A 55,773-nucleotide genomic window follows, 5' to 3' on the forward strand; every position below is an offset into this window, starting at 1 on the left:
GGTGAAATATGCCGGCTGTCCGTGGGAGCTTGGCCTGGTGGAAACCCAGCAGGCGCTGGTCGCTAACGGTCTGCGTCATAAGATCCGTCTGCAGGTGGACGGCGGCCTGAAAACCGGCCTCGATATCATCAAAGCGGCGATCCTTGGCGCAGAGAGCTTCGGTTTCGGTACCGGCCCGATGGTCGCGCTGGGCTGTAAATACCTGCGTATTTGCCACCTGAACAACTGTGCGACCGGCGTGGCGACTCAGGATGACAAACTGCGTAAGAACCACTATCACGGTCTGCCGTTCAAAGTGACCAACTACTTTGAATTTATCGCCCGTGAGACCCGCGAGCTGATGGCCCAGCTGGGCGTCAAGCGTCTGGTGGATCTGATTGGCCGCACCGATCTGCTCAAAGAGCTGGATGGGTTTACTGCCAAACAGCAGAAACTGGATCTGGGTAAACTGCTGGAGACCGCAGAGCCGCATCCGGGCAAAGCGCTGTACTGCACCGAGAACAACCCACCGTTCGATAACGGTGTACTCAACGCGCAGCTGCTGCAGCAGGCGAAACCGTACGTGGATGAAAAGCAGAGCAAAACGTTCTGGTTCGATATCCGCAATACCGACCGCTCCGTGGGGGCCTCGCTGTCCGGGTATATTGCCCAGACCCATGGTGACCAGGGACTCGCCGGGGATCCGATCGTCGCCCACTTTAGCGGCACCGCAGGCCAGAGCTTCGGCGTGTGGAACGCCGGTGGCGTAGAGCTGCATCTGACCGGCGATGCCAACGACTATGTCGGGAAAGGCATGGCGGGCGGTCTGCTGGCCATTCGTCCTCCGGTCGGCTCTGCGTTCCGCAGCCATGAAGCCAGCATTATCGGCAACACCTGCCTGTACGGCGCGACCGGTGGTCGTCTGTACGCCGCAGGCCGCGCAGGCGAGCGTTTCGCCGTGCGTAACTCCGGCGCCATTACCGTGGTGGAAGGCATCGGTGACAACGGCTGTGAATATATGACCGGCGGCATCGTCTGCGTGCTCGGTAAAACCGGCGTCAACTTTGGCGCAGGGATGACCGGCGGCTTTGCTTATGTCCTGGATGAAGATGGCGACTTCCGTAAACGCGTGAACCCGGAACTGGTGGAAGTGCTGGACGTTGATTCTCTGGCTATCCATGAAGAGCACCTGCGCGGTTTAATCACCGAACATGTGCAGCTTACCGGTTCGCAACGTGGCGAAGAGATCCTCGCCAACTGGCCGGCCTTCTCCGCGAAGTTTGCGCTGGTTAAACCGAAGTCCAGCGATGTTAAAGCACTGTTGGGTCACCGTAGTCGTTCCGCAGCTGAGCTGCGGGTGCAGGCGCAGTAAGGGGTTAAGATGAGTCAGAACGTTTATCAATTTATCGACCTGCAGCGCGTTGATCCGCCAAAGAAACCGCTGAAGATCCGTAAAATTGAGTTTGTGGAAATTTACGAGCCGTTTTCAGAAGGCCAGGCCAAGGCGCAGGCAGATCGCTGCCTCTCCTGCGGCAACCCGTACTGTGAATGGAAATGCCCGGTGCATAACTACATCCCGAACTGGCTGAAGCTGGCCAACGAGGGGCGTATTTTTGAGGCGGCTGAGCTGTCGCATCAGACCAACACCCTGCCAGAAGTCTGCGGGCGCGTTTGCCCGCAGGACCGCCTGTGTGAAGGCTCCTGTACGCTGAACGATGAGTTCGGCGCGGTGACCATCGGCAACATCGAACGCTATATCAATGACAAAGCATTCGAAATGGGCTGGCGTCCGGATCTCTCCGGCGTGAAGCCGACCGGTAAAACCGTCGCGATCATCGGCGCTGGCCCGGCGGGCCTCGCTTGTGCCGACGTGCTGACCCGCAACGGCGTCAAGGCGGTGGTGTTTGACCGCCATCCGGAAATCGGCGGCCTGCTGACCTTCGGTATCCCGGCGTTCAAGCTGGAAAAAGAGGTGATGACCCGCCGCCGTGAAATCTTCACCGGCATGGGCATTGAGTTCAAACTCAATACCGAAGTGGGCCGCGACGTACAGCTCGACGACCTGCTGAAAGAGTATGATGCCGTGTTCCTCGGCGTCGGGACCTATCAGTCGATGCGCGGTGGACTGGACAACGAAGACGCCCCGGGCGTCTACGACGCGCTGCCGTTCCTGATCGCTAACACCAAGCAGATCATGGGCTTTGGCGAAACAGCTGATGAGCCCTACGTCAGCATGGAAGGCAAACGCGTGGTCGTGCTCGGCGGTGGCGACACCGCGATGGACTGCGTGCGGACCTCCATTCGTCAGAATGCGGCGCACGTGATCTGTGCCTATCGTCGTGACGAAGAGAACATGCCCGGTTCAAAACGCGAAGTGAAAAACGCGCGTGAAGAAGGCGTTGAGTTCCAGTTCAACGTCCAGCCGCTGGGCGTGGAAGTGAATGCCAATGGCAAAGTGTGCGGCGTGAAGATGGCGCGCACCGAGATGGGCCAGCCGGACGCGAAAGGCCGCCGTCGCGCGGAGATCGTCGCTGGTTCTGAACACGTGGTGCCGGCTGATGCGGTGGTAATGGCCTTTGGCTTCCGTCCGCACAGCATGGAGTGGCTGGCGAAGCACAGCGTCGAGCTGGACTCTCAGGGCCGCATCATCGCGCCGGAAGGCAGCGACAACGCGTTCCAGACCAGCAACCCGAAAATCTTCGCCGGTGGCGATATCGTTCGCGGTTCCGACCTGGTGGTCACTGCGATTGCCGAAGGCCGTAAAGCGGCGGACGGGATCCTCAACTACCTTGAAGTCTGATTAGACTCTGAGCCTCAGCGCATAAAAGCCCGATGGTTAACGCCATCGGGCTTTTTTATTGCTCATTCGCCGGACAAACCGCCGCTTTCAGCGCCGTATTATACCAGCCGCAGATATGCTCTAAGCGGGTGATCGCCGAGCCGACGGTCACCGCCCACGCGCCGCAGCGCATCGCTTCAGCCGCCTGCGCAGGCGTATTGTAGCGCCCCTCTGCGACCACTCGGCAGCCCGCGGCGCTCAGGCTTTTCACCAGCGCCAGGTCCGGTTCGTCCGGTGTCTCCTCTGCGGTATAGCCGGAGAGAGTAGTGCCAACCATATCGAAGCCCAACTGCCAGCATTCCAGGGCATCGTCGAGAGAGGAACAATCTGCCATCGCGTTTTTCCCCTGGCGGTGAATTGCCGCCAACAACGATGCGACAGAGGCCGGACGCTGGCGCCGCGTGCCGTCAACCGCAATGATATCGGCCCCCGCCTGCGCCAGGGCATTCACATCCTCAAGCCACGGCGTAATACGCACCGGGCTATCATGCAGATCGCGCTTAATCAGCGCGATAACAGGCACCGTCACTAACGGACGAACGGCCTGCAGGTTGGCCAGACCTTCTATGCGCAGCGCCACCGCCCCCGCCTGTTCCGCCGCCAGCGCCATCGCCGCGACGATGGCGGGGTTATCCAGCGGGCTGCCCGGCACCGGCTGACAGGAGACAATTAACCCACCGTAATAGCGAATACGCCGATCCAGTTGTGCAAGTAAAGACATGACTGCTCCCTGAAAGATAAGTGTGGCAATAACAGTACCAGCCGCAGGGGCGCGTCGTGTGTGGCGGGGTTAACAAAGCAGGCAGGAAAAAAAACAGGCCCCGGAGGGCCTGTCAGGCGTTACTTCACAACGCGGAGCGCCGGGCGACCACCGCGCGGCGGCGGCGTGTCGTCAGGATCGTCGTCGTGATTATCCGGCTTATCGCCATCGATCACCGACATCACCGTTTCGCTTTCACTCTCAGGCGCGACGTCATCATCGTTGAGGCTGCTGACATCTTCGTCATAGGCCGCTTCCGGTTCAAACATCGTGCCGGCGCCGTTCTCACGGGCATAGATGGCGAGTACCGCAGCCAGCGGAACAGACACGTTACGCGGCACGCCGCCAAAGCGCGCGTTAAAACGCACCTCGTCATTCGCCAGCTCCAGATTGCCGACCGCACGCGGGGCAATATTGAGAACGATTTGACCGTCGCGCGCGTACTCCATCGGTACGAGCACGCCCGGCAGAGTGACATCCACCACCAGGTGCGGCGTCAGCTGGTTATCCAGCAGCCACTCATAAAACGCCCGTAACAGATACGGGCGACGCGGCGTCAGCTGTGATACATCCATTATTTAGCCCCGACCGAGGCGCATTTCACGCTCGGCTTCAGTTAAAGAAGCGAGGAAGGAATCACGCTCAAATACGCGAGTCATGTAGCCTTTGAGCTCTTTCGCGCCTGCGCCAACCAGTTCCACACCGAGAACCGGCAAACGCCACAGCAGCGGCGCCAGGTAGCAATCCACCAGGCTGAACTCGTCGCTCAGGAAGTAAGGTTTCTGGGTGAAGACCGGCGCGATGGCCAGCAGTTCTTCACGCAGCTGCTTACGCGCAGCATCAGCTTGCGCTGCGGTACCGCTCTGGATGGTGTTCATCAGCGAATACCAGTCCTTCTCGATACGTTGCATATACAGACGGCTTTCTCCACGCGCCACCGGATAAACCGGCATTAACGGCGGATGCGGGAAACGCTCATCCAGATACTCCATAATGATGCGAGATTCCCACAGAGTGAGCTCACGATCCACCAGCGTCGGTACGCTTTGATTCGGGTTGAGGTCAATCAGATCCTGAGGTGGGTTGTCCTTCTCCACGTGCTCTATCTCAAAACTGACACCCTTCTCAGCCAGCACAATGCGGACCTGATGGCTATAGATGTCAGTAGGACCAGAAAACAGCGTCATTACCGAACGTTTGTTGGCAGCGACAGCCATGAAAACCTCCAGGTATATTCAGAATTTTGTACTGCTGCCAGTCACTCATGACCGGCCAGATGTAAAAACCCCAGTAGCGCGATGTCACCTTCGTTCACGAATAAAACAAAAAATGAACAATCACCAGCATTTGGGCAGAAAATTGGATGATAGTTTACCAGATTTTGAAGACGTTGTGGTGAGGGGATTCTGGAAATGCTGAAAAAGTGGCGAAAACCGGCGGCATGATTGTGGATAACAGCCGTTTTATCCATAAAAAAACCCGCCGGAGCGGGTTTTTTCGCAAATTGTTCTGCGTGAGCAGAAGACAATTAACGTTTGGAGAACTGCGGACGACGACGTGCTTTACGCAGACCGACTTTCTTACGTTCAACCTGACGAGCGTCACGAGTAACGAAGCCTGCTTTACGCAGTTCGCCACGCAGGGACTCATCGTACTCCATCAGAGCGCGGGTGATACCGTGACGGATCGCACCAGCCTGACCAGAGATACCACCACCTTTAACAGTGATGTACAGATCCAGTTTCTCAACCATGTCGACCAGTTCCAGCGGCTGACGAACTACCATGCGGGCAGTTTCGCGACCGAAGTACTGTTCCAGAGAACGCTGGTTGATAACGATTTTACCGTTGCCCGGTTTGATGAATACGCGAGCTGCGGAACTTTTGCGGCGACCAGTGCCGTAGTATTGATTTTCAGCCATTGCCTATAATCCCGATTAGATGTCAAGAACTTGCGGTTGCTGTGCCGCGTGGTTGTGCTCGTTACCCGCGTAAACTTTCAGTTTACGGTACATAGCACGACCCAGCGGGCCTTTTGGCAGCATGCCTTTAACCGCGATTTCAATCACACGCTCAGGACGGCGGGCAATCATCTCTTCAAAGGTCGCTTCTTTGATACCACCGATGTGGCCGGTGTGGTGGTAGTACATTTTGTCTTCGCGCTTGTTGCCGGTTACAGCAACTTTTTCTGCGTTCAGAACGATGATGTAATCACCGGTATCAACGTGCGGAGTGTATTCCGCTTTATGCTTACCGCGCAGGCGACGAGCCAGTTCAGTAGCCAGACGGCCCAGAGTTTTACCGGTCGCGTCAACAACATACCAGTCGCGTTTTACGGTTTCTGGTTTAGCTGTAAAAGTTTTCATTAAAAGCTTACCCAAATAATAAGTTACACGTTGGTGAACACCCAAACGTTTAGTCAGTTGAGGTTCACACGACATTGTCCAGCAAACCTACCCCTTCGAATAGCCTATGCCGGCGCATAGAAAGTTTCGGGAAAAAAACCTTCTCGTAACGTGGGGTCGCAAGATTATAGAGAAGTCGGGGTCAAAGATCGACCCCTTTATGAGATTTTTCAGGCAGGCCCCGGGGTGGCCTTCCGGCTCTCAATCCGTCGGGAAAAAGCGCCCTGTCAGGGCATATGCGGACGCTTGAGATACTCTTCGCTCTGCATCTCCTGCAGACGCGACAGACAGCGCTGGAACTCAAACTTCAGCCGCTCTCCCTGATAAATGTCGTACAGCGGCACCGCGGCGCTGACCACCAGCTTCACGTGGCGCTCATAGAACTCATCCACCAGGGCGATAAAGCGCCGCGCTTCGCTCTCCAGCTGCGCGGTCATCACCGGCACGTCGAGCAGCATCACGGTGTGGAACAGACGGGAGAGGGCAATATAGTCATGCTGGCTACGGGCATCCACACACAGCGTGGCGAACGACGCCGCCAGCGTCTGGTTTTCCACGCCAAGCGTGGGCAGCTCGCGGTGATTGATCTCCAGCGTCGGCCCGGCAGCAGCGCGCGGCGCCCCGGCCAGCGCCAGCCACAGTTTATCCATCTGTTCGCGGGTTTCGCTGTTCAGCGGCGACAGCCACAGGTGCGCCTGCGTCAGCGTACGCAGACGATAATCGATGCCGGCATCGACGTTCATAATATCGCAATGCTGCTTGATGGCGTCGATCGCCGGCAGAAAACGGGCCCGTTGCAGGCCATTGCGATAGAGCTCATCCGGCGGAATATTGGAGGTGGCGACCAGGGTGATGCCGCGGGCAAACAGGGCTTTCATCAACCCGCCTAACAGCATGGCATCGGTAATATCAGAGACGAAAAACTCGTCAAAACAGAGCACATCCGTTTCCGCCTTGAAACGGTCGGCGACAATCTCCAGCGGGTCGCTATGTCCCTGCAGGGTGGTCAGCTCTTCGTGTACGCGCAGCATGAAGCGATGGAAATGCAGGCGCTGCTTACGCCCGCCCGGCAGACTCTGGTAAAACAGGTCCATCAGCCAGGTTTTCCCCCGCCCCACGCCGCCCCACATATACAGGCCGCGGACAGGTGCCGCCTCGGCAGCCGGTTCGCGCTTACCCAGCAGTTTGCCGAATTTCGCGCGCAAACCGCCGCCTGACGCGACGGGCGCGGGCTGAGTCTGCAGTTCCTGGTAAATGGTATCAAGGCGGCTCACCGCTTCTTGCTGAACGTCGTCGGGTTGATGGCTGCCCTCTTTCAGGGCTAAAAGGTAACGCGATGTTGGAGACAGGCTTTGCATGATCTAATTGTTATTCCTTGAAAACCGTAATGCCGAAGCTCACGATTGACGAAAAAAAGGCCGTTCTACACTACGCGATGATACGCCAGGATTCCACTTCTGTGGAATTAGCGGTTATAGTGGCACTATCGGGCGCAGGCGGAGAGCCTAAGAGCCACCCTACGGAACCACAAAACAACGGGAGATGTTCATGACCTGGGAATACGCGCTAATTGGGTTAGTCGTCGGTATCATTATTGGTGCCGTCGCCATGCGTTACGGCAACCGCAAACTGCGCCAGCAGCAGGCGCTGCAGTTCGAACTGGAAAAGAATAAAGCCGAGCTTGAAGAATACCGTGAAGAGCTGGTCAGCCACTTCGCGCGCAGCGCCGAGCTGCTGGATAACATGGCTCATGACTATCGTCAGCTGTATCAGCATATGGCGAAAAGTTCTAACAACCTGCTGCCGGACTCTATGGCAGACGCCAACCCGTTCCGCAACCGTCTGGAAGAGTCTGAAGCCAGCAACGATCAGGCGCCGGTCCAGATGCCGCGCGACTACTCTGAAGGCGCATCCGGTTTACTGCGCGGTGGCGCAAAACGCGATTAATTGATCGCGACTGATAAAATATCTCCGGGCGCGCTCACCGCGCCCGCTCCTTCCCCCACTTCCCGGCTACAATTTAAACCAGTACCCACATTGTTACCTGTGCAAAAATTCAATAACATCAGGTTATTCAGGACGTTTTTCCATACACCTCAGGTTACGAGAGCCAGCATCTAATGAAGAAACAGACTTTGCTGTTGAGTGCGTTAGCGTTAAGCATTGGGTTATCGTTGTCGGCCCTGCCTCCGGCAGCAGCATCCTTACCGACTCAGGTGCCCGGCCAGGGCGCGTTACCGAGCCTGGCGCCGATGCTGGAAAAGGTCCTGCCAGCGGTGGTCAGCGTGCAGGTGGAAGGCACCGCCTCGCCGACGCTCAATATGCCGGAAGAGCTGAAGAAATATTTTGGTGATAACGCCCCGCAGGAGCAGGCGCAGCCGTTTGAAGGGCTCGGCTCCGGCGTCATCATCGACGCAGCGAAAGGCTACGTGCTGACCAATAATCACGTCATCAATCAGGCGCAGAAGATCAGCGTCCAGCTGAACGATGGCCGTGAATTTGATGCCAAACTGGTCGGCAGCGATGAACAGAGCGATATCGCTCTGCTGCAGCTGATCAAGCCGGCGAACCTGACGCAAATCGCCATTGCTGACTCCGATAAACTCCGCGTCGGCGACTTCGCCGTCGCCGTCGGCAACCCGTTCGGCCTTGGCCAGACCGCCACCTCCGGCATTATCTCTGCCCTTGGCCGCAGCGGCCTGAACCTGGAAGGGCTGGAGAATTTCATCCAGACCGATGCCTCGATTAACCGCGGTAACTCCGGCGGCGCGCTGTTGAACCTCAACGGCGAGCTTATCGGGATCAACACCGCGATCCTGGCGCCGGGCGGCGGTAGCATCGGTATCGGCTTCGCCATTCCAAGCAACATGGCGAAAACCCTCGCCGACCAGCTCATTCAGTTTGGCGAAATCAAGCGCGGCCTGCTGGGCATTAAAGGCATGGAAATGAGCGCCGATATCGCTAAGGCGATGAATCTCGACGTTCAGCGCGGCGCCTTCGTCAGTGAAGTGTTACCAAACTCCGGTTCCGCCAAAGCAGGGATCAAATCCGGCGACGTCATTGTCAGTCTGAACGGCAAGCCGCTGAACAGTTTTGCCGAACTGCGCTCGCGTATCGCTACAACCGAACCGGGGACCAAGGTCAAACTGGGCCTGCTGCGCGACGGAAAACCGGTCGATGTCGAAGTGACGCTGGATAAGAGCACCTCCTCCACCGCCAGCGCCGAGCTGATTATCCCTGCCCTGCAGGGAGCCTCGTTCAGCGATGGTCAGATGAAGGACGGTACCAAAGGCGTGGTGATCGATAATGTCGATAAAGGCAGCGCCGCCGCCCAGGTCGGCCTGCATAAGGATGACATTATCATTGGCCTTAACCGGGAACGTATTCATTCGATTGCCGAACTGCGCAAAGTGCTTGAAGGCAAACCGCCGGTCATCGCCCTGAATGTGATCCGCGGCAACGAAAGCATCTATCTGCTGCTACGCTGATTGTCTTCCCGGACATCGCCGCCATGTGCGATGTCCGGACAACTCATGCTATGCTGCGTCTGACCATTCATTAACGATATTTGCATCATGCCTGGAAAGTTATTACGTTCGATACTCATCGGTTTGATTGTCGGGGGACTGCTGCTGGCCCTGATGCCATCGCTGCGCCAGTGGCAGCTGACGCCGACCACCCAAAACGATACGGCAGACGACTCCCCTGTGAGCTATAACGCCGCCGTACGCCGCGCGGCGCCCGCCGTGGTGAACGTCTATAACCGCGCCCTGAACAGCACCAGCCATAATCAGCTGACGCTTGGCTCCGGGGTGATCATGGATCAGCGCGGCTATATCCTGACCAACAAGCATGTTATCAATGATGCCGATCAGATCATTGTCGCACTGCAGGACGGCCGCGTCTTCGAAGCGCTGCTGGTCGGATCCGACACCCTGACTGACCTCGCCGTGCTGAAGATCAACGCCACCGGCGGGCTGCCGGTGATCCCGATCAACCCGAAACGCACGCCGCATATTGGCGATGTCGTCCTGGCGATTGGCAATCCCTATAACCTGGGGCAGACCATCACTCAGGGGATCATCAGCGCCACAGGGCGCATTGGCCTCAACCCGACCGGCCGCCAGAACTTCCTGCAGACTGACGCCTCGATTAACCACGGTAACTCGGGTGGGGCGCTGGTGAACTCCCTCGGCGAGCTGATGGGGATTAACACCCTCTCCTTTGACAAGAGCAATGACGGCGAAACGCCGGAAGGCATTGGCTTTGCGATCCCGTTCCAGTTAGCGACCAAAATTATGGATAAGCTGATCCGGGATGGCCGGGTGATCCGCGGCTATATCGGCATTAGCGGCCGGGAGATCGCCCCGCTGCACGCGCAGGGCGGCGGGATCGATCAGATCCAGGGGATCGTGGTTAACGATGTGGCGCCTGATGGCCCCGCAGCACAAGCCGGGATCCGCGCCAACGACGTGATCATCTCCGTGAATGACAAACCTGCAGTTTCTGCACTGGAGACGATGGATCAGGTGGCCGAGATCCGCCCGGGATCGGAAATTCCGGTAGTCATCATGCGTGATGATAAGAAAATTACGCTCCATATCGCCGTTCAGGAATACCCGGCCACCAACTAAACGGCTCCCCGTTTGGGGAGCCTCGTTAATCGCTAAATACCGGACCGGCCGGGAATCTGACCAGAAACCCGGTCACCGCCAGCAGCGATCTCAGCGCGGGCCAGACTATCTGTCGCTCGCGAAGCTCATCATCCAGCGTCAGTAGCGCAAATTCCCCCTTCTCACCCAGCACGCCACCCTGCCAGAGCAGGCGCTGCGCCTGCTGCCGCGCCCAGGGCGACTCACTCTTCCAGGCCAGCAAATGCAGCAGCGCCTGCTGCAGACAGACGCTGTGCGAATGGTTATCCCGCCGCAGCCGCCGGTAGACGGGCAGGGACACGCTGCGCACGGTATAAAATCCACTGCCCGCCTCTTCATCGCCTTCAGGAATAGCGCGGGCGAACTGCCCCGCCACGTCGCACAGCTGGTTGTGCGTCAGCGGAAGTTGCCGGGCGCTGAGCGCCCCGGCCGCCATGCACAGCAGACCGCTGCGCTGCAGCGAGGGCGTCGCAGAGCGCACGACCGCCGCCGGTAAGGCGATCACCGCCCGTGTCGCCTCGTCAGCGTTATGGTCAGCGCCGGCCTCATAACAGCTGGCCAGCAGCGCTTCACCAGGCGTGGCGTTCAGCGGGGGCGAAAGCAGGTTCAGCGCCGGCTGCAGTTGTGCAAGTTCATCGCCTGACGCCAGCATGGCGTCAACCACCGCCTCCCGTGTTGATGTCCGGTTTTCCGGACAGCATGCTATGGCTTCATTCATCACCGTCTCCTTATGAGAAATCTCCGCGGCCGGTATGCCAGCCGCGGGAACAGGCTGGCCTACATCGCCAGCACGTACTTGAGCATCACCCCGGCGGCGATCGCCGAGCCGATCACCCCGGCCACGTTCGGGCCCATGGCGTGCATCAGCAGGAAGTTCTGCCCGTCCGCTTCCAGACCCACTTTGTTCGACACCCGCGCCGCCATCGGCACCGCCGACACCCCCGCCGAGCCGATCAGCGGGTTGATTTTGTGCCGGCTGAACACGTTCATCAGCTTCGCCATCAGCACCCCGGCCGCGGTGCCCACGCAGAAGGCGATCACCCCCAGCACCAGGATCCCCAGCGTCTGCGGCTGCAGGAACTTGTCCGCCACCAGCTTGGCCCCCACCGACAGTCCGAGGAAGATGGTCACGATGTTGATCAGCGCGTTCTGCACCGTATCGCTCAGCCGCTCCACCACGCCGCTCTCGCGCATCAGGTTGCCGAAGCAGAACATCCCCAGCAGCGGCGCGGCGTCCGGCAGCAGGAGCGCCACCAGCAGTAACAGCACCGCCGGGAAGAGGATCTTCTCCCGCTTACTCACCGTGCGCAGCTGCACCATGCGGATCTTCCGCTCCTTATCCGTGGTCAGCGCCTTCATGATCGGCGGCTGGATCAGCGGCACCAGCGCCATGTAGGAGTAGGCCGCCACCGCGATGGCCCCCAGCAGCTCCGGCGCCAGCTTGCCCGACAGGTAAATCGCCGTCGGGCCGTCGGCGCCGCCGATAATCCCGATGGCCGCCGCCTGCGGCAGGGTGAAGCTGATGATGCCGAAGTAGTTCAGCGTCAGCGCTCCGAGGACGGTGGCGAAGATACCGAACTGCGCCGCCGCCCCCAGCAGCAGGGTGCGCGGGTTGGCCAGCAGCGGGCCGAAATCGGTCATCGCCCCGACGCCCATAAAGATGACCAGCGGCGCGATGCCCGAGCCGATGGCCACCTTATAGAAGATGGCCAGCACCCCGGCGGAGTAGCCCATGTCCACCGCGAGGCTCTCCATCTGCCCCTGCACCGACGGCAGGGCCAGCGCCAGTGCCTCTTTGATGGCGTGGACGTCCGGCGCGCAGTGGAGCTTCGCGGCAATCACCGCCAGCTGCGCCGGGTCGTGGTGGGCCAGCAGGCTCTCCAGGGCGGTGAGCGCCAGCCCGGCCTCCGGGATGTTCGACAGCAGGCCGCCGAAGCCAATCGGCAGCAGCAGTAACGGCTCAAACTTCTTCGCAATCGCCAGCCACAGCAGCAGCAGGCTGACCAGCAGCATCACCGCCTGGCCAGCCCCCAGGTGCATCAGCCCCATGCCCTGAATCAGGGCGTTCAGACTTTCCATTTCCGCTCCTCGTCCTTACGCCAGCTGCAGCAGAGTGTCGCCGACCGCCACCGCGTCGCCGGCTTTCACCGCGATGCCGCGCACGGTCCCGGCCTGCGCGGCGCGGATTTCGGTCTCCATCTTCATGGCTTCCAGAATCAGCAGCACCTCGCCTTCGGACACCGTCTGGCCTTCCGCGGCCAGCACCTTCCAGATAGTGCCCGCCAGCGGGGCGGTCACCGGGGTGCCGGCGCCGGCCGGAGCCGGGGCGGCAGCAGGCGCAGCGGCCACCGGCGCGGCGCTGAGCTGGCTGACGTCGCCGCCGTCGCTGACTTTGACCACAAAGGCTTTGCCTTCCACCTCCACGGTGTAGATACCGGAGGCGGCTGGTTTTTCTGCTTTTGCCAGCGGCTGCGCGGCTTCCGCCTGCGGTACCGGCTCAAAGGCTGCCGGGTTGTGGCGGTTTTCGAGGAACTTCAGGCCGGGCTGCGGGAACAGGGCCACGGTGAGCACGTCGTCGATGGCGTTTTCGGCAAGGGTGATGCCTTTCTCCTGCGCCTGGCGTCTGACGTCGGCTTCCAGCTGCGCCAGCTCCGGCTTCAGCAGGTCGGCCGGGCGGCAGGTCACCGGGTCAGCGCCGTCAAGCACCCGCGCCTGCAGGGCGGCGTTCACCGGCGCCGGGGTGCGGCCGTACTCACCCTTCAGGATACCGGCGGTCTCCTTCGCGATGGTTTTGTAGCGCTCGCCGGTCAGGACGTTGAGCACCGCCTGGGTGCCGACAATCTGCGAGGTCGGGGTGACCAGCGGGATGAAGCCGAGGTCCTCGCGCACGCGGGGGATTTCCGCCAGCACCAGGTCGAGTTTGTCCGCGGCATTCTGCTGCTTCAGCTGGCTTTCGAGGTTGGTGAGCATCCCGCCCGGGACCTGGGCGACGAGGATACGGCTGTCGGTGCCCTTCAGCTGGCCTTCGAAGGCGTGGTACTTCTTACGCACCTCGCGGAAGTACGCGGCGATGCTCTCCAGCTTGTGGATATCCAGCCCGGTGTCATATTGCGTGCCGGCGAGGGTGGCGACCAGCGCCTCGGTGGCCGGGTGGCCGTAGGTGGCGCTCATGGACGAAATCGCCGTATCCACGCCGTCGACCCCGGCTTCAATGGCCTTCAGCAGGGCCATCTCCGCCATCCCGGTGGTGGCATGACAGTGCAGGTGCAGGGTGACGTCGTAGCGTTTTTTGATTTCGCTGACCAGCTCAAAGGCGGCATGCGGCGTCAGAATGCCGGACATGTCCTTGATGGCGACGGAGTCGACGCCGGTCTCCAGCAGCTGTTCGGTGAGGTCGAGCCAGGTCTGCAGGGTGTGCGCCGGGCTGGTGGTGTACGAAAGCGTGCCCTGGGCGTGGGCGCCGTGGCGGCGGACCGCCTGCAGGGCGGCCTGCATGTTGCGCGGGTCGTTCATGGCGTCGAAGACGCGGAAGACGTCCATGCCGTTTTTGACGGCGCGCTCCACGAAGCGCTCCACCACGTCGTCGGCGTAGTGGCGGTAGCCGAGCAGGTTCTGGCCGCGGAGCAGCATCTGCAGCGGGGTCTTCGGCATCGCCTTTTTCAGCTCGCGCAGGCGGACCCACGGGTCCTCGCCGAGGAAGCGGATGCAGGCGTCAAAGGTGGCGCCGCCCCAGCACTCAAGGGAGCGGTAGCCGACGTCATCCAGCTGAGCGGCGACGGGGAGCATATCGTCGAGACGCAGACGGGTGGCGAACAGGGACTGGTGGGCGTCGCGCAGGACGACATCGGTAATGGCAACGGTCATAAATTCCTCCGTGAATTAAGGGTGAAGACGGCGATGGTGGTGAATGGCGGCGACAATCGCCGGCTTTAAGCGGGCGAAGTCGTCGGCGGGCGCGGCCGGGGCCGGTTTGGGGGCGGCAGGCGGCTCGGGAAACAGGCGGTTGACGGCGAGGGACATTCCCCGGATGGCGAAAATGAGCAGCAGCAGGAACACCAGCACAAAGCCCATGCCGAGAAACATCAGGGTGAAGCCTTCGCCTAACAGGACGGCATTGTCAGTCATAAAATAGCCTTTGGGAGGGGGCGCAATAATGGCTAACAGCAGACCGCGTTAGCCGAGTGGATTTCCCCGGACCGCCTGGTCAGAAGCCTCTGTTTAGCAGTCAGCTGCCGCTGCCATTACTGCGCTATATATTCAATCGGGGTTATTTAATGAAGCTCACATGTTTGCAGATTTCATCGGCGACAATGTCTTTGCGCTGATTAAAGATCACTTTATTCTGCTCAAACAGGTTATTGCCGTGGGTATCGATTGAGACAATTAACGGCCCGAACTCTTTCACCCGACATACCCATAAGGTTTCCGGCATCCCTAAATCACGCCACTGCGCATCTTCGATTTCTTCCACGCAGACCGCGGCGACGACCGCGCAGCCGGCCGGGAACACGCAGTGCAAGGCTTTATGCTCGGCGCAACCCTCTTCGGTTCCCTTCCCCATACCGCCTTTACCAACGATTAATTTCACGCCAGTCCTGGCAATAAACTCTTTTTCAAATTTCTCCATGCGCATACTGGTGGTCGGCCCAACGGAGACCATTTCAAATTTATCTTCCGAACCTTTAATCGGTCGCACAATCGGCCCGGCATGCAATATCGCGCCACCGGCAACATTGACCGGTAATTCACGCCCGCCCTCAATTAAGCGACGATGAGCCACATCGCGACAGGTCACAATATGGCCGTTGAGATAAATGATATCGCCCGCTTTAATATCAGCTAAATCTTCATCTTTAATGGGCGTAGTGAGTATTTTTTTAGCCATCAGAATGCCACTCCTGTGTGAGACGTAATGGTGTAGTTCAGGTCTTTATAGAAAACGATATGTCCTTTGCGGTGCGACCAGCAGCCGACGTTGACCGCCACGCCAATGGTGGAAGGATGGCGTGCGGTATTTTCGATATTGACGCCCATCACGGAGGTATTGCCGGACATCCCCTGCGGGCCCAGACCGATTTTGTTGATGCCGTCTTCGAGCATTTTTTCCAGCGATGCCGCCCGTTCGTTATCATTGTGCGAGCCAATCGGGCGCATCAGCGCTTTCTTCGACAGCAGCGCCGCGGTTTCCACCGACGTTGCCACCCCAACGCCAACCAGCAATGGCGGACAGGCGTTCAGGCCATAGCTGGTCATCACATCCAGCACAAAGCGGGTCACCCCTTCATAGCCAGCGCCAGGCATTAACACCATCGCTTTACCCGGCAGCGAGCAGCCGCCGCCAGCCATATAGGTGTAGATGCTGCACTGATCGGAATTGGGAACGATCTCCCAGAAGACCGTCGGCGTACCTTTACCGACGTTTTTACCGGTGTTGTATTCATCAAAGGTCTCGACGCTGTTATGACGCAGCGGGGATTCGACGGTGGCTTTGATCACCGATTCGCGCAGCAGCGCTTCCAGTTCGCCGATCAGCGGAAAGTTGGCGCCGCACTCCACCAGAAACTGGATCACGCCGGTATCCTGGCAGGAGGGACGATCCAGCTCTTTCGCCAGACGCTGGTTTTCAATCATGGTGGTAAAGATGACGTCCGCCAGCTGGCTGGTCTCTTTCTTATGCAACTCTTTTAGTTTTGCCGTGACGTCATCAGGCAATACTTTGCCGGTATATCCCACAAATCTGGCCATGATGTCGGTCATGCGGGATATCTGTTCGCTTTTGCTCATAAAGGCTCCTTAGTCAGAACAGCGTCCGTAAGTTACGGATGAAAAGGGAAAAGGATTGGCAGCAGGATCAGGCTGACAATGGTGGAAACGATAATCAGAGGGATGCCGGATTTGGCGTAATCGACGAACTTATAGCCCCCGGCCGACAGCACCATCATATTGGCGGGCATCCCGATCGGCGTCGCATAGGCGCAGGAGCTGCCAATCACCGTCGCCATCAGCACCGCACGCGGATCGGCGCCCATACCGGCGGCAATCGACAGGCTCACCGGCACCAACAGCGCGACGGTGGCGGTATTGGACATAAAGTTGGTCATCACCACGGAGAGGGCAAAGACCACCACCAGCAGCATGAACGGCGAGGAGTTGTTGCCCAGTAGACCGATAACCTGGTCAGCCACCAGCTTGCCCGCCCCGGTCATTTCCAGCGCCTTTGCCAGCGCCAGGGTGCCGCCGAAGATAAAAATAGTCTGTGAATCAATGGCCTTGTAAGCTTGCTTTTCCGTCAGCACCCCGGTAACCACCAGCACCAGGGCACCGATACAGCCGGCCACCGCCAGGCTAATGCCGGTCTGTTTTTCGAAAATCATGCCGAGGATCGTGGCGATCAACACCACCAGGGACAGGATCTGCTTCCAGCGTGGAACGTGGCTGTAATCCCGCTGTTCGCCGACGCTGCCCACTTCCCCGCTGTTTGGATTATTGGGCAGAAACTTATAGCCAATGGTCAGGAAATAGAGGATGCCGCAGACCAGCATCGGTAGACCCACTTTCGCATACTCAAAGAAACCGAAGCCGCTACCGATATTTTGCAGAGCCGATTGCGCAATCAGGTTGCCCGGCGCGCCAATCAGCGACAGGTTGCCGCCCAGCGCGGCAGCAAACACCAGCGGCATCAGCAAACGCGAGCGGGAAAACCCCGATTTGGCGGCTACGCCAATGACGACCGGGATCAATACGGCTGCTGTACCGGTATTGGAGAGAAAACCTGACATCACGCCAACCACCACCATAATGGTGAAGATCAGCTGCTTCTCCGTTTTGGCGAAGTGAGTGATCACCCCCCCGACTTTATTGGCCATCCCGGTTTCAAATAACGCCCCGCCGACGACGAACATGGCGACAAAAAGAATGACATTGCTGTCGATAAAACCGGCAAAGGCCTGCTTCAGATCCAATACGCCAGTGACCACTAACGCCACACAAACCACCATGGAAGTCACTGCCAGCGGCACTTTCTCCCAGACGAACATGACGATAGCGAACACCAGCAAACATAGGGTGATGGTAATCGGTTCCATACTTATAATTCTTCCTATCAATGATATATGATATTGTATCCAATATTGACGAGTGAGAAATTATTCCCATGCAAAAAGTAAGTCAATGCGTTTTTGTGGAATGATCGCGCAATGAGATCTACATCAAGATCCTGCGCAGATCGTCACGTTGAGGAATTAATAACGTTGATAAATATAACAAACGCCAGCTATTCGCTGGCGATCGATCCGGTCAGGGAGCAGGATCGGGCAGGTAACGCGTGAGCATATTCTCCATCGAGCGGATGATATGCTCATGCATTCGCTGACGGGCCAGCGCTTCGTTATGCTGCTCAAGCGCTTGTAAGATCGCTTTATGTTCACGGAGGGAAATGACGGCGTACTCTTCTTCGGTCACCTTGTGCCCCATCGACAGTCCGTTCCACATGTTGCAGAGCAGCATCTTCATTTTTTCATTTCCCGCCGCGTTCCAGATCTCCATGTGGAAGGCCTGGTTCAGGTCGGAATATTCAGCAGAATTATTGTCTGCCAGCGCCTTCTCTGCGGCATAGTGAACCTGAGCGATGCGTGAAATATCGGTCCCTGGACGAGAAGCTTTCGCCACCGCTTCACTTTCCAGTACAGCGCGAATTTCGTAATGCTCGCGGATAGTCTGCTCATTAATCCCCAGCACCACCGCACCTTTATTCGGCCGCACTTGAATCAGACCATCGGCGGCTAAAATCTGAAACGCTTCACGTACCGGCATGCTGGAAACGCCAACCATTTTGGCAATCCCTTCAAGGGTAATTTCCTGCCCTTCCACTAAATCCCGCGAAAGGATCGCTTTACGCAAAACCGCCGCCACCTGCTCCTTCGCGGAAAGAAGCTTAATTTTCCCTAATTTAGGCTTCTGCACTTTCCCAATCCTTCATATGTTGACGCATTATCTCCGCAAGCATAAGGAAATAACGCTGTGTTGCCTGAGCAATTTTTTCGCCTTCGCCATGGCCAATGGCGCTCGCCAGTTCGTTCAGGATCTGCGCCGACTCCTGGCCATCCTCTTTCAGGTACAGAATGACATAGGAAATATAACCGTCCAAAAATTGCTGATACGCCTTTGCCAGATAGCGGTTATCAAGATAGGAAATCAGCAACTGATGAAACGCCAGTTCACCGGCATTATCGCCAGCACGCGCCAGCTCCTGCGCGCGCGCGCGAAGTAATTCCCCCTGATTTGCCGGCACGAGGGCAAACAGTTCCGCAGCCATCACCGCGATAACGCGAAAAATATGGCTCACATCCTCGACGGCCAGCGTGGAGACCTGCATATGTCGGTTAGGCAAGCGCACCAGAAATCCTTCCTGTTCAAGGGACTGTAGCGCTTCCCTAACCGGCATACGTGAAAGTCCCAATTGTTCCGCGATGTTCTCCTGAGTCAGTTCCTCCCCGGGTTTCATGGCGCCGGAGAGGATCTGATAACGAATCATCTGCGCGATTTGGTCCCGGGTCTGTTTTCTTTCGATCTTTTTCACGCTGTCCTCATGGCTGGTGGCTTAAAACGCGGGGGATTTTAGCAGATTTGCCCGACCGCTGGCGCATGGAGGCGAAAAGTGAGGCAATAAAAAGCCGGAACAACGGTTCCGGCTTTTTTGCACGTGCGAGGTTACTTGTTGACGAAGTCTTCGCCGAGCGCGATATCTTTCTTCAGGGTGTCCAGCATGCCTTCCAGCGCCTGCTGCTCAAAGGCGCTGAGTTTGCCGATAGACTGTCGCTCTTCCACGCCGTTTTTCCCCAGCAGCAGCGGCTGGGAGAAGAAACGCGCATAGTGGCCGTCGCCTTCCACGTAGGCGCACTCCACCACACCTTTCTCTCCCTGCATCGCGCGAACCAGAGAGAGACCAAAGCGCGCAGCCGCCTGACCCATCGACAACGTCGCCGACCCACCGCCCGCTTTCGCTTCCACGACTTCGGTACCGGCATTTTGAATGCGTTTAGTCAGATCGGCCACTTCCTGATCGCTGAAGCTGACGCCCGGGATCTGCGACAATAATGGCAGAATGGTGACGCCGGAGTGACCACCAATGACCGGGACTTCCACCTCGGTTGCCGATTTACCTTTCAGCTCAGCGACAAAGGTATTGGAGCGGATAATGTCCAGCGTGGTGACGCCGAACAGCTTGTTTTTATCGTACACGCCGGCTTTTTTCAGCACTTCGGCGGCGATAGCCACGGTGGTATTCACCGGGTTGGTGATAACACCGATGCAGGCCTGTGGGCAGGTTTTGGCAATCTGCTGCACCAGGTTCTTAACGATGCCTGCGTTCACATTAAACAGGTCGGAACGATCCATGCCGGGCTTACGCGCTACGCCCGCGGAGATCAGCACCACATCAGCGCCTTCCAGCGCCGGGGTAGCATCTTCACCGGAAAATCCTTTAATTTTTACATCTGTGGGGATATGACTTAGATCTACCGCCACGCCCGGCGTAACCGGAGCGATGTCGTACAACGAGAGCTCTGAACCTGAAGGCAGTTGGGTCTTAAGTAGTAGGGCAAGCGCCTGGCCGATACCACCGGCGGCGCCAAGGACTGCAACTTTCATCCTAAACTCCTTATTATGGTTAATTTAGTCTTTCGTTATTCCGTCGCCTGGACCTTAATTCACAAGATGAACAATTACAATGATTATGGCTGAAGAATGCATTATTGTGCGTAGCAATAGAACAGCGGCGCACTTTATGCTTCCTGACTGACCATCCAGCAAAGCGAAGTACCGGATCGACTGTTGGTTACAATACACCCAGCCAGTTGCGCAAAACAACACCAACTCAATAACATTTCATTTACTTTTACATGGCTTTAAGCGTTGTGATGTGAACATGTTCCTTATATGGTTTTTTTGCTAAAATATGCCCCCTTCATAACATTATTGACCTATCCCGTTGCGGATTATTTGCATAAAAATTCACGGTTATGCATAATGATGTTGTTTTTACCACCATAATCTGGGTGACTTATGCGAAGTTCGGCAAAACAAGAAGAACTGGTTAAAGCGTTTAAAGCGCTGCTTAAAGAAGAAAAATTCAGCTCGCAGGGTGAGATCGTCCAGGCGCTGCAGGAAGAAGGCTTCGAGAATATCAACCAATCGAAGGTCTCCCGCATGCTCACCAAATTTGGCGCGGTTCGTACCCGTAACGCCAAAATGGAAATGGTCTATTGCCTGCCTGCTGAGCTTGGCGTGCCGACCACCTCCAGCCCGCTGAAAAATCTGGTGCTGGATATCGACTATAACGATGCCGTCGTGGTGATTCACACCAGCCCCGGCGCGGCGCAGCTGATTGCCCGTCTTCTCGACTCGCTGGGCAAGGCGGAAGGTATTCTCGGCAGCATCGCCGGGGATGACACCATCTTCACCACCCCTGCGCGCGGCTTTACGGTGAAAGATCTGCACGACGCCATCCTGGTCCTGTTCGAACAGGAACTCTGAGTATTCCCCTCTGGCAATCGTCAGAGGGCGACTCCCCTTTCTTTCTCTCTCACGCCCCTCAATCCAACAATTATTTAACATTTTGTGTGATTTAACGCGTCTATACGTTCTTTTACTTAAGGGAAACGCCTAAAACGCACAAAAGATCAAATTCGCATACCTTTATGATTTTATTAGAAATAAATCTTATCACTGCGGATAAGTTGTCATTTTTAATTCTTATAGGTTATAAAAAGCGCAATTCATTGTAACTATTAACGCGCAAAACAATTAGCATGGTATTAATATTTTTGGTGATTAGTGTATACTTGGTTTTGTGATGAGGGTCACGAAACAAAGACCCTCAACAAAAAGATTCGACGAGGTGAACATCATGAAAATCAAAACCACTGTAGCAGCACTCAGCATCCTGTCCGTCGTGTCGTTTGGCGCTTTTGCCGCTGACGTTATCAACAGCGAGCAAGCCCAGGGCCGCGAGGCCATCGGCACAGTTTCCGTCGGCGCGGTAGCCTCTTCCCCGATGGATATGCATGAAATGCTGAACAAGAAAGCGCAGGAAGAAGGGGCTTCTTCTTATCGCATTATCGAAGCCCGCACTGGCGACCACTGGCATGCCACCGCTGAGCTTTATAAATAAGTTGTAGTTCGTCAACGACTAACCCGACACAGATTCTCTACCGCGGCCTGGGCGCATACATCCCCCGCCGCGGCAAAACAAAGACTGGAGTAAAGATTATGAAACGCGCAATGATCATCGCATCCCTTGGCCTGGCTTCCGTTCTCTCTTTCGGCGCAAGCGCGGCCGTTCAGCAAGTTAACGCTGAACAAGCACAAAACCTGCAGTCCATGGGCACCATCTCCGTATCCCAGGTAGGTAGTGCGCCAATGGACATGCGTCAGGAGCTGGCCGCTAAAGCCGAGAAAGAAGGCGCCAGCAGCTACCGTATTATTGAAGCACGTACCGGCGATAGCTGGCACGCCACCGCTGAGCTGTACAAATAAACCCTCGTCGTCTTATTTCGACGACTTGCCCCCGCCTGCCGGGGGCTTTTTTTTGGTTCATCGCCAGACCCGTCCGAACAATGCGTTCCGCTTCCATAACGGAACAGCGATTTACAGATTGGCGTCCTTATCTTTCGTCCCGTTGGCAGTGTGAACCGGCGCGCCGAGCGTCGCTTTAAACCAGTTGACCACGCGATCGATAACCGGCTTCTGATACCAGCTATCGTCGCCATGTTCAGCGCCTTCGACCAGTACATAGTCTGCCTTATTACCTTCCGCTTTTAATGCCTTATATAACTGCGCGCTTTGGACAGGTGAAACCAGGGTGTCAGCGCTGCCATGCATAATCAACATTGGCGGTTCGTTACGAGAGATATGCCCCATCGGGCTGGCATTGAGCGCTTTTTGCCGGTCACTGCCGATAGCCGCGCCAGGCCAGTCGCGAAAAGCGCTGCCATGGACCAGGAGCGCCTCCGTCACGGCCGGCGAGGCGTGCACGTGCTGAACCTCTGGTGGGAAGCCTTCACCAATATTCAATAGATTAGAGATGCCATATAGCGTCGCTGCGGCCTGGACATCGGAAGACTGGTCGAGAAAATCGCCCTGCTCCCAGGCTTTCTCGCCGTGCGTCAGCGCCATCATCTGCGCCATATAGCCGCCAGCAGAATCGCCCAACACGCCGATACGTTTAGGATCAATGCCATATTCCGCCGCGTGGGCGCGCAAGTAGCGGATAGCCGCTTTACCATCGACAACCGGCGCCGGAAACGTGTCTGGTACCGTGCGGTATTCCGCCGCTGCGACGACAAATCCGGCTTCCGCCAGCGCCATGCGCATTTCGATAAATTTATCCCATGCCGCGCTGGTAAAGCCGCCACCAGGGAAGTAGACAATGGCGGGCTTTAGATCGTGATTGCGCGGCACCAGCAAAGACATATGCATCTGACGCACAGAGACCGCGTTTTTAACCTGGCCATAAACCACGCCATTGAATGTGTCGATACGGCCACGAGTCTGGTCCACGTGAATAACCTGCGCACCATCAACATAACCAGGGAGTTCCGCAGCGTAGGCTGTCGCAGACATGGTGCCCAGCATCAGGCCGCTGGTGAATAACAAAGGAAGGGTTTTCATGGTATTCAGTCCTGGAGAATACCTGCCAATAGCAGGTCAAATACAAAATGCGATCGCGTTTCAGGCAGTGTATCCCCGAAAAATCACCATGAATAATGCGCTTTTTGTATTAAATTCATCTACTTTTTTGATGAAAACAGCCATTTATCGCTCAACACTGGTCACGAACGACAGCACAATGTTAGTGGCCGGCAGGATACAGATGACGTCATCCTGAAAATCAAAGCCGTGTTTCTCGGTTTAAAAGATGAACGTTAGCTATGCCGGGCGTTAAAGCGCAACTCCCCCTCCAGCTCCTCTTCTGCTTCATCAAATAATAAAATCAGCGCGCCGAAGCGCCGACGCTGCTTGTCGTTTAAATGAATAAACTCAATATCCAGCGGCAATGGCAGCAGCCCACCAGTCACCGCGTCCCACAGTGAATCGAGGTTGTTGACCTTATCCTGAGCCAGCTCAAAGGTTCGGGAAAACTCCCGGTAGAAATCCTGTTGTTCGGCGATTTCGTCAAAATCAAACGTATAGGTGGTCATGGCAGCCCCTCCCGCTTCTCTTCCTGTCGCCGTTAAGTATAGCGATAAAAAAACCGACGCCTGGGCGTCGGTTTAGGGGTTAACTGCTGGTCAGCACATGCTGGTACTTGTGCAACATCTCAACCAGCCGCCGCACGGGCTCGGTCACCTGGGGCGAAGCCTCCCAGACCCGCAACTTCTCCTGATAGACATCAAGCTCAGCCAGCAGCTGGGTAAAGTAGCGCCGACGCTTATCATCACTCCCGGCGGAGATCACATGATCTGCGGTACGTCGCAGCTGTCGATGGAAGGCCGACAGATCGTCGTTCACCGGCACGGGCGCATCACGCAGGCGCTGATGGGCAATAATCAACGTCAATGCCAGACGGAAGCGGGCGACATCGCCGGGGAACTTATTGAGCAATAAAAACAACTGCTGATAGAGCGCGGGCAGATGGTTCTCTTTACGACGCGCCGAGTTCGTTGTCAGCGAAGAGACCGCCGCAGAGACAAACTGATTCAACAGCACCCGACCGGTTCTGGCCCGAGAATTATCCCTGACAATGAGAATGACCATCAGGGCAAGGAAACAGCCGACGATCTGCCCCAGCGCACTGTCGAGGAACTGACTGAACTGAAACTGCATCGGGTTATCCAGCACCAGAATGTTAATGGTGCTCGCCAGCGCCCCCAGCGATCCGAGACGCCTTTTCTGCACTTCGATACCGATAAAGAACGCCATCGCCGCCAGGCTGATGCAAAGCAGCAGCATGCTCTGCTGCGTCGCCGGCATGATCACCAGGAAGTACAGGGTACCCAGCGGTAACGCCGCCAGGGTGCCATAAAGGAAGTCCATCGCCACCATTCGGGGGTTAGGCAGGCGCATCGCCAGCGCGGTAACGACGGCAATCATCACCATCGCGCCGCTGCCTGAGGTCCAGCCTGTCCACAACCAGAACAGCGTCCCGAGGATACAGGAGACGGAGGTACGCCAGAAGTTCACCATCGCATGGTGGCGCTCAGCAGATTCCACTTTGACCACCGCTTCGCCACGCAGCACACTATCTTCAATGCGACTGATTTTGGTGTTACCCACCACGCCACGCTTAAGCAATAAGTAGCGCGTAGCGGCACCCACCCAGCTGTAGATGGTGACGGGCGTATTATGCTCGCCTTTCCAGGTCAGAAAACGGCGCATACGCTTCAGCTGCTGGTGGACGTCCTGCACTGTCTCCACCGGCTCGGCGAACAGCTCACGGTAGTCATCCGTCACCATTTCCGGGCGCGAGTTCTGAATCAGGTAGGTCTCGCAAGCCTGGGTGATAAGCGTTAATGAAAGGGTATTGATCGCCTTCAGGCGCTGATTCGCCTTCGCCCAGCGAGAGGATTCCATGATCAGATTACTGCGCATACCTTCCAGCGCCGTGGTGCGACGCACCAGCGCCCCCCACGCCTGATCCACTTCCTCTTTTTCACCGTGGGCGACGCATAACTGCATCAGCTTATATTGCGCAATCAGCAGGTTATCCAGCTCAAGGTCGATCTCTTTTTTAATCGAACGTGGAGAGAACAACAGGTCGGCGACGATAGCGCTGACAATACCGATGACAATTTCGCTACAGCGTTCGACAGCAAACTGCGGCGCCAGCATCGGATTGGTATGGATGGTGATAATGATAATCAGCGCAGTGTACCCGGCCAGTCCCCAGGCATAGGAGTTCTCGACCTTAACCAGCGACGAAATCCAGGTACAAAACCCGGCCCACAGGCAGCAAACCAGCATCATCAGCAGAGGCGCACGGATCATCAGGATGATGATAATCAGCGCCGCAATACAGCCAATAAAGGTCCCGGCAATTCGCAACATCCCACGATAGCGGATCGCGCCCGAGTAAGGTTCGCCGCCGGCAGCAAAGGCCGGCCCGGCGGCGACGATCGCTGCCGTCAGTACTGCCCAGCGCGGTGTTTCGAGCTGAAAATGGAAACCGACGAACAGCGCCAGCACCACCGCGCATGCAAGCTTAATGGCAAAGCGGAGATGCCGGGGAGCAATGGTATATGTCCCCATAGCGATTAACCGAATTCGCGCAGGCGCATAGCCAGTTTCTGGAAGAAGTTGGCCCGGCTGGTATCGCGGTCTTCTTTACCGGTGATCACCACCGTCGCCGTGGTGCCCGATGGCCACAGATTGCCCTGCTGCTGGTCGAGGCGAATACGCACCGGCACACGCTGCGCCAGACGCACCCACTCAAGGTTGGAGTCGACCGAGGCCATCCCTTTCGAGTCGCTGCTGCTGCTGGCGTTGGTCACCCCTGCAGCGATACTGTCCACTGTCCCTTTAATGGTTTTGCTGCTGCCAAGCGGGGTAATCTCCGCACGGTAGCCAGGGCGGACGCCTTCCAGCTTGGTCTCTTCCAGATAGGCCATGACGTAAAACGTATTCTCTTTCACCAGCGCCACCGCCGTGGAGCCACGGGTAATAAACTCCCCGGTATAGACGTTAAGGTTGGTCACCCAGCCATCCGCGGGGGCGCGAATTTCTGTGCGCTCGAGGTCCAGCCTGGCCAGATCGCGGCTGGCTACCGCTTTCGCCAACTGATGCTCAACGGTTTGCAGCACGTTGTTCGCCTGGTCTATTTCTTCCCGCGACATCGCCTGTATGCCCAGCTTATTACGCCGACCCGCTTCAACGCGCTTCTCCTGCGCTAAGGTCTGGTAGTAGGCGACATCGGCTTCCGCCTCCGCCAGCGCTTTTTGGTAACGAGGTTGGTCAATAACGAACAATACCTGGTCTTTCTTAACCAGTTGGTTATCCTTGACGTTTACCTGGGAAATCAGCCCGGAGACGTCAGGGGCAATCGCCACAATGTCAGCACTAAAGCGCGCATCCCGCGTCCACGGCGAAGCGGTGTAATAGACCCAGGCGCGGAAAATCGCCACGAAAGCCAAAATGACCAGTATCACGGTAATAGCGGTACGGAGGATATTTCTTGTTAGTGTTTTCACATCAACCTCAAACGAACAAGCGCGATATCAAATAAAAAAGGCAGCAATATAGCGCCGTATTAAACAGTGCAGGGTGCCAGACAAAATCGTAAATGCCGGTCGGAACCAGCAGTCGATGCACCAGCCAAAAGATGGCCAGCGACAAAAGCAACTCGAAGAAGATCGGCGGAAACGATAAGCCGAAAATCACGATGACAGGAAACAGACTCATGATGACCTTGAATAAGAAGCGTACAGGTAGTGAGCAGATGCGTTTATTATGTAGCTAACAATATATTAACGTAACGATTGCCGCATTATCTACAATGTGTGATCTAAATCACTTTTAAGCCAGAGTGAATAATGGAACGATTAAAACGCATGTCCGTTTTCGCCAAAGTGGTCGAATTAGGTTCATTCACCGCGGCGGCCCGCCAGCTTCAGATGAGCGTTTCTTCGATCAGTCAGACCGTAGCCAAACTGGAAGATGAGCTGCAGGTAAAGCTGCTCAACCGCAGCACCCGCAGCCTTGGCTTAACTGAAGCAGGTAAAATCTATTACCAGGGCTGCCGTAGGATGCTGTTTGAAGCGCAGGATGTCCATGAGCAATTATACGCATTTAATAACACCCCCATCGGGACGCTGCGCATCGGTTGCTCTTCAACTATGGCACAAAATGTTCTGGCGCGCATAACGGCGGAAATGCTGAAAGAATACCCCGGACTCTCCGTCAATCTGGTCACCGGCATACCAGCCCCTGACCTGATCGCCGACGGCCTTGACGTGGTGATCCGCGTGGGGGCCCTGCAGGATTCCAGCCTTTTTTCCCGCCGCCTGGGCTCAATGCCGATGGTATTATGCGCCGCCAAAAGCTATCTGGCGCAGGCAGGCAATCCGGAGAAACCGGCCGACCTCGCCAGCCATTCATGGCTCGAATATAGCGTACGTCCGGATAACGAATTTGAAATTATCGCCCCGGAAGGGATCTCAACCCGCCTGATCCCGCAGGGGCGCTTTGTGACCAACGATCCCATGACGCTGATACGCTGGCTGACAGCCGGGGTGGGTATCGCTTATGTACCATTGATGTGGGCGATCGAAGAGATCAACCGCGGCGAGCTTGAGATCCTGTTGCCCAGCTACCAGTCCGATCCGCGGCCGGTCTACGCGCTGTATACGGAAAAGGATAAACTGCCGCTGAAAGTGCAGGTCTGTATCAACTATCTGACAGAGTATTTTGTCGACGTGGCGAAGATCTATCAAGGCATGCACGGGCGCGGGATCGCCCGGTGAAGCGGTTCCCGGCAGCGCCGGGAACCTGGTCAGGATCAGGCGGTACCGCCGACGGTAAGATTATCGACCTTCAGGGTCGGCTGGCCGACGCCCACCGGCACGCTCTGGCCCTCTTTGCCACAAACGCCAACGCCGTTATCCAGCCGCAGGTCATTCCCTACCATCGAAATCTGCTGCATGGTTTCAATCCCGGAGCCGATCAGCGTGGCCCCTTTCACCGCCTTCGTGACCTTCCCTTTTTCGATCAGATAGGCTTCGGAGGTAGAGAAGACAAACTTACCGGAGGTGATATCCACCTGCCCGCCGCCAAAGTTAGGCGCGAAGATACCGTAATCGACCGACTCGATAATCTCCTGCGGCGTCGACTGGCCCGCCAGCATATAGGTATTGGTCATACGCGGCATCGGCAGATGAGCATACGACTCGCGACGGCCGTTACCGGTCGGCGCGACGCCCATCAGACGCGCATTGAGCTTATCCTGCATATAGCCTTTCAGGATGCCGTTTTCGATCAGCACGTTGTATTGCCCCGGCGTGCCTTCGTCATCGATGGCAACCGACCCGCGACGATCGACGATGGTGCCATCATCCACCACGGTGCACAGCTCAGAGGCAACTAATTCCCCCATATGGCCGCTAAAGACCGAGGTGCCGCGACGGTTGAAATCACCTTCCAGCCCATGGCCGACCGCTTCGTGCAGCAGGACGCCAGGCCAGCCGGCGCCGAGCACCACCGGCAGCATCCCCGCCGGGGCGGCGACTGCCGAAAGGTTCACCAGCGCCATGCGCACGGCTTCTTTCGCCCAGGCATCAGCCCGCACGTCGCCCTCCTGGGAGGCGAGGAAATAGTCATAGCCAAAGCGTCCACCGCCGCCGCTGCTGCCGCGCTCACGCTTGCCATCCTCTTCCACCAGCACGCTGACCGAAAGGCGCACCAGCGGGCGAACGTCCGCGGCGAGGGTGCCGTCGGTGGCGGCCACCAGAATCAGCTCATAAACGCCGCTCAGGCTGGCCGAAACTTCCTGCACGCGCTTGTCCGCCGCCCGGGCGACTTTGTCCACCCGGCGCAGAATATCCAGCTTCTCTTCCCGACTCATGCTCTGCAGCGGGTCGATGCTGGTGTACAAAGGGCTGTACTCAACGGCTCCCAGGGTCTGCACTTTGCCATTACCGGTATCACGCACAATCGTCCGCGCCGCCTGGGCGCTCTGCTCCAGCGCCAGCTTGCTAATCTGGTCCGCATAGGCAAAGCCCGTTTTTTCGCCGCTGACGGCGCGCACGCCTACGCCCTGGTCAATGTTGTACGACCCATCTTTAATGATGCTGTCTTCCAGAACCCAGGATTCGTGATAGCTCGACTGAAAATAGAGATCGCCGTAATCGAGGCGGCGCTCGGTCAGTTGACCAAGAATGGCAAACAGATCCTGATGATTCAGGCCATTTGCCGACAGTAATTGTTCACTTACCAGGTTCAGACTCATCGTTATGCTACTCGTTTGTTGCCGCCTGACAGGCGGAAATACAGAAGGCGATCTATTGAGATTGCGGCAATTCCCGGCAATCGTCAAATCATTGCTTTTTGTTGCTACGCGCCTGGCGCAGCACCTCATTGATCTGCGGCTGGTCAATCGGACCAGTAATGCGATAGCGCAGAATCGAGACTTTGTTCCACAGCGGGCCCAGCACCTTGCTGGCGGCAAACACCGCCGCGCCGACGATAGGGTTGACGGCAAAAGCCGCCGCCACGCCGACGGTCGCAGAGATCTCCGGCGCCACCACCGCCTGCAGATCCAGCCGGCGACGCACCAAATCGACCGAACCTTTCATGGCAATATCCGCTTCCAGGCCATCCACCAGCGTATCGTCGGTATGCAGCACGCCATCCTTGATCCATGCCGTACTGTTAATCGAGTCGAAGTAAAAGCCCTCGCTGAAGGTATCGCTAAAGTCGAAGCGCAGCTTACGCAGCAGGGCATCAACGCTCAGCAAACGCAGCAGTTGGCCAGCGTGTCCGGTACTCAGGTCGGTAAACTGTCCCTTGCCGAGGTGGCTTTTAATGATCCCATTGAGCGATGCGACATCGGGCGACCAGGGCGGCGCGCGCCAGTGCAGATCATAGTCGATGTCAAACGGCGAATCCTTCACCGGAGTGGAAACGCCGAAGAAACTGGCAAACTCATCCGTTTTATTGCCATGCAGTTTGCCTTTCAGCGACGTGCGTACACCAGCCGGCGCGCTGACCCAGACGCCATCGGTCGTCAGTCGGCCAAACCCGGTATCCACCAGACCATTGGAGAGCGTTAAGGTATCGCCCTTAATCGCCACATCGCCGTCGATACGGCCATATTTTTGCCCCCACAGCCAGCATTCCGCACAGCGCAGCTGCAGATCGGGCCAGCCGTGGAAATCCAGCCGCGTCTCTGCCTGCGGGGCAGCGTTCTTCTCACCGGTCTGGCCATTGGCGCTGGTCGGGTTGAAATAGAGATAACGCACATTCGCCAGCCAGGGCGCATTGTCGCGCATCGTCAGGGTAGCGTTGATTTCACGCCCCTGCGCCTCGACCTGCGAGCCGCCGGCGACCGGCTGCGACATCAGACTGACGTTGTTCCACTGTTGACCGGCAAGCGCCAGCGACGGCGTACGCAGCACAATGCGCTGGGGAAAGAGTATGGTGCTGCTGACTTCATTCGCCGCCCCGTTTTGAAAGAGCGCCAGCCATTGAGCGCCATCCATCGGTGGCAAATTGAGTTCAACCCCAGGCTGGTCAGGCAGCGGAGAGAGCCCCTTGCTGTCCGAAGTAAGGATTGCCCGATCCAACGTCAGCTTATGGTTCAGCAACCAGCGGCTGTTGATATGATTCTTCGCGCCGACGGAGCCGGTCAGGTCGAAGCTGCTCAAACCGCCGGCGACGTTAATTTTGATCGGCATCGGCTCTCCAGCGGGCTTATTGACCGGCGAAGGTAAGTGACTGCTCACATTCTTGAGGTCGCCGTTGATATCAACCTTATAGCTGGCGTTGCCATGGTACGGCAGTTCGATAGCGACCTTGCCCTCCCACGGCACGCTGCCGCTCAGCGCTTCGTTGACGGCTTTTGGCAGCAATCCGGTATGCGATGGCTGCCAGTTGGCGTTCATCCCGACGTCCACCAGAAACGCTTTTTCGCCCTCCCGGGTGGAAAAATTGAGATTCAGCGGCTGATGAAACCAGGTCGCGCTCAAGGTTTCGCTATTGAGATCGCCATTCACGAAGCTGAAATTCCCGCTCAGGTTTTGCAGAGTGGTGTCTAACGGCTTGATAAACAGACTGTTATTCTGCAGACGCACATCGCCTTTCGCGGTGGTCATTTCGCCATCTAAAGGGATGTTAAGATGTAAGCGAGCGCTCACATCCCCGTCCAGCTGCAGGGAATCCAGCGCCGCTCCCAGGGTCTCTTTCAGCGGCGTGGTGTTGAAATAAGGTCCCACCTCTTTGCCCGGGCCTTTGATATCGGCATCAATCAACAGCTTTTCAGCGGTATAGTCCGGGATCGCGGCATCGAGATTGCTGGCGGTGACATTGCCGAGCATCGCTTTATCCGCCCGCATCCACAACCCGTTATTGATGAAGTTGAGGTCGATGTTCAGCCCGGTCAGCGCCGGCCAGTCCGGCTGGAAGGCAAAAGTGGCGTTCTTCAGTGGGACATAAACCTGGAACTGCCCTTCATTATGCGGGTAAGGGAAAAGATGCGGATTGCCGCCATACACCAGCGTCGCATCGCGAGCCTGTCCGGCTTTAATCGCGCCGCTGAGATAGTCCACCAGCGCCTTGCCCATCAGGTTTTCCGGGAAGTAACGCCATGCCTGGCCACCATCATTGGTGCTGATGCCCGCCAGAATGCCCAGCCAGGGATCATCTCCCTGCGGTTGCAGATAGCGGAAGCCGCCGCGGGCGCGGACACCCGTCGCCTGCACGTCAATATCGCGGCCATCAAGCATAAACCCTTTGCCGTTTTTCACCCAGCTGAGGGTGGCTTCGCCAGCGGCGATCTCCAGCGGGGCGCGGAAAACACCGGTATAAGGCATCAGCGCCTGCGTCATGCGGGCGCGCAGTTCCCCGTGCTCAACGCTGCCATTCAGACTGCCGGAAAAGTGTTCCGCTCCCGGCAGGAGTTTCCACTGCTTCCATGCCAGATCGCTCCACTGCGCCTGAAAGCGCGTTTTCTCCGTCGCCTGCAGGGGAATATCGAGCGCCAGCAGGTTGATTTTGCCGCTGGGCTGCGTGGTGCGCCAGAGCTCGCCCAGGGAAGGCGCCAGCTTATCGGCGAAGGGCTGTAATCCGCTGAGGCCGCTGAGGGTTAAGTTGCTGGCACGAATGCGTAATTCATCGCTACGCTGATGGTCGTCGCCACCGACGTCCTGCGCCGGGATCCAGGCCATCGCCAGCGCGCCGCTTGGCCAGGGTTTATCGTCGATAGCGATCCGCGTATCGGGAATGTAGAAGCCCCAGCTCTGCTTGTCATGGGAGAGATGCGCCGTCAGGTTATCCACTGACAGGTGATGCACCTCGTCATCCCCCTGCCAGCTGGCGCCCCCTTTTTTCAGCCATACGTCACCGCTGGCCACATCGCCTTTTTCAATGGTCATCCAACCTTCAAGGCTGAAGCGGGCGCTCTTCAGAGCGATATTGTCCTGCATCCAGCGGCCGAGCCACGGTTTGACGTCAATATCGTCAGCCTGTAGCCAGACTCGCCCTTTATTCAGCAGGCCATCCTCATCGCGGAGATCCATCCGCACCTGCATCACGCCATGCTGGCCGGTGAGACTGGAGAGGCTAAGCTGCCCCTCGGCGCGGTGACGGTTCCTGCCGTTAAGCCAGGTAAGCTGCGGGACTGCCAGCTCCGCCCGCTGACCGGAAATGGTCAGGAAGCTCAGATGGCTGTCGCGCAGGGTAAAGTGGTCGAACTGACGTAAAAAGAGATCGCTGATGCGGTCGGTTTTCAGGCTTTCGCCGCCGTCATTGGTCTGAATAGGGGTGTTGGTATGAACCTGCAGCTGCCAGAAGGTAAGATCGCGGAACTGCCAGCGCATATGCAGCAAACTCTGCCAGACGTCCAGCGCCAGGGTCACGCGCTTCACCGCCATTTTGCCGCCGTCTTTCAGCCCTACCTGAATATCACGGACATCTAACGTCGGACCAAAATTTTGCCAGCTGGCGGTGATCTGCGAGGCATCCACCGGCGTGCCGGTAAGTGTGGAAATCTTCTCCAGCAGCTGCGGACGCCAGGCGTCAAGCTGCGGCAACACGAGACGCAAGCCACTCACCAGCAGCGCGACGATAACAATCAATGTTGCCACGGTGAGCAATAAAATCCCGGGCAGTCGCCTCACGCCTCTCTCCTTGTCAGCCGCACAATGACGCGGTGTCTTACATCATAACCACATCGAACTGCTCTTGATTATAGAGCGGCTCAATTTGTACCTTGACCTGCTTACCGACAAAGATTTCCACTTCCGCCAGCGCGTGCGACTCTTCCCCTTTCAGAGTTTCCGCCACCGCAGGGGAAGCATAGACCAGGAAGCGATCGGAATCATAAGCATGATGTACGCGGACGATCTCACGCATAATCTCATAGCATACCGTTTCGACCGACTTTACCGTTCCGCGTCCGTGGCAGGTCGGGCACTCGTTGCACAGCACATGCTCCACGCTTTCACGCGTCCGCTTGCGGGTCATCTCCACCAGCCCCAGTTGAGAGAAACCGTTGATGCTGGTTTTCACCCGATCTTTACTCAGCGCCTGCTCTAAGGAGTGCAGTACCCGTCGCCGATGGTCTTCATTGTTCATGTCAATGAAATCAATGATGATAATGCCGCCGAGGTTACGCAAACGTAGCTGGCGGGCTATCGCCTGGGTGGCTTCGATATTGGTATTGAAGATAGTATCGTCAAGATTCCGGTGCCCGACAAACGCCCCGGTATTGATATCAATGGTAGTCATCGCCTCGGTCTGGTCGATGATCAGGTAGCCCCCGGACTTCAGCTCAACCTTACGCTCCAGCGCGCGCTGAATTTCGTTCTCCACATCAAAGAGATCGAAAATCGGCTGGCGGCCGCTGTAGTGTTCCAGCTTGCTGGTCATTTCCGGGATATATTCAGCGGTGAACTCAAGTAACGCCTCGTAGGTCAGGCGAGAGTCGACGCGAATACGGTCGAGATGCGCATCGGCAAAATCACGCAGCACGCGCTGAGCCAGGGCCAGCTCGCCGTACAGCTGATAACGGGTCTGATTGCGCTTTTTGCGCTCCATCACCTTGGTCCAGACGCGCTTCAGATAGGCGGCATCGGCGGCCATTTCCTGCTCGTGAACCCCTTCCGCAGCGGTGCGAATGATAAATCCGCCCTGCTCGTCGCAGTAATCTGCGACAACCTTCTTCAACCGCTCACGCTCGGCTTCGCTTTCAATGCGTTGGGATACTCCCACATGGGAGGCGCCTGGCATAAACACCAGATAACGGGAAGGCAGGGTGATATCCGTGGTCAGACGCGCGCCTTTGGTGCCCAGCGGATCTTTGACCACCTGGACCATCAGGTCCTGGCCCTGGCGCACCAGCTCCGAAATATCGCGTACGGTAAACTGCTTTTGCTCCTCACCAGCGACACATTCGGTATGCGGCATGATATCGGAGGCGTGGAGGAACGCCGCCTTATCGAGACCAATATCTACAAAAGCCGCCTGCATTCCCGGCAGCACTCGGCTAACACGACCTTTGTAGATATTGCCTACTATTCCGCGTCGCGCTTCACGCTCAATATGGATTTCCTGCAGAATACCGCCATCGATATACGCGACGCGCGTTTCGGATGGCGTTACGTTAACTAATAATTCAGCCGTCATCTTTATCCCTTTTCTTTACGCAGTGAGTTAAAGTTACTGAGCAACTCATACGTTTCCACCAGCGGTAAGCCGACTACGGCGTGATAGCTGCCATTAATCTTCCTGACGAAGCAACCACCCAACCCTTGAATACCGTATGCACCTGCTTTATCTAAAGGCTCGCCGCTGGCCACATATTCGGCGATACCCTGCTCGCTAAGCAGCCGGAAGGTCACGTCCGTGACCACCAGACAGTCCAGCGTCTGCTGCGTATCTGCCAGCGCCACCGCAGTCATGACCTGATGCGTTTGGCCGGAAAGCAGACGCAGCATTGCTGCAGCGTGTTCAGCGTCGCGCGGTTTCTCCAGCACTTCGCCGTTAAGAATGACAATCGTATCCGCCCCCAGCACCGGCAAATCGCGCGATGCCATCGCCACCCCGGCCTGCGCTTTTTCGCGCGCCAGGCGGACAACATAGTGCTCGGCGCTCTCCTGCGGCTGGCGCTGTTCCTCAATACCGGGAACCAGACGCTCGAAAGTGAGACCAAGCTGAGTCAGCAGTTCCTGCCGACGCGGGGAACCTGAAGCAAGATACAGAGTTGTCATATCAACCTTATTGCACTGCAAATTGCTGACGCACTTTGCGCATCAGCAGGAAGAGCCATGGCCAGAGGACACCGTTTACTACACTACTCCAGAATACTTCCGGACGGAAAGAGACGTTGATCACTAAAAACTCTGCCCAGAAAACAATGATATCCACGGCCAGGGATAACAGCATGACCACCAGCGCTTGTTGCCACAGCGCCAGGTTACGGAACAGCTGATATTTCAGCGCGACCAGATAGGCGATAATGCTTAAGGACAGGGCGCGAACGCCCAGCGTCGAGCCGCTAATGAGATCAAGAATAGCCCCCATCACGAAGCCCGTCCCCACGTTCACCCGATGCGGCAGGGCGAGGATCCAGTACAGCAGGATCAATAATACCCAGTTGGGCCGGAAAACACTGATGTCCGCCGGCCAGGGCATAATTTGCAGCAATAGCGCGATAAGAAACGAGAGCCAGATAACCCAGCGTCCCTGGCTACGATAACTTGCCACTATTGCCCCCCTGCAGGCAGAGACGGCTGCGATGGCGTCAGCCCGGTGGCTGGCGCCGGCATCTGCGGCCCCATGGCATCCGGCGCAGGCAGTACCTGCGGCATCATCTGCATCAGGCGCTCGTTAGCCACGCGATGGACCTCTTCCGGGGTCATCGGGTTGGCGCCATTGCGATCGGCGCCCCACAGCAGCAGCAGATAGCGCAAGCGCTGCAGCCCGGCCGTCGGACGCGCCTGAATCACGGTGTAGGCGCGCTGAGTGTCCAGCTTCACCGAGGAGACCACCCCGACCGGATACCCTTCCGGGAAGCGGCCACCGAGACCAGAGGTCACCAGCACATCGCCGACGCGAATATCGGTATTCGCCGGCAGATGCTCAAGCTGGAGATCGTCAGTACAGCCGTTACCGGCGGCAATCACGCGAATGTCGTTACGCAGGACCTGGATCGGCAGCGCATGGGTGGCATCGCAGATCAGCAGCACCCGGCTGGTCATTTTCGCCACGGCCACGACCTGCCCCACCACGCCTTTATCGCTGATAACCGGCTGGCCTTCGTAAACACCGTTCACGCTGCCCTTATCAATAACCACCTGATCGCTGTAGGGGTCGTTGACCGTTGAGATGACCTGCGTCACCATTTTTTGTTCGTCCTGGCGCAGCGGCGAGCCAAGCAGTTCACGCAGACGCGCGTTCTCTTGCTTGTACTGGCCCAGCATCAGCAGATCGCTGTTTTTCAGCAACAGTTCCTGACGCAGCGCGCGGTTTTCCAGTTCGAGCTGATCGCGGGTCGCCAGCGTTTGCGATACGCTGTCGAGGAGTTCCCGGGGACCATTAGAGACAAAGTAGAAAGGGCTGACGGCTGTATCCATGTACGTTCTGATTTGACTGAACGTACCCAGGCGGCTGTCGGCGATAATGACGCCAAGCGCCACCAGCACCGCCAGAATAAGGCGAATCTGTAGCGAGGGGCCACGGCTAAAAATTGGCTTCATAGGCTATGCGTATTCTCGTGTCAGTAAAGACCAGGGGCAGCCGCTAAGCCACCCCAGACCTTCAGGCTGACTACTCTTCGCTAAACAGGTCGCCGCCGTGCATGTCGATCATTTCCAGCGCCTTGCCGCCGCCACGCGCTACGCAGGTCAGCGGATCTTCAGCAACCACGACTGGAATACCGGTTTCTTCCATTAACAGACGGTCCAGGTTGCGCAGCAGCGCACCACCGCCGGTAAGAACCATCCCGCGCTCGGAGATATCAGAAGCCAGTTCCGGCGGGCACTGTTCCAGAGCAACCATGACCGCACTCACGATGCCGGTCAGCGGCTCCTGCAGCGCTTCAAGAATTTCGTTGGAATTCAGGGTAAAGCCGCGTGGTACGCCTTCCGCCAGGTTACGGCCGCGAACTTCGATTTCACGCACTTCATCGCCCGGGTAAGCCGAACCGATTTCGTGTTTGATACGCTCAGCGGTCGCTTCACCGATCAGGGAGCCGTAGTTACGACGCACGTAATTAATCACGGCTTCGTCGAAACGGTCGCCGCCGATACGCACGGAAGAAGAGTAGACCACGCCGTTCAGGGAAATAACCGCGACTTCGGTAGTACCGCCGCCGATATCGACAACCATAGAACCGGTCGCTTCAGAAACCGGTAAGCCTGCGCCAATCGCTGCCGCCATCGGCTCTTCGATCAGGAAGACTTCACGAGCGCCAGCGCCCTGCGCGGATTCACGGATCGCACGACGCTCAACCTGGGTGGCGCCAACCGGTACGCACACCAGCACGCGCGGGCTCGGGCGCATAAAGCTGTTGCTGTGCACTTGTTTGATAAAGTGCTGCAGCATCTTTTCCGTCACGAAGAAGTCAGCGATGACGCCGTCCTTCATCGGGCGAATCGCCGCGATATTACCCGGGGTACGGCCGAGCATCTGCTTCGCTTCATGACCTACGGCGGCGACGCTTTTCGGCGATCCGGCACGATCCTGACGAATGGCCACCACGGAAGGCTCATTCAATACGATGCCTTGTCCTTTTACGTAAATAAGGGTATTCGCGGTACCCAGGTCAATGGACAGGTCATTGGAAAACATGCCACGAAATTTTTTTAACATACTAAGGGATAATCCTGAAAGCTGGGGCGGAAAACAAAATCCGCTTACTTTACCAACCACACGCAGCAGCGACAAGGCGCAAAAATCACCTGCTGCGGTGAAAATTAGTGCAGTTCATTTCCTTTGTTACAAATTTTTCCGACTCCGTTCATTGCTGAAATCTTCAGCAGCGCTCCACGCCTGAATTTGTAACCTGTCAAAGGAGGGTCACTGGCATTTACATTGCGATGATCCGGCGAGTAGACAAGCACACCCCCTTCACGATGGCGCGCGTTATTCTACGTGAAATCACGCTAAACGGCAGATCAAACCGAGTATCTTTGCGAATATTTTTTCACATTTGTGTCAAGTGGCTGTGAGGCCGCAAAAAATTCCCCCTGACCGCCTGTGACACCGCATTGGGACAGCACTAACCACTCGCTGCGGCTGCGTACGCCCGTCGCAAAAACTTGCATAGGCATGCCTTTGCAGGCTTCCACCAGACTTTGCACCAGCAGCTGGTTCTCACTGCGCTTTTCAATGTTGCGCGCCAGCCCAGGATGCAGTTTGATCAACTCCGCATCCAGCTGCTTGATCCAGCTGGTTCCCACCAGGGTTAGTCCCGCCTGAACGACCGCCACCCGAACGCCCAGGGCGTTAACCAACCGCATAACCGGCTGCAGACGGCCGATATATTGACAAACATCTGCCTCCGCAAGTTCAAAAATAATCCGCTGACGCTGCGATTTTTCACACTGCATTAAGGCATCGCGCAGCCAGCGCTGAAAACGGGGACGGATCAGCGACTCCACCGACAGCTGTAACGCCAGGTTTTCTTCAGGCCAGAAGCCTAAAAATGGCAGCAGGCGCGTCACCTGCAGGCGGTCATACTCCTCCGCCAGACCAAACTGCAGCACCATCGGCATGTACTCGGCGGCGATCACCTCTTCTTTACCGTCGTACATCCGCGACATCAGTTCACGGTGATGCACCCGGCCATCGCGGGTAACGGCAGGTTTTTGGTACAACCGCGGTCCCCCGCGGCTCAGCATCTGTTCGATCAGCGTCCGCCAGCGAACGTTGCCGCGACCTTTCTCAGGAAGGGTGTCATCGTAAACCGACCAACTATTGCTACCCTGCAGCACCGCGTTGCGCGTTGCCGCTTCCGCGTGCTCCATCACCTGCGCTGTCGATTGCCCGCTGCGGAAAGCACAGATCCCGATATGCATCATATCGTCGCGATCGAGAATGCGCGTCGGCGGCAGTGCGTCCATGGCCTTCAGCAACAGCCCGGCGATACTATCCGCCTCTTTTAACGTGCGGTGCGGCAGCAGCACGGCGAAGTCGCTACGGTGATAGCGCGCCAGTAGCGCGCCGGGATAACGCATAATAAAGGTAGAGAGCAGGTTGATAAGCGTGAAGTAATGCTCTTCGGCGGCCGCCCGTCCCCAGTTGTCCCGTAGCAGATCGAACTCCGGCAGACGGATCATCATGACGATGCCGTAGGCGCCCACTTTCTCCTGGTCTTCCAGCAGCGTGGCCAGCTGATTATCAAAGAACAGGCGGTTATTCAGGCCCGTTTTAGAATCCTGTGCCGCATAGGAGCGAATCAGCGTATCCATACGGCTGCGCTGATCGCTGGCGAATTGCAGCTCCGACAGCAGCATATCCAGCGCGCTGCTGGTGCTGGCTGGCCATTCATAGACCGATCCGCGCACCTGCGGCCCGCGCTCGCCGCTCAGGATGCGCGTGGAACGCAGCTCAAGCAGCTCCTGACCAGCCAGCTGGCGGCGGATCCAGCGGACGGCGAAGAAAATAATCACCACCATAAAGCCGATGGAGATCGACAGCGGGGCCGTGATCGACAGCGAGCGGAAATAGTTCACCATTGGGTCAACGTAGACCAGATGCAGAGTGATACCGGGGTGTTTAAGCGACGGGACCGTGATCTCACGGAATTGCTCATGGCTGCCAAGCGGGCGGTAGCTGTCGGTTCGGGAGTGGCTGTAGAGTGGTTTGCCGTTAAGCATGAAATCGATATGCACGATCTCGATCGGCGTCATCAGCTCATCCAGCTGCGGCTCAAGCTGATCAAAAGAGGTGGTGATGAGCCGGTTATCCAGCATGGTCGCCACCGCCTGAACCCGGTTTTCGACCTTGTTCTCAATGCCGTTATAAAAACTCAGCGAAGCGCCAATCAGCGTGACAAAGATGGTCAGGCTAGTTAGCAGCGTGATAAAGGCTGAGAACTTCGTCGTTAATCGCATCCCTGTGTTAACTCCGCGAGTGAATGACTGCCCGATGAACCATCAGGCTCCCGTGCTGGCGCGCGCCTTGCCGCTAGCATTAACCTTTTAAAGCGCGACGCATACTATCAAAGATGGCGAGTCTGGCAATGGAATGCGTATTATCGGCGAAAGTATGCCGATAGCGAGTATAGTCGGCAGAAAAAATTTGCCAATCATTGCCCGCCTGCGGCCTGCGCCAGAAGCGCTTTAATTTTAGACGCAGGATGGCAAACCCGCGCCAGCGACGCAAATTATTACCGGTTTACCGTCTGGCCAGCTTACCGCCCTCTTTTCCCTGCTAAAGATGCCGGGTCATGCGCGGTAAAGGAAACGTCTTGCGCCACTTTCCGATGATTCCTGGACGACCGCGCCTCTGCTTCGGCGGCGGCTCCTCATCCTAATCTGCAATTTTTCGTGACATATTCGCGATAAATCGTCGTCTCCGTCATGCTTAGGGAAACGCATGACGGAGGACACCATGAAAAGAAAAAAACTGACGGAAGCCGACGTCACGGCCGAATCCGTTTTTATGCTCAAGCGGCGCCAGGTGCTGAAAATGCTGGGTATCAGCGCGACGGCGCTTTCGCTTCCCGCCGCCGCGCAGGCCGATCTGCTGGACTGGTTTAAAGGAAATGACCGCCCGCCGGCCCCGGCGGGCAAGGCCCTGGACTTTGCTAAACCCGCCGAGTGGCAGGCTAATCTGACGCTCACCCCGGAAGATAAGGTCGCCGGTTACAATAACTTTTATGAATTCGGCCTCGATAAAGCCGACCCGGCGGCGAACGCAGGTAGCCTGCGCACCGATCCCTGGACACTGACCATCGGCGGTGAAGTGGCGAAGCCGCTGACCCTTGACCATGACGATCTGACCAAACGCTTTCCGCTGGAGGAGCGCATTTACCGTATGCGCTGCGTGGAGGCCTGGTCGATGGTCGTTCCCTGGGTCGGTTTCCCGCTGCATAAACTGTTGGCGCTGGTGGAACCCACCAGCAACGCACGCTATGTCGCCTTCAAAACCCTTTACGCCCCGGATCAAATGCCCGGGCAGAAAGATCGTTTTATCGGCGGGGGACTTGCTTATCCTTACGTGGAAGGGTTGCGACTTGACGAAGCCATGCACCTCTTGACGCTGCTTACCGTCGGCGTGTATGGCAAAGCGCTGCCGCCGCAGAACGGCGCGCCGATCCGCCTGACCGTGCCGTGGAAGTACGGTTTTAAAGGCATTAAATCCATCGTCAGCATTGAGCTGACGCGCGAGCAGCCGCCGACCACCTGGAATCTGGCGGCGCCGGACGAATACGGCTTCTTTGCCAACGTTAATCCCCATGTCGATCATCCCCGCTGGTCGCAGGCCAGCGAGCGGTTCATCGGCTCAGGCGGTGTGCTCGATGTGAAACGTCAGCCGACGCTGCTGTTTAACGGCTATGCCGACGAGGTGGCCTCACTGTATCGCGGTATGAACTTGCGGGAGAACTTCTAGTGCGTTTCACCGTCAAACAGATCGCGTGGTTGAAAGTCTTCCTCCACCTGGCGGGGTTTTTACCGCTGGTCTGGTTGTTCTGGGCCGGGCATCAGGGCTACTTTAGCGCCGATCCGGCCAAGGATATCCAGCACTTTACCGGCAGGATGGCGCTTAAATTTCTGCTGGCGACTCTGCTGGTCGCCCCGCTGGCGCGCTATGCGAAGCAGCCATTATTGATTCGCATTCGCCGCCTGTTAGGTTTATGGTGTTTTGCCTGGGCGACGCTGCACCTGACCAGCTACACCTTGCTGGAGCTGGGCATTAACAATCTGGCGCTGCTGGGCTCGGAGATTATCAATCGCCCCTATCTGACGTTAGGCATGATCTGCTGGGTGATCCTGCTGGCGCTGGCGGCGACTTCGACGCAGGCGATGCAGCGAAAACTGGGCCGTCGTTGGCAACTTTTGCACAATTTCGTCTATCTGGTGGCGATCCTCGCGCCGATTCACTACCTGTGGTCAGTGAAGATCGTCTCGCCGCAGCCCATCATTTATGCCCTGCTGGCGGTGGTGCTTTTGGCATGCCGTTATAAGAAGTTCCGCCAGTGGTGGCGCTGAATCCGGTAATGTGCAGTTTCCCGCAGATCTTTTATCAACCGCGACTCTTTTTACGATAGCGGTTGATAATCTTCCCTGATAAGACCAGTATTTAGCTGCCAATTGCTACGAAATCGTTATAATGTGCGACTTTGGTTTTCCTGACGGGGTTTTCTGACCCTGAAAAGGTGACAAGGGCGCATTGAAGGTATATGTTGTTTTTTACCCGAAGATGGCAGGAGATCGCCACACGATGGCTGACAAGTTTCACATTTTGCTTTTGAATGGTCCAAACATTAACATGCTCGGTACCCGCGAGCCTGATAAGTATGGCACCCTCTCGCTGGCTGAAATTGTTAACCGTTTGACATCTGAGGCGGCGGCGCTGAATGTGAGCCTGGATCACCTGCAGTCCAACGCGGAGTATGCGTTAATCGACCGAATTCATCAGGCTAAAGACAACGTGGACTATATCCTGATTAATCCGGCCGCGTTCGCGCATACCAGCGTAGCAATCCGTGACGCGTTGCTTGCCGTGAACATCCCGTTTATCGAGATTCACTTGAGCAACGTGCATGCACGCGAACCCTTCCGCCAGCACTCATACCTGTCAGATGTCGCCGCTGGCGTCATTTGCGGACTGGGGGCGGACGGCTATTCATACGCTTTACAGACGGCGGTAAAACGCCTGTCACAATCACACTAAACAAAGAGTACGGAACCCACTCATGGATATTCGTAAGATTAAAAAACTGATCGAGCTGGTTGAAGAATCAGGTATCTCCGAACTGGAAATTTCTGAAGGCGAAGAGTCTGTTCGCATCAGCCGCTCTGCACCGGTCGCAAGCTATCCGGTTATGCAGCAGGCTTATGCTGCGCCGATGATGCAGCCTCAGGCGCCTGCCGCCGCGGCTGCCGCACCAGCTGCTGCAGCTGAAGCGCCGGCAAAAGCGGAAATCAGTGGTCACATCGTACGTTCCCCGATGGTTGGTACTTTCTATCGTACGCCAAGCCCGGACGCGAAAGCGTTTGTGGAAGTTGGCCAGAAAGTTAACGTGGGCGACACCCTGTGCATCGTCGAAGCGATGAAAATGATGAACCAGATCGAAGCCGACAAAGCCGGCGTGGTGAAAGCCATTCTGATCGAAAGCGGCCAACCGGTAGAATTCGACGAGCCGCTGGTAGTTATCGAGTAACGAGGCGAACATGCTGGATAAAATTGTCATCGCTAACCGTGGCGAGATCGCATTGCGCATCCTGCGTGCCTGTAAAGAACTGGGCATCAAGACCGTCGCTGTGCACTCCACCGCGGATCGCGATCTAAAACACGTATTGTTAGCGGATGAGACGGTCTGTATTGGCCCGGCTCCGTCCGTAAAAAGCTATCTCAACATCCCGGCTATCATCAGTGCGGCGGAAATCACCGGCGCGATAGCGATTCACCCGGGTTATGGTTTCCTCTCCGAGAACGCCAACTTTGCCGAGCAGGTTGAGCGCTCCGGCTTTATCTTCATCGGTCCGAAAGCCGACACTATCCGCCTGATGGGCGACAAAGTGTCCGCAATCACCGCGATGAAGAAAGCCGGCGTCCCGACCGTTCCAGGTTCTGACGGCCCGCTGACCGACGATATGGACGCTAACCGCGCCCATGCCAAACGCATTGGCTATCCGGTGATCATCAAGGCCTCCGGCGGCGGCGGCGGTCGCGGTATGCGCGTTGTGCGTAGCGACGCCGAACTGGCGCAGTCTATCTCCATGACCAAAGCGGAAGCGAAAGCGGCTTTCAATAACGACATGGTCTACATGGAGAAATACCTGGAAAATCCTCGCCACATCGAGATCCAGGTACTGGCGGACGGTCAGGGTAACGCTATCTATCTGGCAGAGCGTGACTGCTCCATGCAGCGTCGCCACCAGAAAGTGGTCGAGGAAGCGCCGGCGCCGGGCATCACCCCGGAACTGCGTCGCTACATCGGCGAACGTTGCGCGAAAGCCTGTGTGGATATCGGCTACCGCGGAGCGGGCACCTTCGAGTTCCTGTTCGAAAACGGCGAGTTCTACTTCATTGAAATGAACACCCGTATTCAGGTAGAACACCCGGTTACCGAAATGATCACCGGCGTTGACCTGATCAAAGAGCAGCTGCGTATTGCAGCTGGCCAGCCGCTGTCCATCAAGCAGGATGAAGTGGTCGTCAGAGGCCATGCGGTGGAATGCCGTATCAACGCCGAAGACCCGAACACCTTCCTGCCGAGCCCGGGTAAAATTACCCGCTTCCACGCGCCGGGCGGTTTTGGCGTGCGCTGGGAGTCTCATATTTACGCCGGTTACACCGTACCGCCGTACTATGACTCCATGATCGGTAAACTGATCTGCTACGGCGAAAGCCGTGACGTGGCGATTGCCCGCATGAAGAATGCGCTGCAGGAGCTGATCATCGATGGCATCAAAACCAACGTCGATCTGCAGATGCGCATTATGAGCGACGAGAACTTCCAGCATGGTGGCACTAACATCCACTATCTGGAGAAAAAGCTCGGACTGCAGGAAAAATAATCCTGTATTTGCTGCAAAAGGCCGGTTAATCCGGCCTTTTTTCTTTTTCTCTCCCCTCGACTTTTCCATGCGGTACAATCCCCGCTTTCTTCATCCTCAAGGGACAAAAAATGGACAAACGCTTTGTTCAGGCCCATAAAGAAGCGCGCTGGGCGCTGTGGCTGACCCTTCTCTATCTTGCCGCCTGGCTGGCGGCGGCCTATCTGCCGGGCGTCAGTATCGGTTTTACCGGCCTGCCGCACTGGTTTGAAATGGCCTGCCTGCTGGTGCCGCTGCTGTTTATACTGCTGTGCTGGGCGATGGTGCGCTTTATCTTCCGTGATATCTCTCTGGAGGATAACGATGCAGCTTGAGATTATCGTGGTGCTGATCGCTTATCTGTTTGTGGTCTTCGGACTGTCGATTTACGCGATGCGTAAACGCAGCACCGGGAACTTCCTTAGCGAGTATTTCCTCGGCAGTCGATCGATGGGGGGGTTTGTATTAGCCATGACCCTCACCGCCACCTATATTAGCGCCAGCTCGTTTATCGGCGGCCCCGGCGCCGCCTATAAATATGGGCTGGGTTGGGTACTGCTGGCGATGATCCAGGTACCGACGATCTGGCTCTCTCTCGGGATCCTCGGCAAGAAGTTCGCGATCCTGGCGCGACGCTACAATGCTATTACCCTTAACGATATGCTGCAGGCGCGCTACCAAAGCCGCGCAGTGGTATGGATTGCCAGCGTCAGCCTGCTGGTGGCCTTTGTCGGGGCCATCGCGGTGCAGTTTATTGGCGGCGCGCGCCTGCTGGAAACCGCTGCCGGGATCAAGTACGAAACCGGTCTGCTGATCTTTGGGATCACCATCGCGCTGTATACCGCTTTCGGCGGCTTCCGCGCCAGCGTACTCAACGATACGATGCAGGGAATGGTGATGTTGATCGGGACGATCGTCCTGCTGGTTGGTGTCGTCCATGCTGCCGGCGGCCTGCATCAGGCGGTGGACACACTGCAGCGGATCGACCCACAGCTGGTGTCGCCGCACGGTGCGGATGATATCCTGTCCCCCACCTTTATGACCTCGTTCTGGGTGCTGGTTTGCTTCGGCGTTATCGGCCTGCCGCATACCGCCGTACGCTGTATCTCCTATAAAGACAGCAAAGCCGTGCACCGTGGGATTGTCATTGGCACGATCGTCGTGGCGATTCTGATGTTTGGCATGCATCTCGCCGGCGCTCTTGGCCGCGCCGTCCTGCCGGGCCTCACCGTGCCCGATCTGGTGATCCCCACGTTGATGGTCCAGGTGCTGCCTCCGTGGGCTGCAGGACTGTTTTTAGCCGCGCCGATGGCCGCGATTATGTCGAACGTGAACGCCCATTTACTGCAGGCATCGGCTACGATCATTAAAGATCTGTGGCTCAGCGCGCAGCCAACAAAAAAACGCAATGAGCAGAAGCTCAAGCGGATCTCAACGATCGCCACCTTAGTGCTGGGTATATTAATGATGCTGGCCGCCTGGCGGCCACCGGAAATGATTATCTGGCTCAATCTGCTGGCCTTCGGCGGCCTTGAAGCGGTGTTTTTATGGCCGTTGGTGCTGGGCCTTTACTGGGAGCGGGCAAACGCTGCCGGGGCGCTCAGCGCGATGTTGGTGGGCGGCGTGCTGTATGCCGTGCTCGCGACGTTTCATATTCAGTTCCTGGGCTTCCATCCTATCGTGCCCTCGCTACTGCTAAGTTTGTTGGCTTTTGTCGTCGGGAACCGTTTCGGCCAACCCGTCCCGCCAGCCCCTGTGATGACTACTGATAAATAAAGAGTTTTGCTATGCCATGGATCCAACTGAAACTAAATACTACCGGCGCGAACGCAGAAGATCTTAGCGATGCGCTGATGGAGGCCGGATCGGTCTCCATCACCTTCCAGGATACGCACGATACGCCGGTATTTGAGCCGTTGCCCGGGGAAACCCGGCTGTGGGGCGATACCGACGTGATCGGCCTGTTCGATGCCGAAACCGATATGAAAGCGGTCGTTGCCCAACTGGAGCAGCATCCGCTGCTCGGCGCCGGCTTTGCGCATAAAATTGAACAGCTGGAAGATAAAGACTGGGAGCGCGAGTGGATGGATAACTTCCACCCGATGCGTTTCGGTGAGCGCCTGTGGATTTGTCCGAGCTGGCGCGATGTCCCCGATGAGAACGCGGTCAACGTGATGCTTGATCCGGGACTGGCTTTTGGTACCGGCACTCATCCCACTACCGCCATGTGTCTGCAGTGGCTCGACGGCCTCGACCTGCAGGGCAAAACCGTTATCGATTTTGGCTGCGGTTCCGGCATCCTGGCGATCGCCGCCCTGAAACTGGGTGCCGCTAAAGCGATCGGGATTGATATCGACCCACAGGCCATCCAGGCCAGCCGTGATAACGCCCAGCGTAACGGCGTCTCCGAGCGTCTTGAACTGTATCTGCCGCAGGATCAGCCAGAAGCCATGAAAGCCGATGTCGTGGTCGCAAACATCCTCGCGGGCCCGTTACGTGAGCTGGCCCCATTAATCAGCGTCCTGCCGGTTACAGGCGGCCTGCTGGGCCTTTCCGGCATTCTGGCAAGCCAGGCGGAAAGCGTCTGCGAAGCCTACGCCCCGCTCTTCACCCTCGACCCGGTGGTGGAGAAAGAGGAGTGGTGCCGGATCACCGGCCGGAAAAACTAAGCACAATGCGGCCTGCGGGCCGCATTTTTGTTTCCAGTAGCCACCAAATAATGCCTGGAAATGAGAGGCAGATCGCACTACAGAGTACTTTTTTGGCTACAAAAACAGCGTTTTATGCCGTCAGGCAGCGAGTTTATCTAAGAAAAATCGAGAAGTTTTACGATTTTATAAATGGACACAAATTACCCACCATCAATTAAAGTAATGATTAATATAAGTATTTATTCATCGCTTTTACGCTAGTCCCGGATTCATTGATCTGCAACAGAGGATTGCTCAAAGTTTGGCCTTTCATCTCGTGCAAAAAATGCGTAATATACGCCGCCTTGCAGTCACAGTATGGTCATTTCTTAACTCATGCGCATCGGACACCACCAGCTCAGAAATCGCCTGATCGCAGCGCCCATGGCTGGCATTACTGACAGACCATTCCGGACGCTGTGCTATGAGATGGGAGCGGGTTTAACCGTTTCCGAGATGATGTCCTCTAACCCACAGGTGTGGGAGAGCGACAAGTCCCGTTTACGGATGGTGCATATTGATGAGCCCGGTATTCGTACCGTGCAAATCGCCGGTAGCGTACCGGAAGAGATGGCTGCAGCCGCGCGGATTAACGTGGAAAGTGGCGCCCAGATTATAGATATCAATATGGGATGCCCGGCGAAAAAGGTGAATCGCAAGCTTGCAGGTTCAGCCCTCTTGCAGTACCCCGAGCAGGTGAAGTCAATCCTGACGGCGGTCGTCAACGCGGTGGACGTTCCTGTGACTCTCAAGATTCGCACCGGTTGGGAACCGGAACACCGTAACTGCGTAGAGATTGCCCAACTGGCCGAAGAGTGTGGCATTCAGGCTCTGACTATTCACGGACGCACCCGCGCCTGCTTGTTTAACGGAGACGCTGAGTACGACAGTATTCGGGCAGTTAAGCAGAAAGTTTCCATTCCGATTATCGCGAATGGTGACATTACTGACCCGCTTAAAGCCAGAGCTGTGCTCGACTATACAGGGGCTGATGCCCTGATGATAGGCCGTGCAGCTCAGGGAAGACCCTGGATCTTTCGGGAAATCCAGCATTATCTGGACACTGGAGAGCTGCTGCCCCCGCTGCCACTGGCAGAGGTTAAGCGCTTGCTTTGTGCGCACGTTCGGGAATTGCATGACTTTTACGGTCAGGCAAAAGGGTACCGAATCGCGCGTAAACACGTCTCCTGGTATCTTCAGGAACATGCTCCAGATGACCAGTTTCGGCGCACATTCAACGCCATTGAGGATGCCAGCGAACAGCTGGAGGCGTTGGAGGCATACTTCGAAAATTTTGCGTAATAGAAATAAAGAGCTGACAGAACTATGTTCGAACAACGCGTAAATTCTGACGTACTGACCGTTTCTACCGTTAACTCTCAGGATCAGGTAACTCAAAAACCCCTGCGTGACTCGGTTAAACAGGCACTGAAGAACTATTTTGCTCAACTGAACGGTCAGGATGTGAATGACCTGTATGAGCTGGTACTGGCTGAAGTTGAACAGCCCCTGTTGGACATGGTGATGCAATACACCCGTGGTAACCAGACCCGCGCAGCCCTGATGATGGGCATCAACCGCGGTACACTGCGTAAAAAACTGAAAAAATACGGCATGAACTGATACTAGTCAGTTGCTTGCTTGATATAAAAGGCGCTCTTCGGCATGGGGAAGCGCCTTTTTTATTATCTGCGCCGACAGAACACATTACTGATTCACTACCCGCAGTACAGGCTCCTGCGATAAACGAGCAACACAGACCACCGCCATAATATTATCCACCAGCGCAGGTGCCTGCTGATACAGATCGAAGCGTTGCGGTTCAAGCAGCCAGTTTTTAATCAAGCCGGAAAAGGCGCTATGTAAAACAATTAATATCACGTCGATATTTGTTTCGGCTGGCAATATATTGTTACGCACACAGCGCTGCAGAATGCCGCCAATAACGGAATAGTTAAATCCAATGCGTTGGCGAATTTCGCTCTCCGATAACATATCGCTGGCAAACTCACAGCGTTGATAAAGGATTTGCATCAGGGCACGCTGGCGAGGATTCTCAGCAATATAGCGCAGGCCGGCAATAAATCGCTGGCGCAAATCTTTTAAGGGCTCCTGCTCATTCCTTGTCGCCAGGTTTTGCTGAATCAAATCCCTGAGCGGTGGCTGCTGCTGCCACATCTCATTAAACAACTCGGTCTTACTGGCAAAATGCCAGTATACGGCACCGCGAGTCACCCCCGCCGCATCAGCGATATCCGTCAGGGTCGTATTGGTCACCCCCCGCAGGGCGAACTGCTGGATCGCGGACTCAATCAGGAGCTGCCGCGTGCGCAGCGCCTCCTCTTTGGTTTTTCTCGCCATATAAGATCTCAGTTCCCGATTAACAGGCAATATAGATTTTTCTGAAGATCCCTTAATCTAACATTCGGTGCACAATATTATTTAGCAAAAATGCAGACAAGCTAATTCTGATGTAGAAAACCAACGAATCACTCTAATGAATATTAATAGCCAACTCATTCATTAAAACAATGTCTGTTTATTATGTTTTACAATTAAGATAAATAGTAAAAACAGATTGGCCATTTTTTTGTTTTTGCGTGCCTTGCTGATTGCTTAAAAATAAGTATCTCTTACATCCAATGGCGTTTATTTGTAGGATGGCAAACTGCTTTTTGATTCCCTCTTTCTTTCACAGATTCGCCGCCGAATTTGGCACGTAATCTATAAGGAACCGCAATGACAACTCACGCCAGAGTGACACTTTTATCCGGTTTAATTATCTCTGCCTTGTTGCTTACCGGCTGCGATAATTCGGGCAACCCGCAACCCCATGCACAGGCGCCGCAGGTGACGGTCCATGTCGTGAACAGTGCGCCGTTGTCGGTCACCACCGAACTGCCAGGCCGCACCTCTGCTTTTCGCGTGGCGGAAGTCCGCCCCCAGGTGAGCGGTATCATCCTGAAGCGTAACTTTGTTGAAGGAAGTGATGTCGAAGCAGGTCAGTCGCTTTATCAGATCGATCCGGCAACCTATCAAGCCGCCTGGAACAGCGCGAAAGGCGATGAGGCCAAGGCCGAAGCCGCAGCCGCCATCGCCCATTTGACGGTGAAACGTTACGTTCCACTGCTGGGTACCAAATATATCAGCCAGCAGGAATACGATCAGGCGGTGGCCACTGCACGCCAGGCCGACGCCGACGTCATCGCCACCAAAGCCGCCGTAGACACCGCCCGTATCAACCTGGCCTACACCAAAGTGACCTCCCCCATAAGCGGGCGCATCGGCAAATCGAGCGTCACCGAGGGCGCGCTGGTCACCAACGGTCAGTCGGATGCCCTGGCCACCGTCCAGCAGCTCGACCCCATCTATGTCGACGTGACGGAGTCCAGCAATGACTTTATGCGCCTTAAGCAGGAAAGCCTGCAGCGCGGCGGTGATACAAAAAGCGTTGAGCTGGTGATGGAGAACGGCCAGGCCTATCCGCTTAAAGGGTCGCTGCAGTTCTCTGACGTCACTGTCGATGAAAGCACAGGCTCTATCACGCTACGCGCTATCTTCCCTAACCCGCAGCATGCCCTGCTGCCGGGGATGTTCGTCCGCGCTCGCATAGACGAAGGTGTCGATCCGCAGGCCATCCTGGTGCCGCAGCAGGGAGTGACCCGCACGCCGCGGGGCGATGCCTCCGTGATGTTGGTGAATGACAAAAACCAGGTTGAAACCCGGGAAGTGGTCGCGACTCAGGCCGTTGGCGATAAATGGCTCATCACCAGCGGGCTGAAGCCGGGCGATAAAGTGATTGTCAGCGGCTTACAGAAAGTCCGTCCAGGCGTCACCGTCAAAGCGGAAGCGGAGCGTGCGGCACCGGCCGCACAATAAGGATACTCAGCCATGTCTAAGTTTTTTATCCATCGACCGGTCTTCGCCTGGGTGCTGGCCATCATTATGATGATTGCCGGCGGCCTGGCCATCCTGCAGCTACCGATAGCGCAGTATCCGACGATTGCGCCCCCTGCGGTGGCGATCTCCGCCACCTACCCGGGTGCGGATGCCCAAACCGTGCAGGATACGGTCACTCAGGTTATCGAACAGAATATGAACGGTATCGACAACCTGATGTATATGTCGTCGACCAGCGACTCCGCTGGCTCGGTAACCATTACGCTCACCTTTAAGTCCGGCACCGATCCGGATATCGCCCAGGTGCAGGTGCAAAACAAACTGCAGTTGGCTACGCCGCTGCTGCCTCAGGAAGTACAACAGCAAGGGATTAGCGTCGAAAAATCCAGCAGCAGCTTCCTGCTGGTTGCTGGCTTTATCTCTGATAATCCGGCCACCACCCAGGACGATATCTCTGACTATGTCGCCTCCAACGTGAAAGACCCTATCAGCCGCCTCAACGGCGTGGGCGATGTGCAGCTGTTCGGCGCGCAATACGCCATGCGCGTCTGGCTGGACGGCAATCTGCTGAACAAATACAACCTGACGCCGGTCGACGTCATCAATGCGCTGCAGGTCCAGAACGATCAGATCGCCGCCGGCCAGCTCGGCGGTACGCCAGCGCTGAAAGGCCAGCAGCTGAACGCGTCGATCATCGCTCAGACCCGGCTTAAAGATCCGCAGGAGTTTGGCAAGGTTACACTCCGGGTCAATGCCGATGGTTCGGTCGTCCATCTGAAAGACGTCGCCCGCATTGAGCTGGGGGGAGAAAACTATAACGTTGTCGCGAGAATTAACGGTAAGCCCGCCTCTGGTCTGGGTATTAAGCTTGCGACCGGCGCCAACGCCCTGGATACTGCCACCGCGATTAAAGCGAAGCTGGCCGAGCTACAGCCCTACTTCCCTCAGGGGATGAAGGTTGTCTATCCGTACGATACGACCCCTTTCGTCAAAATCTCCATCCACGAAGTGGTTAAAACGCTCTTTGAGGCAATTATCCTCGTCTTTCTTGTCATGTATCTGTTTCTGCAGAACATGCGCGCAACGCTCATTCCGACGATTGCCGTTCCTGTCGTGCTGTTGGGTACCTTTGCGGTACTGTCGATGTTTGGCTACTCCATCAACACCCTGACGATGTTTGGCATGGTGCTGGCGATAGGCCTGTTGGTCGATGACGCCATCGTGGTGGTGGAAAACGTCGAACGTGTAATGGTTGAGGAGAAGCTCTCGCCAAAAGAAGCGACGGAAAAGTCGATGTCGCAGATCCAGGGGGCGCTGGTGGGTATCGCCATGGTGCTCTCTGCGGTATTCGTCCCGATGGCCTTTTTCGGCGGCTCGACTGGCGCGATTTATCGTCAGTTTTCGATCACTATCGTCTCCGCCATGGCGCTCTCCGTGCTGGTTGCGCTGGTACTGACGCCGGCGCTCTGCGCCACGTTGTTGAAGCCAGCCTCAGCCGAACACCATGAGAAAAAAGGATTTTTCGGCTGGTTTAACGCCCGCTTTGACCAGAGCGTCAACCACTATACCAACAGCGTTAGCGGCATTCTGCGTGGAACAGGCCGTTATCTGGTGATCTACCTGGTGATAGTCGTGGGGATGGCCGTGTTGTTCATGCGTTTGCCCACGTCCTTTCTGCCCGACGAGGATCAAGGCGTCTTCCTGACCATGATCCAGCTGCCTTCCGGCGCGACCCAGGAGCGCACGCAGAAGGTGCTGGATACCGTAACCGACTACTATCTGCATAACGAGAAGGCCAATGTTGAAAGCGTCTTTACCGTTAACGGCTTCAGCTTCAGCGGCCAGGGGCAAAACTCCGGCATGGCGTTTGTCAGCCTGAAACCCTGGGAAGCGCGTAGCGGTGATGAAAACAACGTGGAGTCGATTATTAAACGGGCCACCGTGGCCTTCAGCCAGATAAAAGACGCCATGGTTTTCCCGTTCAACATGCCGGCAATTATTGAGCTGGGTACCGCCACCGGCTTCGACTTTGAGCTGATCGACCAGGGTGGGCTTGGCCATACCGCCCTGACCCAGGCGCGAAACCAACTGCTCGGCATGGTGAAACAGCATCCGGATCAGCTGGTCCGGGTACGGCCCAATGGGCTGGAAGATACGCCGCAGTTCAAACTGGATGTCGATCAGGAAAAAGCACAGGCGCTGGGCGTATCCCTCTCCGATATCAATGAAACGATATCCGCCGCGCTGGGCGGTTACTACGTCAATGATTTTATTGACCGCGGCCGCGTGAAGAAAGTGTACGTCCAGGCTGATGCCCACTTCCGTATGCTGCCGAGCGACATTAACAACATGTATGTTCGTAGCACCAACGGCGAAATGGTTCCGTTCTCCGCCTTTGTCACTTCACGCTGGATATATGGCTCGCCACGCCTGGAGCGTTACAACGGTTTGCCATCCATGGAGATCCTCGGTGAAGCCTCGCCAGGCAAAAGTACCGGGGAAGCTATGGCGCTGATGGAACAACTGGCCAGTAAACTGCCGAGCGGCATCGGTTACGACTGGACCGGGATGTCTTACCAGGAACGGCTCTCCGGCAACCAGGCGCCTGCACTTTATGCCATCTCATTGATCGTCGTCTTCCTGTGCCTGGCAGCACTGTATGAGAGCTGGTCGATCCCCTTCTCAGTCATGTTAGTGGTTCCGCTGGGGGTCATTGGCGCGCTGTTAGCGGCCACGCTGCGTGGGCTGAATAATGACGTTTACTTCCAGGTCGGTCTTTTGACTACGATCGGTTTGTCGGCAAAGAATGCGATCCTGATCGTTGAGTTCGCCAAGGATCTGATGGAGAAAGAAGGGAAAGGGATCATTGAGGCCACGCTGGAGGCATCGCGGATGCGTCTGCGCCCTATTCTTATGACATCTCTGGCTTTTATCCTCGGGGTTATGCCGCTGGTGATTAGCCATGGTGCCGGTAGCGGGGCTCAGAATGCAGTGGGCACCGGCGTGATGGGCGGGATGCTTACCGCGACACTGCTGGCGATCTTCTTTGTTCCGGTGTTCTTCGTGGTCGTTAGGCGACGCTTTACCCGGCACGCTGAATAATTCGGCTATGTCTTGAAGGCGCCCCCTCCGGGCGCTTTTTTTTGCATGGAATATTGGTCGCCAGCTAAACTAAACTCCTCGCAGTCTGGCAACCGCCATCGCACGCAGCATCGCTGAATCACAATCTTTCTCTCCATCTTTTCTGCATATTCCCGGGCTTATCTTCACGATATTTACGCGGCTCATAAATTGAGATGATTTCGGCATCCGGGCCGGACAATCCGCGGTGATAAAATAAGCCATTCCGTTCTGCACTGGCTCTCAGTACAACCCTGCGGATTATCCAGAGGTAATATCATGAAAAAGTATTTAATCGTGGCGCTGCTGGCCTCTCTGCTGGCAGGCTGTGCCCATGACTCCCCTTGCGTGCCGGTTTATGACTCGCAAGGCCGCTTAGTCCACACCAATACCTGTATGAAAGGCACAACAGAAGACAACTGGGACACCGCAGGTGCGATCGCCGGGGGGGCCGCCGCGGTAGCCGGCCTCACGTTAGGGATCGTCGCGCTGACTCGTTAGATCGCTTCCCGAACCGCAGATACAGGAGTATCGCCTGTATCTGCTCCACGCCATTCCCCGAAGTAAGCGATAATTCAGGCTCTTCCTGACGATAGTTCGCAGGCTTTATTAGCCGTTGCGGCTACAAGAGATAACCCCCAACTCCACTGGCAATGAGTATCCCGGCGCTACTCATCGGCAAACAACAGATATAACAAAAACAAAAGGCCCAGTCTTTCGACTGGGCCTTTTGCTTTATTTGATGCCTGGCGATTCCCTACTCTCACATGGGGAGACCCCACACTACCATCGGCGCTACGGCGTTTCACTTCTGAGTTCGGCATGGGGTCAGGTGGGACCGCCGCGCTATTGTCGCCAGGCAAATTCTTTACAACGTGCCGAACTTTAACCTAAAAAGTGGTGCTGATACCCAGAGTCGAACTGGGGACCTCACCCTTACCAAGGGTGCGCTCTACCAACTGAGCCATATCAGCACGCTAAATTTGATGCCTGGCAGTTCCCTACTCTCACATG

54 protein-coding genes, 1 tRNA gene and 1 rRNA gene (1 of these 56 only partly in view) are annotated in these 55,773 nt (G+C 56.6%); 22 read left to right on the top strand and 34 right to left on the bottom strand.

Translation table 11 applies throughout. The features are described from left to right. Both gltB and gltD read left to right on the top strand, forming a co-directional pair. Positions 1-1,351 carry the end of a glutamate synthase large subunit gene (gene gltB / locus HMPREF3142_RS12785; protein WP_008806660.1) on the top strand. Its footprint begins 3,110 nt before the window's first position, so the window shows 1,351 of its 4,461 coding nt (coding positions 3,111-4,461); the start codon falls outside the window, past its left edge; it ends in the stop codon at positions 1,349-1,351. 9 nt (positions 1,352-1,360) lie between these two features. Then, complete coding sequence (gene gltD, locus HMPREF3142_RS12790; protein WP_008806661.1) at positions 1,361-2,779, top strand: glutamate synthase subunit GltD; 1,419 nt, start codon at positions 1,361-1,363, stop codon at positions 2,777-2,779. A 55-nt stretch (positions 2,780-2,834) separates the two neighbouring features. Here gltD and HMPREF3142_RS12795 read toward each other — a convergent pair whose 3' ends face one another. From HMPREF3142_RS12795 to zapE, 7 genes are all read right to left on the bottom strand, one after another. Then, entirely contained in the window at positions 2,835-3,539 is a 705-nt protein-coding gene (locus HMPREF3142_RS12795) for an N-acetylmannosamine-6-phosphate 2-epimerase (RefSeq protein WP_032733862.1), read from the bottom strand. Between the two features lie 119 nt (positions 3,540-3,658). Then, a complete protein-coding gene (gene sspB, locus HMPREF3142_RS12800) occupies positions 3,659-4,153 on the bottom strand; it encodes a ClpXP protease specificity-enhancing factor (RefSeq protein WP_008806663.1) in 495 nt (164 codons plus the stop codon). Between the two features lie 3 nt (positions 4,154-4,156). Continuing rightward, on the bottom strand, positions 4,157-4,795 hold the full coding sequence (gene sspA / locus HMPREF3142_RS12805; protein WP_002918467.1) for a stringent starvation protein SspA: 639 nt from the start codon (positions 4,793-4,795) through the stop codon (positions 4,157-4,159). A gap of 41 nt (positions 4,796-4,836) precedes the next feature. Further along, entirely contained in the window at positions 4,837-5,049 is a 213-nt protein-coding gene (locus HMPREF3142_RS29040) for a hypothetical protein (protein ID WP_136047529.1), read from the bottom strand. 57 nt (positions 5,050-5,106) lie between these two features. Next, positions 5,107-5,499 carry a 30S ribosomal protein S9 gene (gene rpsI, locus HMPREF3142_RS12810; RefSeq protein WP_000829815.1) on the bottom strand — a complete coding sequence of 131 codons (393 nt, stop codon included), beginning with the start codon at positions 5,497-5,499 and terminating at the stop codon, positions 5,107-5,109. A gap of 15 nt (positions 5,500-5,514) precedes the next feature. After that, positions 5,515-5,943: a 50S ribosomal protein L13 gene (rplM, locus tag HMPREF3142_RS12815; RefSeq protein ID WP_002918559.1), complete on the bottom strand. Its 429-nt coding sequence runs from the start codon at positions 5,941-5,943 to the stop codon at positions 5,515-5,517. Between the two features lie 266 nt (positions 5,944-6,209). Continuing rightward, the gene (gene zapE, locus HMPREF3142_RS12820) at positions 6,210-7,340 is read right to left on the bottom strand and encodes a cell division protein ZapE (RefSeq protein ID WP_070612112.1); all 1,131 of its coding nucleotides are present in this window, start codon (positions 7,338-7,340) and stop codon (positions 6,210-6,212) included. Positions 7,341-7,530: 190 nt separating this feature from the next. Here zapE and zapG point away from each other — a divergent pair, with 190 nt between their 5' ends. The 3 genes from zapG to degS all read left to right on the top strand — a co-directional run bounded on the left by zapG (position 7,531) and on the right by degS (position 10,616). Next, positions 7,531-7,929, top strand: coding sequence for a Z-ring associated protein ZapG (gene zapG, locus HMPREF3142_RS12825; RefSeq protein ID WP_070612120.1), 399 nt, complete (start codon positions 7,531-7,533; stop codon positions 7,927-7,929). A gap of 173 nt (positions 7,930-8,102) precedes the next feature. Beyond that, positions 8,103-9,470, top strand: coding sequence for a serine endoprotease DegQ (gene degQ, locus HMPREF3142_RS12830; protein WP_008806666.1), 1,368 nt, complete (start codon positions 8,103-8,105; stop codon positions 9,468-9,470). 87 nt (positions 9,471-9,557) lie between these two features. Then, the gene (gene degS / locus HMPREF3142_RS12835; protein ID WP_008806667.1) at positions 9,558-10,616 is read left to right on the top strand and encodes an outer membrane-stress sensor serine endopeptidase DegS; all 1,059 of its coding nucleotides are present in this window, start codon (positions 9,558-9,560) and stop codon (positions 10,614-10,616) included. A 25-nt stretch (positions 10,617-10,641) separates the two neighbouring features. Here degS and HMPREF3142_RS12840 read toward each other — a convergent pair whose 3' ends face one another. The 10 genes from HMPREF3142_RS12840 to mdh all read right to left on the bottom strand — a co-directional run bounded on the left by HMPREF3142_RS12840 (position 10,642) and on the right by mdh (position 20,282). Beyond that, complete coding sequence (locus HMPREF3142_RS12840; protein WP_070612113.1) at positions 10,642-11,352, bottom strand: hypothetical protein; 711 nt, start codon at positions 11,350-11,352, stop codon at positions 10,642-10,644. A 59-nt stretch (positions 11,353-11,411) separates the two neighbouring features. Beyond that, the gene (locus tag HMPREF3142_RS12845) at positions 11,412-12,713 is read right to left on the bottom strand and encodes an oxalacetate decarboxylase subunit beta (RefSeq protein ID WP_004147009.1); all 1,302 of its coding nucleotides are present in this window, start codon (positions 12,711-12,713) and stop codon (positions 11,412-11,414) included. 15 nt (positions 12,714-12,728) lie between these two features. Further along, positions 12,729-14,498 (bottom strand): sodium-extruding oxaloacetate decarboxylase subunit alpha, encoded by a 1,770-nt coding sequence (oadA, locus tag HMPREF3142_RS12850; protein WP_070612114.1) that lies wholly within the window; start codon positions 14,496-14,498, stop codon positions 12,729-12,731. Positions 14,499-14,513: 15 nt separating this feature from the next. Beyond that, positions 14,514-14,759 (bottom strand): oxaloacetate decarboxylase subunit gamma, encoded by a 246-nt coding sequence (locus tag HMPREF3142_RS12855; RefSeq protein ID WP_032736653.1) that lies wholly within the window; start codon positions 14,757-14,759, stop codon positions 14,514-14,516. 142 nt (positions 14,760-14,901) lie between these two features. Further along, on the bottom strand, positions 14,902-15,519 hold the full coding sequence (ttdB, locus tag HMPREF3142_RS12860) for a L(+)-tartrate dehydratase subunit beta (protein WP_008806673.1): 618 nt from the start codon (positions 15,517-15,519) through the stop codon (positions 14,902-14,904). After that, a complete protein-coding gene (ttdA, locus tag HMPREF3142_RS12865; RefSeq protein ID WP_070612115.1) occupies positions 15,519-16,418 on the bottom strand; it encodes a L(+)-tartrate dehydratase subunit alpha in 900 nt (299 codons plus the stop codon). Before ttdA ends, ttdB begins: the two co-directional genes overlap by 1 nt. Positions 16,419-16,450: 32 nt before the next feature. Beyond that, positions 16,451-17,719 carry an SLC13 family permease gene (locus HMPREF3142_RS12870; protein ID WP_008806675.1) on the bottom strand — a complete coding sequence of 423 codons (1,269 nt, stop codon included), beginning with the start codon at positions 17,717-17,719 and terminating at the stop codon, positions 16,451-16,453. Between the two features lie 211 nt (positions 17,720-17,930). After that, positions 17,931-18,596, bottom strand: a complete 666-nt coding sequence (locus tag HMPREF3142_RS12875; RefSeq protein ID WP_008806676.1) for a GntR family transcriptional regulator — start codon at positions 18,594-18,596, stop codon at positions 17,931-17,933. Continuing rightward, positions 18,583-19,212, bottom strand: coding sequence for a GntR family transcriptional regulator (locus tag HMPREF3142_RS12880; RefSeq protein ID WP_008806677.1), 630 nt, complete (start codon positions 19,210-19,212; stop codon positions 18,583-18,585). Before HMPREF3142_RS12880 ends, HMPREF3142_RS12875 begins: the two co-directional genes overlap by 14 nt. A gap of 131 nt (positions 19,213-19,343) precedes the next feature. Then, positions 19,344-20,282 carry a malate dehydrogenase gene (gene mdh, locus HMPREF3142_RS12885; RefSeq protein WP_008806678.1) on the bottom strand — a complete coding sequence of 313 codons (939 nt, stop codon included), beginning with the start codon at positions 20,280-20,282 and terminating at the stop codon, positions 19,344-19,346. A gap of 414 nt (positions 20,283-20,696) precedes the next feature. Between mdh and argR the strand changes: the two genes are divergently transcribed. The 3 genes from argR (at position 20,697) to yhcN-B (ending at position 22,169) form a co-directional block, all read left to right on the top strand. After that, complete coding sequence (gene argR, locus HMPREF3142_RS12890) at positions 20,697-21,167, top strand: transcriptional regulator ArgR (protein WP_002918625.1); 471 nt, start codon at positions 20,697-20,699, stop codon at positions 21,165-21,167. A 373-nt stretch (positions 21,168-21,540) separates the two neighbouring features. Beyond that, positions 21,541-21,804 (top strand): peroxide/acid stress response protein YhcN, encoded by a 264-nt coding sequence (gene yhcN, locus HMPREF3142_RS12895; RefSeq protein ID WP_008806679.1) that lies wholly within the window; start codon positions 21,541-21,543, stop codon positions 21,802-21,804. A 98-nt stretch (positions 21,805-21,902) separates the two neighbouring features. Further along, positions 21,903-22,169, top strand: a complete 267-nt coding sequence (yhcN-B, locus tag HMPREF3142_RS12900) for a DUF1471 family stress response protein YhcN-B (protein ID WP_008806680.1) — start codon at positions 21,903-21,905, stop codon at positions 22,167-22,169. Between the two features lie 111 nt (positions 22,170-22,280). Here the strand turns inward: yhcN-B and HMPREF3142_RS12905 are convergent, their stop codons facing one another. The 5 genes from HMPREF3142_RS12905 to aaeX all read right to left on the bottom strand — a co-directional run bounded on the left by HMPREF3142_RS12905 (position 22,281) and on the right by aaeX (position 27,029). After that, positions 22,281-23,303, bottom strand: coding sequence for an alpha/beta hydrolase (locus tag HMPREF3142_RS12905; protein WP_064171729.1), 1,023 nt, complete (start codon positions 23,301-23,303; stop codon positions 22,281-22,283). Positions 23,304-23,557: 254 nt separating this feature from the next. Next, positions 23,558-23,833, bottom strand: coding sequence for a barstar family protein (locus tag HMPREF3142_RS12915; protein ID WP_012540452.1), 276 nt, complete (start codon positions 23,831-23,833; stop codon positions 23,558-23,560). Positions 23,834-23,912: 79 nt separating this feature from the next. After that, entirely contained in the window at positions 23,913-25,880 is a 1,968-nt protein-coding gene (aaeB, locus tag HMPREF3142_RS12920) for a p-hydroxybenzoic acid efflux pump subunit AaeB (RefSeq protein WP_008806682.1), read from the bottom strand. A 5-nt stretch (positions 25,881-25,885) separates the two neighbouring features. Further along, positions 25,886-26,818 carry a p-hydroxybenzoic acid efflux pump subunit AaeA gene (aaeA, locus tag HMPREF3142_RS12925; protein ID WP_008806683.1) on the bottom strand — a complete coding sequence of 311 codons (933 nt, stop codon included), beginning with the start codon at positions 26,816-26,818 and terminating at the stop codon, positions 25,886-25,888. Positions 26,819-26,825: 7 nt separating this feature from the next. Beyond that, positions 26,826-27,029, bottom strand: a complete 204-nt coding sequence (gene aaeX / locus HMPREF3142_RS12930) for a p-hydroxybenzoic acid efflux pump operon protein AaeX (protein WP_002918640.1) — start codon at positions 27,027-27,029, stop codon at positions 26,826-26,828. A gap of 131 nt (positions 27,030-27,160) precedes the next feature. Here aaeX and aaeR point away from each other — a divergent pair, with 131 nt between their 5' ends. Beyond that, complete coding sequence (gene aaeR, locus HMPREF3142_RS12935; protein ID WP_008806684.1) at positions 27,161-28,090, top strand: HTH-type transcriptional activator AaeR; 930 nt, start codon at positions 27,161-27,163, stop codon at positions 28,088-28,090. A gap of 35 nt (positions 28,091-28,125) precedes the next feature. Here the strand turns inward: aaeR and tldD are convergent, their stop codons facing one another. The 9 genes from tldD to HMPREF3142_RS12980 form a co-directional block, all read right to left on the bottom strand. Next, positions 28,126-29,571 carry a metalloprotease TldD gene (gene tldD / locus HMPREF3142_RS12940; RefSeq protein WP_008806685.1) on the bottom strand — a complete coding sequence of 482 codons (1,446 nt, stop codon included), beginning with the start codon at positions 29,569-29,571 and terminating at the stop codon, positions 28,126-28,128. Between the two features lie 88 nt (positions 29,572-29,659). Further along, positions 29,660-33,457 (bottom strand): AsmA2 domain-containing protein YhdP, encoded by a 3,798-nt coding sequence (yhdP, locus tag HMPREF3142_RS12945; protein ID WP_070612116.1) that lies wholly within the window; start codon positions 33,455-33,457, stop codon positions 29,660-29,662. Between the two features lie 37 nt (positions 33,458-33,494). Next, the gene (rng, locus tag HMPREF3142_RS12950; RefSeq protein ID WP_008806687.1) at positions 33,495-34,964 is read right to left on the bottom strand and encodes a ribonuclease G; all 1,470 of its coding nucleotides are present in this window, start codon (positions 34,962-34,964) and stop codon (positions 33,495-33,497) included. A 2-nt stretch (positions 34,965-34,966) separates the two neighbouring features. After that, on the bottom strand, positions 34,967-35,548 hold the full coding sequence (locus HMPREF3142_RS12955; protein WP_074188308.1) for a Maf family protein: 582 nt from the start codon (positions 35,546-35,548) through the stop codon (positions 34,967-34,969). A gap of 7 nt (positions 35,549-35,555) precedes the next feature. Continuing rightward, positions 35,556-36,044, bottom strand: a complete 489-nt coding sequence (gene mreD / locus HMPREF3142_RS12960) for a rod shape-determining protein MreD (RefSeq protein WP_008806689.1) — start codon at positions 36,042-36,044, stop codon at positions 35,556-35,558. Next, complete coding sequence (gene mreC, locus HMPREF3142_RS12965) at positions 36,044-37,036, bottom strand: rod shape-determining protein MreC (protein WP_008806690.1); 993 nt, start codon at positions 37,034-37,036, stop codon at positions 36,044-36,046. The genes mreD and mreC overlap by 1 nt, the downstream gene beginning before the upstream one ends. 70 nt (positions 37,037-37,106) lie before the next feature. Further along, a complete protein-coding gene (gene mreB, locus HMPREF3142_RS12970; protein WP_002918653.1) occupies positions 37,107-38,150 on the bottom strand; it encodes a rod shape-determining protein MreB in 1,044 nt (347 codons plus the stop codon). A gap of 305 nt (positions 38,151-38,455) precedes the next feature. After that, a complete protein-coding gene (gene csrD, locus HMPREF3142_RS12975; protein ID WP_008806692.1) occupies positions 38,456-40,396 on the bottom strand; it encodes an RNase E specificity factor CsrD in 1,941 nt (646 codons plus the stop codon). Between the two features lie 79 nt (positions 40,397-40,475). After that, positions 40,476-40,667 (bottom strand): hypothetical protein, encoded by a 192-nt coding sequence (locus HMPREF3142_RS12980; protein ID WP_032691257.1) that lies wholly within the window; start codon positions 40,665-40,667, stop codon positions 40,476-40,478. Between the two features lie 228 nt (positions 40,668-40,895). On the opposite strand from HMPREF3142_RS12980, the gene msrP reads away from it, so the two are divergent. The 10 genes from msrP (at position 40,896) to fis (ending at position 49,362) form a co-directional block, all read left to right on the top strand. Continuing rightward, positions 40,896-41,897 (top strand): protein-methionine-sulfoxide reductase catalytic subunit MsrP, encoded by a 1,002-nt coding sequence (msrP, locus tag HMPREF3142_RS12985; RefSeq protein ID WP_070612117.1) that lies wholly within the window; start codon positions 40,896-40,898, stop codon positions 41,895-41,897. Then, complete coding sequence (gene msrQ / locus HMPREF3142_RS12990) at positions 41,897-42,496, top strand: protein-methionine-sulfoxide reductase heme-binding subunit MsrQ (RefSeq protein ID WP_012540447.1); 600 nt, start codon at positions 41,897-41,899, stop codon at positions 42,494-42,496. Before msrP ends, msrQ begins: the two co-directional genes overlap by 1 nt. A gap of 232 nt (positions 42,497-42,728) precedes the next feature. Beyond that, positions 42,729-43,181 carry a type II 3-dehydroquinate dehydratase gene (gene aroQ, locus HMPREF3142_RS12995; protein ID WP_012540446.1) on the top strand — a complete coding sequence of 151 codons (453 nt, stop codon included), beginning with the start codon at positions 42,729-42,731 and terminating at the stop codon, positions 43,179-43,181. A 22-nt stretch (positions 43,182-43,203) separates the two neighbouring features. Beyond that, complete coding sequence (gene accB, locus HMPREF3142_RS13000) at positions 43,204-43,671, top strand: acetyl-CoA carboxylase biotin carboxyl carrier protein (protein WP_008806696.1); 468 nt, start codon at positions 43,204-43,206, stop codon at positions 43,669-43,671. A 10-nt stretch (positions 43,672-43,681) separates the two neighbouring features. Next, positions 43,682-45,031, top strand: a complete 1,350-nt coding sequence (gene accC / locus HMPREF3142_RS13005) for an acetyl-CoA carboxylase biotin carboxylase subunit (RefSeq protein WP_008806697.1) — start codon at positions 43,682-43,684, stop codon at positions 45,029-45,031. A 110-nt stretch (positions 45,032-45,141) separates the two neighbouring features. Further along, a complete protein-coding gene (locus HMPREF3142_RS13010; protein ID WP_012540445.1) occupies positions 45,142-45,384 on the top strand; it encodes a YhdT family protein in 243 nt (80 codons plus the stop codon). Further along, on the top strand, positions 45,374-46,825 hold the full coding sequence (panF, locus tag HMPREF3142_RS13015) for a sodium/pantothenate symporter (protein ID WP_012540444.1): 1,452 nt from the start codon (positions 45,374-45,376) through the stop codon (positions 46,823-46,825). Before HMPREF3142_RS13010 ends, panF begins: the two co-directional genes overlap by 11 nt. An 11-nt stretch (positions 46,826-46,836) precedes the next feature. Continuing rightward, entirely contained in the window at positions 46,837-47,718 is an 882-nt protein-coding gene (gene prmA / locus HMPREF3142_RS13020; protein ID WP_008806699.1) for a 50S ribosomal protein L11 methyltransferase, read from the top strand. Between the two features lie 357 nt (positions 47,719-48,075). Continuing rightward, positions 48,076-49,041 (top strand): tRNA dihydrouridine synthase DusB, encoded by a 966-nt coding sequence (dusB, locus tag HMPREF3142_RS13025; RefSeq protein ID WP_008806700.1) that lies wholly within the window; start codon positions 48,076-48,078, stop codon positions 49,039-49,041. A gap of 24 nt (positions 49,042-49,065) precedes the next feature. Next, positions 49,066-49,362 carry a DNA-binding transcriptional regulator Fis gene (gene fis / locus HMPREF3142_RS13030; protein ID WP_000462905.1) on the top strand — a complete coding sequence of 99 codons (297 nt, stop codon included), beginning with the start codon at positions 49,066-49,068 and terminating at the stop codon, positions 49,360-49,362. A gap of 84 nt (positions 49,363-49,446) precedes the next feature. Here fis and envR read toward each other — a convergent pair whose 3' ends face one another. After that, positions 49,447-50,100 carry an acrEF/envCD operon transcriptional regulator gene (envR, locus tag HMPREF3142_RS13035; protein ID WP_023298283.1) on the bottom strand — a complete coding sequence of 218 codons (654 nt, stop codon included), beginning with the start codon at positions 50,098-50,100 and terminating at the stop codon, positions 49,447-49,449. 378 nt (positions 50,101-50,478) lie between these two features. Here envR and HMPREF3142_RS13040 point away from each other — a divergent pair, with 378 nt between their 5' ends. The 3 genes from HMPREF3142_RS13040 to HMPREF3142_RS13050 all read left to right on the top strand — a co-directional run bounded on the left by HMPREF3142_RS13040 (position 50,479) and on the right by HMPREF3142_RS13050 (position 55,260). Beyond that, positions 50,479-51,618 carry an efflux RND transporter periplasmic adaptor subunit gene (locus tag HMPREF3142_RS13040; RefSeq protein ID WP_008806702.1) on the top strand — a complete coding sequence of 380 codons (1,140 nt, stop codon included), beginning with the start codon at positions 50,479-50,481 and terminating at the stop codon, positions 51,616-51,618. A 12-nt stretch (positions 51,619-51,630) separates the two neighbouring features. Continuing rightward, a complete protein-coding gene (locus HMPREF3142_RS13045; protein ID WP_070612118.1) occupies positions 51,631-54,741 on the top strand; it encodes an efflux RND transporter permease subunit in 3,111 nt (1,036 codons plus the stop codon). A 297-nt stretch (positions 54,742-55,038) separates the two neighbouring features. Next, positions 55,039-55,260: a putative periplasmic lipoprotein gene (locus HMPREF3142_RS13050; RefSeq protein WP_004206262.1), complete on the top strand. Its 222-nt coding sequence runs from the start codon at positions 55,039-55,041 to the stop codon at positions 55,258-55,260. Positions 55,261-55,503: 243 nt separating this feature from the next. On the opposite strand, the gene rrf is transcribed toward HMPREF3142_RS13050, so the two are convergent. Further along, positions 55,504-55,619: ribosomal RNA gene (gene rrf / locus HMPREF3142_RS13055) — 5S ribosomal RNA — on the bottom strand. 38 nt (positions 55,620-55,657) lie between these two features. Next, positions 55,658-55,733 (bottom strand) — tRNA-Thr (locus tag HMPREF3142_RS13060). Between the last annotated feature and the right edge of the window lie 40 nt (positions 55,734-55,773).

The sequence above is a fragment of the Klebsiella sp. HMSC16C06 genome (assembly GCF_001808325.1).
In the GTDB taxonomy this organism is placed as follows: Bacteria; Pseudomonadota; Gammaproteobacteria; order Enterobacterales; family Enterobacteriaceae; genus Klebsiella; species Klebsiella variicola.

What these genes read in the sequence shown, in the direction of transcription:
- gltD (WP_008806661.1), top strand. Translation starts at nt 1,361, where the DNA reads ATGAGTCAGAACGTTTATCAATTTATCGACCTGCAGCGCGTTGATCCG.
- HMPREF3142_RS12795 (WP_032733862.1), bottom strand. Translation starts at nt 3,539, where the DNA reads ATGTCTTTACTTGCACAACTGGATCGGCGTATTCGCTATTACGGTGGG.
- sspB (WP_008806663.1), bottom strand. Translation starts at nt 4,153, where the DNA reads ATGGATGTATCACAGCTGACGCCGCGTCGCCCGTATCTGTTACGGGCG.
- sspA (WP_002918467.1), bottom strand. Translation starts at nt 4,795, where the DNA reads ATGGCTGTCGCTGCCAACAAACGTTCGGTAATGACGCTGTTTTCTGGT.
- HMPREF3142_RS29040 (WP_136047529.1), bottom strand. Translation starts at nt 5,049, where the DNA reads ATGGATAAAACGGCTGTTATCCACAATCATGCCGCCGGTTTTCGCCAC.
- rpsI (WP_000829815.1), bottom strand. Translation starts at nt 5,499, where the DNA reads ATGGCTGAAAATCAATACTACGGCACTGGTCGCCGCAAAAGTTCCGCA.
- rplM (WP_002918559.1), bottom strand. Translation starts at nt 5,943, where the DNA reads ATGAAAACTTTTACAGCTAAACCAGAAACCGTAAAACGCGACTGGTAT.
- zapE (WP_070612112.1), bottom strand. Translation starts at nt 7,340, where the DNA reads ATGCAAAGCCTGTCTCCAACATCGCGTTACCTTTTAGCCCTGAAAGAG.
- zapG (WP_070612120.1), top strand. Translation starts at nt 7,531, where the DNA reads ATGACCTGGGAATACGCGCTAATTGGGTTAGTCGTCGGTATCATTATT.
- degQ (WP_008806666.1), top strand. Translation starts at nt 8,103, where the DNA reads ATGAAGAAACAGACTTTGCTGTTGAGTGCGTTAGCGTTAAGCATTGGG.
- degS (WP_008806667.1), top strand. Translation starts at nt 9,558, where the DNA reads ATGCCTGGAAAGTTATTACGTTCGATACTCATCGGTTTGATTGTCGGG.
- HMPREF3142_RS12840 (WP_070612113.1), bottom strand. Translation starts at nt 11,352, where the DNA reads ATGAATGAAGCCATAGCATGCTGTCCGGAAAACCGGACATCAACACGG.
- HMPREF3142_RS12845 (WP_004147009.1), bottom strand. Translation starts at nt 12,713, where the DNA reads ATGGAAAGTCTGAACGCCCTGATTCAGGGCATGGGGCTGATGCACCTG.
- oadA (WP_070612114.1), bottom strand. Translation starts at nt 14,498, where the DNA reads ATGACCGTTGCCATTACCGATGTCGTCCTGCGCGACGCCCACCAGTCC.
- HMPREF3142_RS12855 (WP_032736653.1), bottom strand. Translation starts at nt 14,759, where the DNA reads ATGACTGACAATGCCGTCCTGTTAGGCGAAGGCTTCACCCTGATGTTT.
- ttdB (WP_008806673.1), bottom strand. Translation starts at nt 15,519, where the DNA reads ATGGCTAAAAAAATACTCACTACGCCCATTAAAGATGAAGATTTAGCT.
- ttdA (WP_070612115.1), bottom strand. Translation starts at nt 16,418, where the DNA reads ATGAGCAAAAGCGAACAGATATCCCGCATGACCGACATCATGGCCAGA.
- HMPREF3142_RS12870 (WP_008806675.1), bottom strand. Translation starts at nt 17,719, where the DNA reads ATGGAACCGATTACCATCACCCTATGTTTGCTGGTGTTCGCTATCGTC.
- mdh (WP_008806678.1), bottom strand. Translation starts at nt 20,282, where the DNA reads ATGAAAGTTGCAGTCCTTGGCGCCGCCGGTGGTATCGGCCAGGCGCTT.
- argR (WP_002918625.1), top strand. Translation starts at nt 20,697, where the DNA reads ATGCGAAGTTCGGCAAAACAAGAAGAACTGGTTAAAGCGTTTAAAGCG.
- yhcN (WP_008806679.1), top strand. Translation starts at nt 21,541, where the DNA reads ATGAAAATCAAAACCACTGTAGCAGCACTCAGCATCCTGTCCGTCGTG.
- yhcN-B (WP_008806680.1), top strand. Translation starts at nt 21,903, where the DNA reads ATGAAACGCGCAATGATCATCGCATCCCTTGGCCTGGCTTCCGTTCTC.
- HMPREF3142_RS12905 (WP_064171729.1), bottom strand. Translation starts at nt 23,303, where the DNA reads ATGAAAACCCTTCCTTTGTTATTCACCAGCGGCCTGATGCTGGGCACC.
- HMPREF3142_RS12915 (WP_012540452.1), bottom strand. Translation starts at nt 23,833, where the DNA reads ATGACCACCTATACGTTTGATTTTGACGAAATCGCCGAACAACAGGAT.
- aaeB (WP_008806682.1), bottom strand. Translation starts at nt 25,880, where the DNA reads ATGGGGACATATACCATTGCTCCCCGGCATCTCCGCTTTGCCATTAAG.
- aaeX (WP_002918640.1), bottom strand. Translation starts at nt 27,029, where the DNA reads ATGAGTCTGTTTCCTGTCATCGTGATTTTCGGCTTATCGTTTCCGCCG.
- aaeR (WP_008806684.1), top strand. Translation starts at nt 27,161, where the DNA reads ATGGAACGATTAAAACGCATGTCCGTTTTCGCCAAAGTGGTCGAATTA.
- tldD (WP_008806685.1), bottom strand. Translation starts at nt 29,571, where the DNA reads ATGAGTCTGAACCTGGTAAGTGAACAATTACTGTCGGCAAATGGCCTG.
- rng (WP_008806687.1), bottom strand. Translation starts at nt 34,964, where the DNA reads ATGACGGCTGAATTATTAGTTAACGTAACGCCATCCGAAACGCGCGTC.
- HMPREF3142_RS12955 (WP_074188308.1), bottom strand. Translation starts at nt 35,548, where the DNA reads ATGACAACTCTGTATCTTGCTTCAGGTTCCCCGCGTCGGCAGGAACTG.
- mreC (WP_008806690.1), bottom strand. Translation starts at nt 37,036, where the DNA reads ATGAAGCCAATTTTTAGCCGTGGCCCCTCGCTACAGATTCGCCTTATT.
- mreB (WP_002918653.1), bottom strand. Translation starts at nt 38,150, where the DNA reads ATGTTAAAAAAATTTCGTGGCATGTTTTCCAATGACCTGTCCATTGAC.
- csrD (WP_008806692.1), bottom strand. Translation starts at nt 40,396, where the DNA reads ATGCGATTAACGACGAAGTTCTCAGCCTTTATCACGCTGCTAACTAGC.
- msrP (WP_070612117.1), top strand. Translation starts at nt 40,896, where the DNA reads ATGAAAAGAAAAAAACTGACGGAAGCCGACGTCACGGCCGAATCCGTT.
- aroQ (WP_012540446.1), top strand. Translation starts at nt 42,729, where the DNA reads ATGGCTGACAAGTTTCACATTTTGCTTTTGAATGGTCCAAACATTAAC.
- accB (WP_008806696.1), top strand. Translation starts at nt 43,204, where the DNA reads ATGGATATTCGTAAGATTAAAAAACTGATCGAGCTGGTTGAAGAATCA.
- accC (WP_008806697.1), top strand. Translation starts at nt 43,682, where the DNA reads ATGCTGGATAAAATTGTCATCGCTAACCGTGGCGAGATCGCATTGCGC.
- HMPREF3142_RS13010 (WP_012540445.1), top strand. Translation starts at nt 45,142, where the DNA reads ATGGACAAACGCTTTGTTCAGGCCCATAAAGAAGCGCGCTGGGCGCTG.
- panF (WP_012540444.1), top strand. Translation starts at nt 45,374, where the DNA reads ATGCAGCTTGAGATTATCGTGGTGCTGATCGCTTATCTGTTTGTGGTC.
- prmA (WP_008806699.1), top strand. Translation starts at nt 46,837, where the DNA reads ATGCCATGGATCCAACTGAAACTAAATACTACCGGCGCGAACGCAGAA.
- dusB (WP_008806700.1), top strand. Translation starts at nt 48,076, where the DNA reads ATGCGCATCGGACACCACCAGCTCAGAAATCGCCTGATCGCAGCGCCC.
- fis (WP_000462905.1), top strand. Translation starts at nt 49,066, where the DNA reads ATGTTCGAACAACGCGTAAATTCTGACGTACTGACCGTTTCTACCGTT.
- envR (WP_023298283.1), bottom strand. Translation starts at nt 50,100, where the DNA reads ATGGCGAGAAAAACCAAAGAGGAGGCGCTGCGCACGCGGCAGCTCCTG.
- HMPREF3142_RS13040 (WP_008806702.1), top strand. Translation starts at nt 50,479, where the DNA reads ATGACAACTCACGCCAGAGTGACACTTTTATCCGGTTTAATTATCTCT.
- HMPREF3142_RS13045 (WP_070612118.1), top strand. Translation starts at nt 51,631, where the DNA reads ATGTCTAAGTTTTTTATCCATCGACCGGTCTTCGCCTGGGTGCTGGCC.
- HMPREF3142_RS13050 (WP_004206262.1), top strand. Translation starts at nt 55,039, where the DNA reads ATGAAAAAGTATTTAATCGTGGCGCTGCTGGCCTCTCTGCTGGCAGGC.